Here is a 57,671-nt window from a genome sequence, read left to right on the forward strand (position 1 = left end):
TGTTACCCAGGCCAAGAGAACGCTCAGTGATACGGCGGCGGCCCTTACCTCAAGGGAAGGTACATGCCCCGCGACAATGTGCGCAAAGGACAGGATCGGCCAGTGCCAAAGATAAAGTGGGTAACTGATAACTCCAACAAACACCATGAGCGGATTAGCAAGTAACTTCCGGTTCACCCAGGCATAAGGGCCTGCAAAGATGAGCAAGAAGGCACCCAGCACAGGACCTAAAGCCCACCACCCAGGGAAGGAGAAACCTTTGCGAACCCATAAGGCCGAAACGATAATTAGCAGCAGGCCGGAAACAGAGAGGACATTCCTAAGCACGGCTTCTCGGCGCTCAGGCAAGGGAGGGTTATGAAAAAACACGGGATGAAATACCAATGAAGATATCACACTGAAAACTCGCTCTCGCTTGTAAAGATCCAGATAAGCGAGTACAGCACCAGCCAAAAGCTCCCAAAATCGCGCTTGCGGTGCGAAAAAGGTACTTATGGCATCCCGATAAATGCCATGAACATTAACCGAGAAGGACAGCAAGGCCATCACAATAACAACTGTGAAGATATTTATCCCTAAACGCCATGCCCCCCAGATGACAACAGGGTAAATCAGATAAAACTGTTCCTCGATAGCCAAGGACCACAGGTGAGTGAGCGGCTTGAGCTCAGAAGCGGTGTCAAAATAACCCGCTTCGCTCGACAGAACAAAATTCTGAACATAACCAGCCCCTGCCGCAATATGCTTGCCCAGCTGACTGAACTCATCGGGAAGAAGAACAAACCAGCCCACGAAATAACAGGAAAACAACACTACCAGCAGAGCAGGGAAAATCCGCTTGACACGATGCGAGTAAAACCTGGCAAAGCTGAAATCGCCCCCCTTCAGCCCTCGGAAGATAATACTGGAGATCAGGAAGCCCGAGATAACAAAAAATATATCGACCCCAACGAAGCCACCCTGCATCAGGCTGGGGAAGGCATGGAAAATGACCACATACAAAATTGCCAGCGCTCGCATACCATCAATATCAGGACGGTACGCAGAACGAATGCTCTCTTTTATTATTTTACTGCTCAAGGCTTCCATAGATAACTCGTGACAAAGGAAAACACGTCAAACAAACTATAAAACTTCCGAAACAGCGACATCCGCACTCACGATTGAGCACAACCGCTTCCGCCCCTCATGCCCCTACAGCACCTCACTCTACCGCCGGCAAAACGTCGGAAAGGTAAAGGATTGACGGATATATTTCTCATGCTTGATGATGCGAGTGACAACTTCGGCAAAAAGCGCAATATCTTAGGCTTTAACGCCCCCACATTCAAGACCAGCATCAAGCCCCCTCATTTCAATGGACGTCAATCTGGATCGTCAGCCCCAAAATCACCCTGGACACTCGACAGCTACAGCGCAAACCCCCGCATCGCCACAATGCCCCCAAACCCATAGACTTTAGCGCTGACTAAGATCAACCAATTGCTCGAACAGACGCAAACTTCGACCTATCGACAAGAGCCCCCCGCTGCCGTAGAAATGCAGCAGCCTCACTGGCTGGCGGGGGAACTAGAATGAGCGGTCGGAAAAATGCGATTTTTCGGGCAAAGTATAGGGTACGCCCGTAGTAATACGCCACGGGCAGCCTATGATGCGCGCCCCATCGCGGTCAGGCATCCCCGCGCAGTAGCTGAATGCTGTCGAAACCAGTCGTCCGGGTGACTGGCCAACCTTCACCGGTCATCGTTTTTGCACCAGGCCAGGGCGTGCAGACACGCTAAACCGCCCCGTTTGCGGACCTGCGCAGAGGCTCTAGACCGCCGCTTTCGCCGGAGTATACAGCGTGCATTCTTCCCTAGGCAGCCCATCAGAGAAACTTCTACCGGTAACATTGATCGTTTGAAATTTGGCTATGCTGGACGTTCCATTGAACCCGGCGAGCGCCCTTCTCCCCACTGGACGGCGGATGACAATTGTGACTGACCTTTAATTCACCAGCCTAAATGACGTCAATGAGGTATCATTGCCGTCCTAATCTCGCTAAATGAATCATGCTTCAAGGACACAGACTTGAATCCGCGTCCAACTCATCAGTTTTGAACCATCGATCTGGAAAACAACATCACCGGTGTGTCAATATGAATTCATCGCCTTTTGCGCTTGCTATCTTGATAGTTCTTGTCGCTTGGATCACTCGATTATTGGCTGATAAAGAAGCCAGGAAGGTCGTTTTAACCTGGACACTGTTCGGCATCCTCATTGGCATTTTGAAAAATCTCTTGGTGCAGATGACCCCCCAATGGAGCGATGTGCCAGTAGATTCATTGACCTATCAACTGCACGCAGAAGCACTCTTCATGCACTGGTCGGGACTCCCAGTCGATGCCCATGCGTATGACCTGGCCGGCTACCTCAATGGCTGGCAACAGCTTTATGACGACATGTGGATGCCGGACTCCAGGATTGCCTATGCGAGCGCACTTGGCACGCATGAGTGGATCTATGCGGCTTTCCTGGCACTCTGGCAGGTCAACGGCAGCGATTGGGTAGGCGTCGCCATCCTGGCCAATGCCGTGCTAGCCGGCGCGTTGCCTGCCGCCGCCTTTATGATCACCAAGGAATTGGGTGGGTCATTCAAGATCTGTAACCTGGCGGCACTCATTGTCGCCCTGGACCCCTCGACGGCGATCAACAGCGCATGGCTGATCAAGGACTCCCTGGCCGCGCTCATTTCCGTCGTAGCCATTATCGCCATTTGCAATCTCTGCAAGAAACCGTCCCTGAAATTCACGCTGATCCTGGCCCTTACCCTGGGCTTGCTGGCGGGCGTCAGGTTCGTCGCATACATTGCCTTTGGTGTGGTGATGGCCGGTCTGGTGATTTACCTGATCATCAAGAAGACCAAGGTACGCGCCGCCAACCTCACCGTCGCCGGGGTCATTTCGCTCGCATTATGGGTCGCGCTCTACCTCGTGCCCTCGCCCCCCACTCCCAAGCAAGTGATCCAGGCGATCACAAGCCCGATCCAGGCCCAGGCTACCACCCTCAAAGCCGATAAAAACGAAACAGGGTCCGACGAGTCGGTCATACAGTGGCGTACCTATCTGAATGACAACCCGCTCAAAGCGGCGACGCGCGCCATCGCCCGGACACTGTTCGCCCCCTATCCGTGGACAGCAATCACCGAGGGCGTCACGGGCACCAATCATATTGAACTGTATCTCTTCGGAACACTCTTCTGGATTATCACCTTGCCTGGCATTTTCATGGGCATGGCAATTGCCACAAGGCATGGGATGACTGGTTATGCGCTCGTCGCACTCATTGTAGTGATTACCATTCCTTACCTGATATTCTTCGGAGAATGGAGTACTCGCCAGCGAGTATTCATGATGCCGCTGTTCTTTTCATTCGCTGCAATCGGCTGGCATCATATCTGGCAATTAAGTCTAAAACGGTCACCGCGACGAACACTTTCTGGCCCCCTGACCAACCAGTACGATTAGCCCTGCATACAACGAGCCTGAAGCGCCGCCGCGAGTATCTTGCCCCACCAGATGGAGGAGCAAGATTCTCGCAGCAGAGCATCGAGGCGCTTGAATTGAACGGCTATTGCCATGCAACTGAGGTTATCGCCCGACTTGCGCAGGACACTCAGCGAAAACTGTTTCCGAGGCGCTTGCATTGCTCGAGAAACTATCGCCCCTCATACAGCGCAAGATGCCGGGCAATCACTTCACGGACATCAAAGCTCTGTTCTGCCAAGCGACGACCTGCTGCCCCCATTGCCTTGATACGTTCGGGATCGCCCAGGAGCCCCCGGATGCCATCAGCCAGCGCCTGCGGATTCCTCACTTCGACGAGCACCCCCGATACACCTGGCTCGATAGCGTCCCTGCACCCTGGCACATCGGTGGTGACCACCGCCCTGCCACTGGCAGCCGCCTCGATAAGGCCCTTCGGGAGGCCTTCCCGGTAAGAAGGCAGCACGACGATGTGGGCCATCGACAGGACGGCAGGCATGTCGCTGCTCTGCCCCCACCATTCGATGGCTCCTTCCTTGACCCACGCATCAAGATCCTCGACACGAAGGCTGGTAGGATTTCCTGCGTCCACACTGCCGACAAGCACGAACCGTGCTAACCGGTGGCCATGCAACATGCGGGCAGCCTCGACGAACTCCACCACGCCTTTGTCTTTCAGCAAACGTGAAGCCATCATGACCACAGGGGGACCATCGGCGAGAGGCTGCACCGTCCATGCAGACAGATCGACGCCCGAACCACGGATGCGCACGACCTGCGCGTCAGCAATGCCGGTATGCCGCTGCAGGAGCGCCTGGTCGTCGCCGTTCTGGAAAATCACCCGCACATTGTTTCGTGACAGGGCAAGCCGATAGAGCGACGACACCAGCAGGCGCCGCAAGCGCGCAACGCCCCCACGCGCGGTGAACACAAAACCCAGGCCCGAAATGGCCGCAACCACCCGCGGGACCCGAGCCAGCCGAGCAGCCAGGCCGCCCAGCAGCACCGGCTTGATGGTGACCAGGTGCACGACTGAAGGCGATACCCGGCGTATCAGCGAAAAGAGATCGAACAAAAGCTTCGCAGCTTCCATGGGGTTGGCACTGCGCCGATCGATGTTCAGTGGGTGTACCTTGATGCCATGACGCTCGATCTCCTGCACGCGATCGGTGACTGCGGCGGCCAAATGCACTTCGAATCCAGCCTCCTTCGCGGCGATGGCGAGTGGCAACCGGTGCGACAGGAAAAACCAGTCAACATTGACAATAAAGAGTAAGCGCCGCATCAGTGTGTGTTCTTCTCCAGCCAGGCCTGGAACATCAGGATGTCCCAGAGGTGGTAGGCCCAATTGCGGCTGCCACTCAGGTGCTCCGACCATTTCTGGCGGACTGGCTCGGGCCGCAGGTACCCTTCCTGACGCAACCTGGACTCATCCAGCAAGGCTTCGGCCCAGTCTCGCAACGGACCGCGCAACCAGGCGTCGATCGGCACACCGAAGCCCATCTTTGGCCGATCAATCAGCGATTGCGGAACATGCCGGTAGAGCACTTGGCGCAACGCCCATTTGCCCACCCCGTCGCGCTGTTTGAGCGACTGCGGCAATTGCCACGCGAACTCGACAACCCGATGATCGAGCATGGGCACCCGAGACTCGAGCGTCACCGCCATCGCAGCGCGATCGACCTTGGCCAGGATATCGTCCGGCAGATAGGTCAACAGATCCAGGACCATCATTCGCTCGACCGGTTCCAGGCCCTTCAGATCAGGCATGAGTCCCGTCAGCAACGTTTGTGGCTCACTACCCCCTATCACCAATTGGCCAGGGTCGTCCCAGTGCGATACCAGCCCGTGATAAAGGCCATCTATCGAAGTGCAGGACAGCACACCCGCCCCCTTGTGCAGTTTGTCACCGATGCGGTGGCCCAGCTTCGGCAGCCATCCCAACAATGTCGACCAGGTTTGCGGAGAAAGTGAGGTGATTGAGCTTGCCGCCAACTTGCGCAGGGGAAGGGGTAGCCGTGAAAGCTTGTTCCAGGCGTTGGCAGTGACGTCGTAGCGTGTATAACCACTGAAGAGCTCGTCGCCGGCATCGCCCGACAACGAAACCGTGACATGCTGACGGGCCAGCTGAGACACCAGGAAGGTGGGAATCTGGGACGAATCGGAAAACGGCTCGTCATAAATGTCCGGCAAGGATGGAATGACCGCCATCGCCTGTTCCGGCGTCACATAGAGCTCGGTGTGATCCGTGCCCAAGTGCCTGGCAACGGCCTTGGCGTGCTCCGCTTCGTTATAACCCTTCTCGTGGAAACCAATGGTGAACGTCTTCACCGGCCGACTCGATTGGGCCTGCATGAGCGCAACGATGGTAGAGGAATCGATACCACCGGACAGGAACGCACCCAAGGGCACATCCGCCATCATTTGCTGCGCCACGGCCGATTTCAGCAACGCTTCCAACTGATCGACCGCTTGCTGCGGGTCACGGTACCCACGTCGAGAATCCGCCCCCTCAAGCACGGTGCTGAGCGCCGACCAGTACTCCTGAACCACCGGTTCGCGACGCTCGAACGAGATCGTCAGCGTACAGCCTGGTGGTAGCTTGTGAATGCCCTCGTAGATCGAGTGCGGTGCAGGAATGTAGTTGTGGCGCAGGTAGAGCGCTAGTGCCTTGCGATTGACAGGTGCCCTGAACGCGGGGTGCGCCCGCAGCGCCTTGAGCTCTGAGCCAAACAGGAATACCGCCTGCTCCCCCTGACCTTGCCAACCGTAGTACAGCGGCTTCTCGCCCAAGCGGTCACGCGCCAGTGTCAGCACGTTCTGCTCGAGATCCCAAAGCGCAATCGCGAACATCCCTATGCTCTGCTTCAGGGTATTCGCGATACCCCAGAGATCGAAGGCCGCGAGCAGCGTTTCGGTGTCCGAATGCCCGCGCCAAGCCGGCGCCAGACCTTGCTCCTCAATCTGACGGCGCAATTCAAGATGATTGTAGATTTCACCATTGAAGACGATGACATACCGGCCAGACACTGAAAGCATCGGCTGATGCCCGGCCGGTGAAAGATCAACGATCGCCAGGCGGCGATGGGCCAGGCCCACCCCTGCCTCAGGCTTCACCCAGACGCCGTGATCGTCGGGCCCCCGGTGAATGATGGCGTCGGCCATACGCACGCATTCATTGAGCAGCGTCGCTTCCGTCGACTGCCCTGGCCATTTCAGCTGTCCAGCTATTCCACACATGAGATTGACTGCGCCAGTAGTTGTTTTTAAGCGGCTTCGATGTCACGGCCGCGATAGAGATCTGCGTAGGCTTGAACGCAAGCCTCCATGGAAAAAACGGTTTCCACGCGATGGCGCCCGGCCGCCCCCATTCGACTCCGCTGCGGATCGAGCGCTACTGTCAGAAGGGCTTCAGCAAGCTCCTCGGGCGCATGAGGCGCCACAACCAAGCCCGTCTCGCCGTGGATCACTGCCTCAGCGTTACCCCCGACCCGGGTGACCACCATCGGCACGCTTGCGGCCATGCCTTCGAGCACCGCATTGGAGAAACCTTCCTCATGCGAGCAAAGCACGCCGATATCAGCGGCACACAGCAGATCGGGAACATCCTGCCGGGAGCCCAGGAAACGTATGTTATCGTCAATGCCCAACGCGACCGCCTGTTGATGTAACGAAGCACCAATTCCATCATCCCGGCCGACACACAGACAAACCCAAGGTTGTGCGATTTGTGCCTGGATCTTGCCGAACGCCTCGATCAGGTCGGCATGCCCCTTGTAGGGAATAAGATTGGCGACAATGATGAACACCAGCGCCTGCTCGTCAATGGCCAACTCGCTGCGCACCGCCCTGCGGCTTCTTGGCTGCGCGAAGCGCTCAAAACTCACGCCGTTGTAGATCAGGCGAATCTGATCCTCTCTTACCGCTTCGGCACGCAGATCCTGGGTGACTGCCAGCGAGTTACCGCAAATCAGATCCATCCGCGGGTGCAGCCAATGCTCCACCTTCCGGAACAATCGATGCTTGGCCTGATACAGGTTCAAGCTTCTTCGACTCATGATTCGAAGCGTGCGAGGGCCAAACATCAAGACAACGCCACCGACAATATACGCAGCGGGCAAAAAGAAGTGCACCGCCTGCGGACGCCGGCGCCAGTACAACCACCACAACGCGGCCGCAGAATAGAACAACCCCACCCAGGCGAGCACGCGCTCATTGCGCAGCCTGCGTTGCAACCATCCAGGGAGACTGACCCCGCGCACGGGCACGCCACCTTCGACGAATGCGCGAGTCAAGGGCCCTCCTGGCGTGATGGCAAAAACCTCAGGCTGGAAGCCTTTCTTGCGCAATGCTGTCGAGACCCGCAGCAAGTGCTGCTCAGCGCCACCAACCTCCATGGACCCAATCACGTAAAGCAGCTTCATAAACGATCTCGAATAAACCGAAGAATGCTTGCTTGAAAGGACTCCTCGCGCAAGCACGCTCCAATTGATGTCAACGCGACTTTCCAATAACCGCTATACAATACGCGTAACCACGGTTCTGCAGGAATCGCAGCGCAGCCCTCGGCAGGAACCTGCGCGATGCCGCATGCACCTGGGTCGCCCCCAGATCGCCATAACCGAACTTTGCCACCACGTCCATACCGGAATCACGGACAATGGCTGCCAGTTCATCGACGGTATAGATTCTTTCGTCGGTAATGCCGCCCGCATAAGCGGTGTACTTCGTGGGAATCTGAATCAACACATACTTCGCGCACTTTGCCTGCTCCTTGAGCAGTTGCACGGTCACTTCCCGGTCGAAATGCTCGAGCACGCCACAGGAGAACGCCAGGTCGAATTGGCCTTCAAGCCCCGACAGGTCGAAGGCATCCGCCACCTGGAACTCCGCCGTTGCACCCAGGCGCGCAGCCTGCTGGCCGGCAAGCTCAACCAGGGTCGGCTCGTTATCGATGCCGACAACCTTGTAACCCAGCGAAGACAAGTACATGTCAGACCATCCAGGTCCGCAGCCCACATCCAGAAGCCTCGAAGTCGGTTGGCAATAACGCTGGATCATGCCATACAGAACTTCGTGAAAGCCCCAATGAGCAACTGCGGACTTCAGCCAATCCGAGTTAAATGCCCCGTAGGAGTCAAAGTACTCGCGCCAGCGATCCGCCATTTTTGTTTCCTCGTCGAGATGAAGTACGCACTAGATTGAACATTCCGTTTTCAAGCCTGCCTCGAGCTCCCCCCTGAAGAGGCTCGCAGCAGGTTCTAGCCCAATGGGCCAACTATTCCATTTGCCCGACAAAGGATCCGAGCCTTCTGTTGCCAGCACCCCCTTGGCAGGCCGCCAACTCATCGAGCAAGCACGGCTTTGGATGAAGATACAAGAAAGCCGAGACCCAGGATCACGGCAACGGCAGGTGCTGCAGACAATGACAAGGCAATGGCTTGTGCCCCCATCGAATCGCGAAGGGCAATATAACTTAGATAAACCGCCAACAGACTGAAGGCCGCCATCAACGACATGATCTTGGGACGCGATTGGGCTTGCCAGAGCTTGGCAAAGACATTGCTCAAGATCGCGAAGCCAACCCCGGTTGTCAGCCAGAACCAGAGCTGAGTCACCTTTTCAGCTGCCTGCGCATCGAAACGACCGCCGAAGACCCACAACAGCAGTGGCTCACCCAACACCCAGACCATCACGGTGCCGAGTGCGCCGACAGCAAAGGACGCGACTGCCGCCTGGCCCAGCAACTTCCTGACCCCGGCATGATCCTGCTCGGCGATGAGCGTGGAAAAACGCGCCAGAATCAATGTCGAACTGGACATGATGAGCAGTTGAATCACTGAAGTATGGAGCCTGTAGGCATAGCCGAACGCGGCAACGATCCCTTCGCCATAGGAGGCAGCCCACACCGGTGGCAGGGCGGAGATCATGTTGGCAAAGAATACGCCAGGCAGGATCCAGCCCCCCAAGGTGAGCATTTCTCGCCCCTGCACGAGCAGATTGTTCCATGAAGGGAAACGCCCCCACACGGAAAACCTGCTCTTGTGCAGACCGAGCAGGCAGACAAGGAACTGTGCCGACAAGCCGATCACGGTCCCCAGCACCAGGCTGAGCAGCCCACCTTCGGGCCACGCGAACAATAGCAGGCCGCCCAGTATCCCGTTCAGTACCGGGGCACCCGCAGCATAGGCAAACCTGTCGCGCATGGCCAGAATGTAGCCTGAGCAGTCACACGCCATGTTCAGAGGAACCAGCAGCGCCACAAACGGCAAGGCGTACAGGAACGTATCGCGAACCGCCGGTTGATCAGCCACGGTCATGTACTGCGTCAACCACGGAGTCGAGAGCAGGATCAGCAGCGCCAATAACACACCCAGCCCTGAACTCCCCCAGAATACGGCGCGCTCGAATGCCCAAGTCGCCTTCAGGTCTCCTTGTGCATGCAAACGCGCACGCAAGGGGAAGAAGCCCGTCTGGATAACCCCGGACAAGACCCCGGAGATCAAGGTTGGGGCGACCAGCGCCAGGTTATAGCCATCGATCTCGCTACCCACGCCAAACAGGCCAGCGGTGAACCACAACTTGAAGAAAGCTGCCAACTGGGAAAGCGCGGTGAATATCGATACAACTGCCAGTTGTCGCCTCATCGGGAGGCGGACCGCTCAGGGCTCAGTGACTCAGGACGCATTGACCACATACCAGTCGAGCGCCTCTCGAATGCCGTCCCCGAGACGATGACTGGGTTGATAGCCCAGCAACGATGATGCCTTGCCGATATCCGCCAGAGAATGGCGCACATCGCCCTCACGGAACTCCCGATAGACAGGCTTGGCCTGCCTCAACGCATCATTCGAAGCAGCCAGGCCGTCCCTGATCAAGGTAAACAGGTCGTTGAGCGACGTCCGGTCGCCCACTGCCACGTTATAGACCTGATTCACGGCTTCGGCCGAGGTTGTCGTTGCCGCCAGGAGGTTCGCCTGGACCGCATTGGCAATGAAGCAGAAGTCACGGCTGGTTTCCCCATCGCCGTTAATGTAGACGGGCTCATCACGCAGCAACGATGCAGTCCATTTCGGAATGACTGCAGCGTAGGCGCCATTGGGGTCCTGGCGGGGGCCAAAGACATTGAAGTAGCGTAGCCCGATGGTCGAGAACCCGTAAACTCGAGCAAAGGTTTCCGCATAGAGCTCGTTGACGTACTTGGTAACCGCATAGGGGCTCAGCGGCTTGCCGATCTTGTCTTCGACCTTGGGAAGCCCTGGGTGATCACCGTAGGTGCTGCTGCTGGCCGCATAGGTGAAGCTCTTCACCTTGGCGTCCCGCGCTGCGACCAGCATGTTCAGAAAGCCGGTGACATTGGCCTCGTTGGTGGCGATGGGATCGGCAATGCTGCGCGGTACGCTGCCAAGAGCGGCTTGATGCAGCACGTGGTCCACGGCGTGTCCGTCCGACCAATGCATGGCCAGATGGCAATCATCAAGCTTGCGGATATCGCCGTCGATGAAACGGAAGCGCTCCCATTGTTCAGGCAAGACAAGCGATTGCACTTCTGCCAGATTGCGGCGATTGCCTGTCGCAAAGTTGTCCAACCCGACCACACGCTGATCCAGTTTCAGCAGCCATTCAAGCAGGTTGCTGCCAATGAAGCCCGCCACACCGGTAATCAACCAGGTCCGCGGCTGTCCGGACAAACGCTGTTGCAATTCCTGGAAAGCACTCATCACAACCAATTCCCCTTACAGCCGACCGTCTGCAGCACCCATCGGAAGAATGCCTTTCACATCGAAAAGCACTGCGCCCGGCTCACCACATGCCTTGATACCAGCCTCGCCCATGGCAATGAATTCCTGGTGCCCCACGGCAAGGATGATGCCCGCGTAATCACGCTGCACAGGCTTTTCACGCAGACACTTCAGGCCATATTCCTCAAAGGCTTCTTCGACATCGACCCAGGGATCATAGACATCGACCGCACAGTTGTATGCCTTCAAGGCCTCGACGATGTCCACAACCTTGGTATTGCGCACATCAGGGCAGTTTTCCTTGAAGGTAAGCCCCATGATCAGCACCTTGCTGCCCAGGACAGGCTTGCCTTTGCGCAGCATCAGTTTCACCGTGCTGTCGGCCACGTGCCGGGCCATGCTGTCATTGATGCGACGCCCTGCCAGAATCACCTCGGGGTGATAACCAACTTCCTGGGCCTTGTGGGTCAAGTAGTAAGGGTCTACACCGATGCAGTGCCCGCCCACCAGGCCGGGACGGAAGGGCAGGAAGTTCCACTTCGTACCGGCGGCCTGCAGCACTTCGAGCGTATCGATATCCAGATGATGGAAAATCAGGCTCAATTCGTTCATCAAGGCGATATTCAAATCGCGCTGGGTATTCTCGATGACCTTAGCAGCTTCAGCCACTTTGATACTGCTGGCCAGATGCGTGCCTGCGGTGATGATCTCGGCGTAAAGTTGATCGACCGCCTGGGCCACTTCGGGCGTGCTGCCACTGGTCACTTTCTTGATGGTAGGCAGGCGATGCTCTTTATCACCCGGGTTGATACGCTCAGGGCTGTAGCCGCAGAAAAAGTCGCTATTGAACTTCAGGCCACTGAAGCGCTCGAGGATCGGAACACAGATTTCTTCCGTGGCACCCGGGAAAACGGTGGATTCGTAAATGACGATATCACCGGGTTTCAGCACCTTGCCCACCGTCTCGCTCGCCTTGATCAGCGGCGTCATGTCCGGTCGATTGGCAGAGTCCACTGGCGTGGGTACGGTAACAATATAAATATGGGCATTGCGCAGATCTTCGATATCACAGCTGTAACGAAGTTGAGAGGCCGCTTGAAGCTCTTCGCTGCTGCACTCGAGCGTATGATCACTACCACTCTGTAGCTCTGAGATTCGGTTGCGCTGGATATCAAAGCCGATAACGGGACGCTTTTTGCCAAACTCAACAGCCAACGGCAATCCGACGTAGCCAAGACCGATAATTGCAATTGTTTTGCTGCTCAAGTTCATTCCTTGATTGATCCTTCGTTAATAACTTGGCAAGTCAACATACAGGTCAACTCGTGAATTACTTATTTCGAGAAACCGAACCAACATCATGCTACAAAAGAAACAACAAGAGCTGAGGCCTTACTCACTCACAGAATTTCCGCCACCCTTGCGTCCACTCGAGCATAGCCATCTTGTGCTCTAGCGCTCTACCACATAGCACCGTAAATAGTCCGGGCGCTGCCACACCTGAGTGATCGCTTGCAGCGATGTGGATAGCCCAGCCTAAATGCACACAGAATAGTGCCACAGTCCTTTCTTTTTTAGAAATTTTTTTTACCCCGACGCGAATAGCGCTTGCCACATTCAAGGCCAGGCCATGCAAATGAAGGCGAAATGATCTCAAATATCAATTGCCTTCAAACGCGCTATCAAACCTGAAAGCCCCAGAAACTCCCGTCGATGTATGCACGATCTATCTGCAACACACTCAATCATGCCCGCATAAGATTCCGCCGCCCCACCTGCAAACACGCACGGACACGGCATCGACAGACGCGATCCAGGGGAACATAGGTGACGACTCGACACCCTGGATATCGAAGCCAAGGGACGACGAAGCTGACCACTGCTGCACATCGACACCTTGTTCAAGGTCGCAATCGACAAGCAAGCTGGCCCGGACATCGAAATGGAGCTGATGGCCGGCACCCCTGACACCAATGGCCCACCATGATGAGAAAGCAAGGGACACACTACATGGTGACCAGCTCCATCGTTGCGACAAGAGCGCTATTACTTCACACCTGCCACGAGAGCCGCATCAGCCGGGATACCCTCAGGAAAACATCCTTTATGCAAAGAAGTTGCACCTGATCACACCGAAGCCCGCAACCGCCTGCTACGGAAAACACCGTAGACACCCAGTAAAGGACCGATAATCAAGCCCGCGATCAACGCGGCAAGCACCAGGACGGCCACCGGCATCGCCGGCGCAGCCCAGCCAAACATGACCAGGGAGACGGTTTGCTGGTTTTCAAGGACGAAGACCAACACCAATGCCGTCAGCACCAGAATGAACAGCGCCACAAAGGCGCGCTTGAGATTACGCATCACTCCCCCTTCTGCTATGGGCGAACTTAGTAATCTTCTTCATTAACCCGATCCCGCAGCTCCTTCCCCGGCTTAAAATGCGGCACAAACTTCCCATCCAGGCTAACAGACTGCCCCGTCTTGGGATTACGCCCAACCCGCGGCGCCCGGTAGTGCAACGAAAAACTGCCAAACCCACGAATCTCGATACGATCGCCCGTGGCCAGGCACTGGGACATTTGTTCAAGCATGGTCTTGATGGCCAGCTCGACATCCTTGGATGAGAGCAGCCCTTGATGGGTAACAATACGTTCGATCAGCTCCGACTTCGTCATATTTTTCCCTTCTTTATCAAGCAGCTAGATCAGTGCTACTCAAGGTTTTAGCATGACCGGAGGGATTTGAACAGTGGGGATTTTGAGCGGGTTGCAAATTGAGGATTACGGGGGATGGGGGCGCTTTGCGCCCAGCGTCGCAGCGGCGCACCGAGCCTGCGGCAGCGGCTACATGGGTCAGCCAGCGGGCGGGTGAATTTTGGGTACAAAAAAGGGCGACTGAAGTCGCCCTTTTTCAATGGTCAGTCAGAACTCAGTTCTGCTTTTCCATTTGAGCACGCAGCAGGTCACCCAGAGTGGTTGGGCCTGTTGCGATATCCGAGGCAGCTGGCTTGTCGCGCAGGCTTTGGATAGCTTCTTTCTCGTCTTCAACGTCTTTCGACTTGATGGACAAGTTGATTACGCGGCTCTTGCGGTCGACGCTGATGATCTTGGCTTCGACTTCTTCGCCTTCCTTCAGGACGTTACGCGCGTCTTCAACGCGGTCACGGCTGATTTCGGAAGCTTTCAGAGTGGCTTCGATGTCGTCGGCCAGGGTGATGATGGCGCCTTTGGCGTCAACTTCTTTAACGATACCTTTGACGATAGCGCCTTTGTCGTTGACAGCAACGTAGTTGGAGAACGGATCGTCTTCCAGTTGCTTGATACCCAGGGAGATACGCTCACGCTCTGGATCTACGGACAGGATGACGGTGTCCAGCTCGTCGCCCTTCTTGAAGCGACGTACGGCTTCTTCGCCCACTTCGTTCCAGGAGATGTCGGACAGGTGAACCAGACCGTCGATGCCGCCGTCCAGACCAATGAAGATACCGAAATCGGTGATCGACTTGATGGTGCCGGAGATTTTATCGCCCTTGTTGAACTGGCCAGAGAAGTCTTCCCATGGGTTGGACTTGCACTGCTTGATGCCGAGGGAGATACGACGACGCTCTTCGTCGATGTCCAGAACCATGACTTCCACTTCGTCGCCGACTTGTACGACTTTCGAAGGGTGGATGTTCTTGTTGGTCCAGTCCATTTCGGAAACGTGTACCAGGCCTTCCACGCCTTCTTCCAGCTCTGCGAAGCAGCCGTAGTCGGTCAGGTTGGTTACACGCGCCATTACGCGGGTGCTTTCCGGGTAGCGTGCCTTGATAGCAACCCATGGGTCTTCGCCCAGTTGCTTCAGGCCCAGGGAAACACGGTTACGCTCGCGATCGTACTTCAGAACCTTGACATCGATCTCGTCGCCAACATTGACGATTTCCGATGGGTGCTTGATACGCTTCCAGGCCATGTCGGTGATGTGCAGCAGGCCATCGACGCCACCCAGATCGACGAATGCGCCGTAATCGGTGAGGTTCTTGACGATACCCTTGACTTGCTGACCTTCCTGCAGGGATTCCAGCAGAGCTTCGCGCTCGGCGGAGTTCTCGGCTTCCAGGACACTGCGACGGGAAACGACAACGTTGTTGCGCTTCTGGTCCAGCTTGATGACCTTGAACTCGAGCTCTTTACCTTCCAGGTGGGTGGTGTCGCGCACTGGGCGGACATCAACCAGGGAACCAGGCAGGAACGCACGGATGCCGTTAACGTCGACAGTGAAGCCGCCTTTAACCTTACCGTTGATAACGCCCTTGACCACTTCTTCGGCGGCGAAAGCTGCTTCCAGAACAATCCAGCACTCGGCGCGCTTGGCTTTTTCACGGGACAGTTTGGTTTCGCCAAAGCCGTCTTCGACCGCATCCAGCGCAACGTGAACTTCGTCACCGACCTTGATGGTCAGTTCGCCAGCTTCGTTGTAGAACTGCTCGAGCGGGATGACGCCCTCGGATTTCAGACCGGCGTGGACAGTAACCCAGTCACCGTCGATATCGACAACGATACCGGTGATGATCGCACCCGGCTGAAGGTTGAGGGTTTTCAGGCTTTCTTCAAAGAGTTCTGCAAAGCTTTCGCTCATTTTAATTCCTGTAAATAAGGGCGGAGAAAACGCCCATCAGCCGCATCCCAGACAATGCGGGTTTCGTTCAAGTAAAAGAATGCCTGCAGGATTTTGACTGGTCTCCCGCACGCTTTCTTGGTCACCCGGCGATATCGCGAAGCGCGATTTCGCTCATGATGCGTTCCAACACCTGGTCGATGGATAATTCCGTGGAATCCAGCTGTATGGCGTCAGCCGCCGGTTTGAGCGGGGCCACCGCTCGCTGGGTGTCGCGCTCATCGCGCTCACGTATCTCATCTAGCAGACTCGACAGACTAACATCATTGCCAGCAGCCTTCAACTGCAAGTAGCGGCGTCGAGCGCGCTCCTCGGCGCTGGCGGTGAGGAAGATTTTCAACGGGGCGTCAGGGAACACAACGGTGCCCATGTCACGCCCATCGGCCACCAGCCCTGGCGCCTCCTGGAACGCCCGCTGGCGCTGCAGCAGTGCTTCACGGACCGCCGGCAGTGCCGCGACCTGCGAAGCGCCGGCACCGACGGTTTCGGTGCGGATGACGGCGCTGACTTCGTCACCTTCCAGAATGATGCGCTGCAACTGACCGTCGGTCGCCGCGATGAACTGCACATCCAGATGGGCGGCCAGCAATTTGAGCTGTTCCTCGTTAGTCAGGTCGATACCGTGGTTGCCGGCAGCAAAGGCCAGCAAGCGATACAACGCGCCCGAATCCAGAAGATTCCAATTCAGACGCTTGGCCAGGATCCCGGCAACGGTGCCCTTGCCAGAACCGCTTGGACCATCAATGGTAATAACCGGAGCCACAATCACGACCTACCCTCTTCTTCTACACGGACCCCGACCTGGACACACAACGCCAGGAAATTGGGAAAAGACGTCGCGACATTGGCGCAGTCATGGATACGAATCGGCTTCGTTGCGCGCAACGAAGCGACGCTGAAGGCCATGGCAATACGATGGTCGCCGTGCGCGTGGACTTCACCACCGCCAACCCGACCTCCCTCGATGATAATCCCATCCGGGGTCGGCTCGCACTCAACGCCCAAGGCCAGCAGGCCGTCGGCCATCACCTGGATGCGGTCGGACTCCTTGACCCGCAGCTCTTCAGCGCCACGCAAAATGGTCCGACCTTCGGCACAGGCAGCAGCGACGAACAACACCGGGAACTCGTCGATCGCCAGCGGAACCAGCGCTTGCGGGATGTCGATCCCCTTGAGCCGGGCCGAACGCACGTGCAAGTCAGCCACCGGCTCGCCGCCCACTTCACGAGGGTTTTCCAGGGTGATGTCAGCGCCCATCAGACGCAGGATATCGATCACGCCGGTACGGGTCGGATTGATACCGACATGTTCCAGCACCAGGTCCGAACCTTCGGCAATGGACGCCGCCACCAGGAAGAACGCCGACGAAGAAATATCGCCCGGCACTTCAATGCGGGTCGCGGCAAGCGTGTGGCCGGACTCGACCGAAACCGTCGCCCCTTCAACGCTGACCGGATAGCCGAAACCACGCAGCATGCGCTCGGTATGGTCACGGGTTGGCGCAGGCTCGGTGACGGTTGTCTTGCCTTCGGCATACAGGCCCGCCAGCAGCAGGCAGGATTTGACCTGGGCACTGGCCATCGGCAGGGTGTACTGCAAGCCCTTGAGCTTCTGCCCACCCCGAATAGTCAGCGGCGGACGACCTTGCGCCGCGGTTTCGATGACCGCACCCATCTGACGCAAAGGGTCGGCAACGCGATTCATCGGTCGCCCGGACAACGACGGGTCGCCAGTCAGAACGGTGTCGAAGCCTTGCGCAGCCAGCAGCCCGGACAGCAAGCGCATGGAAGTACCGGAGTTACCCAGGTAGATCGGGCCCGGCGGCGGCTTCAGGCCATTGAGACCAACACCATGGATCGTCACACGACCATGATGCGGGCCTTCGATGACCACACCCATGTCGCGGAACGCCTGCAGGGTCGCCAGCGCATCCTCGCCTTCAAGAAAACCTTCGACCTCGGTCACCCCCTCTGCGAGGGAACCCAGCATGATCGAACGGTGGGAGATTGATTTGTCACCCGGCACACGGATCCGCCCGGACAGGCGACCACCCGGGCTCGCCAGGAAGGTCAGGTCACCACAGCTCCTGGCATCCACGTAGGCCCGACGAGCGAGAATCTTGCCGAAATGCTCACGTGCTACCCGGGCGCGGGTGAACACGCCCAGCAACTGATGCCCGTCACCCGCATCGACCGCGTCGCGCAAGGCGTCGAGGTCACTGCGAAAGGTGTCGAGGGTGCGCAGGACGGCTTCGCGGTTGGCCAGAAAGATGTCGTGCCACATGACCGGATCGCTGCCGGCGATACGGGTGAAATCACGGAAACCACCCGCCGCGTAACGGAAAATATCCAGGTTTTCATTGCGCTTGGCCAGCGAGTCGACCAGGCCGAACGCCAACAGGTGCGGCAAGTGGCTGGTCGCCGCCAGCACCTCGTCATGACGCTCCACCTGCATATGTTCGACGTCGGCGCCCAGCGCACGCCAGAGCTGATCCACCAGCGCAAGCGCGACGGGATCGGTCTCTGCCAACGGGGTCAGGATCACCTTGTGCCGACGGAACAGCGCAGCGTTGGAGGCCTCTACCCCGCTCTGCTCGGAGCCGGCAATCGGATGCCCGGGCACGAAGCGCGCCAGCTTGCCGGCGAAGGCTTCACCCGCCGCGCGCACCACATTGCCCTTGGCGCTGCCCACATCCGTCAATACCGCCTGACCGAGATCCAGCAGCGCCAGTTTGGCCAACAGCTTCTCCATGGCCAGAATCGGTACCGCCAGCTGAATCACGTCAGCCCCTTCGCAGGCGATCGCCAGATCGTCTTCACAGCGATCGACCACACCCAGCTCGACCGCCAGCTTGCGCGATTGCGGGTCCAGATCGACACCCACGACCTCGCAACACAGGCCGCTTTCACGCAGGCCCTTGGCGAAAGAACCACCGATCAGACCGAGACCGACCACCACCAGGCGGCCAATGATGGGCTGGGCAGGTTGCAGCGGCAAGACATCAACCACGAGCCAGAACCTTGCTCAGCGCTTCAAGGAAACGCGCGTTTTCGGCCGGCAGGCCAATGGTCACCCGCAGGTGGTTGGGCATGCCATAGTTGGCCACCGGGCGAACGATCACACCTTCGCGCAGCAAGCCCTGGAATACCGACGCAGCCTCGCGCGCCAGGTCCACGGCAATGAAGTTGCCCTTCGATTCGATCCAGCCCAGCCCCAGCCGGCGCAAACCTGCCTGCAGCTGCTGCATGCCGGCTTCGTTCAAGCGACGGCTTTCAGCCAGGTACTCGCTGTCATCCAGGGCCGCACAGGCGGCTGCCAGAGCCAGGCTGTTGACGTTGAACGGCTGACGCACGCGGTTAAGCACGTCAGCAATGACTGGCGACGACAAGCCATAACCGACCCGCAGCGCCGCCAGGCCATAAGCCTTGGAAAAGGTGCGCGACACCAGCAGATTCGGATAGGCCGCCAGGTAGTCCAGGCCATCCGGCAAGTCGCTGCCTTCGGCGTACTCGATGTAGGCTTCGTCCAACACCACCAGAACGTGGGCCGGTACGTCCTGGAGGAATTCGTCCAGGGCCTCGGCATCGAACCAGGTCCCGGTCGGGTTGTTCGGGTTGGCAATGAACACCACGCGGGTTTCGGCATCGATGGCCGCCAGCATCGCCGACAGGTCATGCCCCCAATCCTTGGCCGGCACGACCTTCGCCTGGGCACCGACGGCCTGAGTCACGATCGGGTAGACGGCGAATGCATGTTCGCTGAACACCGCATTGAGACCTGGCGCCAGGTAGGCACGCGCCACCAGCTCGAGGATATCGTTGGAACCGTTGCCCAGGGTGACCTGGTTCGGCTGCACGCCGCAGCGTTCGGCCAGCAGTTGCTTGAGGGCGAAACCGTTGCCATCGGGGTAGCGGGTCAGGTCGGCCAGCTCTTCATGAATCGCCGCCAACGCCTTGGGACTGGCGCCCAGCGGGTTTTCGTTGCTCGCCAGCTTGACGATGCTGGCCGGATCGATATCCAGCTCACGGGCCAGCTCGTCTACCGGTTTGCCTGGAACGTAAGGCGACAGCTGTTGCACGCCCGCCTGCGCGAGGGCGAGGAAATCACTCATGGGTATAACCTCAGAGAACCGCTTTCGGGTAGGAACCCAGCACCTTGAGTGCCACGGCTTCCTGACTGATTTTCTCAAGCACGGCCTTGATCAATGGATCACGGTGATGGCCGATGAAGTCGATGAAGAACACGTAGGTCCATTTGCCACTGCGCGAAGGACGCGTTTCGATGCGCGTCAGGTCGATGCCGTTGTCATGGAACGGCACCAACAACTCATGCAGGGCACCCGGCTTGTTGCTCATCGAGACGATGATCGACGTCTTGTCGTCGCCGGTCGGCGGCACTTCCTGGTTGCCGATCATCAAGAAGCGCGTGGAGTTGTCTGGACGGTCTTCGATCTTCTCGGCCAGACGGGTCAAGCCATACAGGCTCGCCGCCATATCGCCGGCGATCGCCGCCGAGTTCCACTCACCCTTGACCCGCTTGGCTGCTTCGGCATTGCTGGAAACCGCTACGCGTTCGACATTCGGGTAATGCGCATCCAGCCACTTGCGGCACTGGGCCAGGGACTGGGCGTGGGAATAGATACGGCTGATGCTTTCGGTCTTGGTGTTTTCACCGATCAACAAGTGATGGTGAATGCGCAGCTCGACTTCGCCACAGATCACCATGTCGTGCTCCAGGAAGCTGTCGAGGGTGTGGTTGACCGCGCCTTCGGTGGAGTTTTCCACCGGCACGACACCAAAATTCACCGCCCCGGCAGCCACTTCGCGGAACACTTCGTCAATCGCCGCCATCGGCTTGCTGATCACCGCGTGACCGAAGTGCTTCATGGCCGCGGCCTGGGTGAAGGTACCTTCCGGCCCCAGGTAGGCGACCTTCAGCGGTTGCTCGAGGGCCAGGCATGAAGACATGATTTCACGGAACAGCCGTGCCATCTCTTCGTTGCCCAGCGGCCCCTGGTTACGCTGCATGACGCGCTTGAGCACCTGGGCTTCACGCTCGGGGCGATAGAATACCGGCGACTCGCCTTCGGCCAGCGTGGCCATTTTCACGCGGGCGACTTCCTGGGCACAGCGGGCACGGTCACTGATCAGCTCGAGGATCTTTTCATCCAGGCTATCAATGCGCACCCGCAGCGCTTTGAGCTCTTGCTCGGACATCAGGCATTTTCCTTCTCGAATTCGGCCATGTAGGCCACCAGGGCCTCGACCGCATCCAGACCCAGGGCGTTGTAGATGGAAGCACGCATGCCGCCTACCGAACGATGCCCTTTGAGGTTGAGCAGACCGCGCGCATCGGCGCCGGCCAGGAAGGCCTTGTCCAGGCGCTCGTCGGCCAGGCGGAACGGTACGTTCATCCAGGAACGAGCGTTGTGCGCGATCGGGTTGGTGTAGAAGTCGCTGCTGTCGATGAAACCGTACAAGCGATCCTTCTTGGCGCGGTTACGCACTTCCATGGCTTCGACGCCACCCTGCTCTTTCAGCCATTCGAACACCAGGCCCGAGAGGTACCAGGAGTAAGTGGCCGGGGTGTTGTACATCGAGCCATTGTCGGCCGCGACCTTGTAATCGAGCATGGTCGGGCAGGCGCTGCGGGCACGGCCGATCAGGTCTTCGCGAACGATGACGACGACCAGGCCGCTGGGGCCGATATTCTTTTGCGCACCGGCGTAGATCAGGCCGTATTGCGAGACGTCGATCGAGCGCGAAAGGATGTCCGAAGACATGTCCACCACCAGCGGAACATCACCGGTTTGCGGAACCCAGTCGAATTCCAGGCCACCAATGGTTTCATTGGAGGCGTAGTGAACGTAAGCGGCGCCCTTGGTCAGGTTCCACTCATTCTGCCCCGGAATGGCCAGGTAATCGTAAGGCTTGGCGCTCGCGGCGACGTTGATGTTGCCGAAACGACGACCTTCCTCGATGGCTTTTTTCGACCAGATACCGGTTTCGATATAGTCGGCAACGCCTTCTTCGGGCAACAGGTTCAGCGGGATTTCCGCGAACTGCTGGCTCGCGCCGCCCTGCAGGAACAGCACTTTATAGTTGGAGGGGATAGACAGCAGATCACGCAGATCCTGCTCGGCCTTCTCGGCGATGGCCACGTATTCATCGCTGCGGTGGCTCATTTCCATGACGGAAAGGCCTTTGCCACGCCAGTTCAACATTTCCGACTGGGCGCGCTGCAGGACAGCTTCAGGGAGCGCAGCAGGACCTGCGCAGAAGTTAAAGGCTCGGTTGCTCACATCCACTCTCGCTCTGATCTTGGTGTTCGTGGGAGAAGGCCGGGCGGCGAACCGCTTGCCTGCGATCGGGACACTGCGGTCCGTCTGCCAGGCCTCATCGCGGGCAAGTCGAGTCGTCGCACCGCCGCTCCCACAAGGATTGCGCGTCTACTATTTAGTCCTGCGGTGTTTCTTCGTCTGCCGCAGCGTCCAGCTGCTGATCTACGGCCTCGACTGCATCGACGTCGGCGTCGAAACCTTCTTCACCCTCTAGCTCTTCGCCCTCGACCTCAGACGGCTCCTGCACCCGCTCCAGCCCTACCAGCGTTTCGTCGCTGGCCAGCTTGATCAAGGTTACACCCTGAGTATTACGCCCCAGGCTGGAGACTTCGTCCACACGAGTACGCACCAGCGTACCCTGGTCGGAAATCAGCATGATTTCCTCGCCGTCGAGTACCTGCACCGCGCCGACCAGACGGCCGTTGCGCTCGTTGCTGACCATGGCGATCACGCCCTGGCCGCCACGCTTGTACTCGGGGAACTCGCCGATCGCCGTACGCTTGCCGAAGCCACGCTCGGAAGCGGTGAGGATCTGGCTGCCTTCTTCAGGGATAATCATCGAAATCAGCTTCTGGCCTTCAGCCAGGCGCATCCCGCGAACACCGCGGGCGGTACGGCCCATGGCACGTACATCCGATTCCTTGAAGCGGGTGACCTTGCCGGCGTCGGAGAACAGCATGACTTCGCGCTCGCCATCGGTGATGGCTGCGGAAATCAGCACGTCGCCCTCGTCCAGCTCCAGCGCGATCAAGCCCACGCTGCGTTGACGGCTGAATTGCTCCAGCGGGGTCTTTTTCACGGTGCCGCCAGCGGTCGCCATGAAAATGTAGTGACCTTCGGTGTATTCCTCGACCGGCAGCATGGTGGTGATGTACTCACCATCGCCCAGCGGCAACAGGTTGACCAGCGGACGACCACGGGCGGCACGCGAGGCTTCCGGAATTTCGTAGGTTTTCAGCCAGTACACCTTGCCCTTGCTGGAGAACAGCAGCAACGTGGTGTGGCTGTTGGCGACCAGCAGGTGGGCAATGTAGTCCTCGTCCTTGACGCCTGTGGCCGACTTGCCTTTACCACCACGACGCTGCGCCTGATAGGCCGCCAGCGGTTGGGTCTTGGCGTAACCGCCGTGGGAAATGGTCACCACGCGGTCTTCTTCGGTGATCAGATCACCCAGGGTCAGGTCCAGACGCGCATCGAGGATTTCGGTGCGGCGCACATCGCCATATTCGGAACGAATCAGTTCGAGCTCTTCGCGGATCACTTCCATCAGGCGCTCGGCGCTGTTGAGGATGCGGATCAGCTCGCCGATCTGGTTGAGGATCTCCTGGTACTCGGCCAGCAGCTTCTCGTGCTCCAGGCCGGTCAGGCGATGCAGACGCAGATCGAGGATCGCCTGGGCCTGCTCCGGCGACAGGAAGTACTTGCCTTCACGCAGGCCGTATTGCGGGTCGAGGTTTTCCGGACGGCAGGAGTCGGCGCCGGCGCGCTCGACCATGGCCACCACGGCGCTCGATTCCCACGGCGTGCTGACCAGTGCTTCCTTGGCCTCGGACGGGGTTGGCGAGGCCTTGATCAGGGCGATGACCGGGTCGATGTTCGACAGGGCGACGGCCTGGCCTTCCAGAATGTGCCCGCGCTCGCGCGCCTTGCGCAGCTCGAAGACGGTACGACGGGTCACCACTTCACGACGGTGACGAACGAAGGCTTCGAGCAGGTCCTTGAGGTTGAGGATCCGCGGACGGCCGTCGATCAGTGCAACGATGTTGATACCGAACACCGCTTGCAGCTGGGTCTGGGCGTAGAGGTTATTGAGAATGACCTCCGGCACTTCGCCACGGCGCAGCTCGATGACGATGCGCATGCCGTCCTTGTCGGACTCGTCACGCAGTTCGGTGATGCCTTCGAGCTTCTTCTCCTTGACCAGTTCGGCGATCTTTTCGATCAAGCGCGCCTTGTTCAGCTGGTAGGGCAGCTCGGTGACGACGATCTGCTGGCGACCGCCGACCTTGTCGATATCTTCGACGGTCGAGCGAGCACGCATATAGATGCGCCCGCGACCGGTGCGATAGGCCTCGATGATGCCGGCACGGCCGTTGATGATCGCGGCCGTCGGGAAGTCCGGGCCCGGGATGTACTGCATCAGCTCGTCGATCGACACATCAGGGTTGTCGATCAGCGCCAGGCAACCGTCGATGACTTCACCGAGGTTGTGCGGCGGAATGTTGGTGGCCATGCCCACGGCGATACCGCTGGAGCCGTTGACCAGCAGGTTGGGGATCTTGGTCGGCATGACCGCCGGGATCTGCTCGGTACCGTCGTAGTTCGGCACCCAGTCCACGGTTTCCTTGTGCAGGTCGGCCAGCAGTTCGTGCGCCAGCTTGGTCATGCGCACTTCGGTGTATCGCATTGCCGCGGCGTTGTCGCCGTCGACCGAACCGAAGTTGCCCTGACCGTCGACCAGCAGGTAACGCAGGGAAAACGGCTGGGCCATACGTACGATGGTGTCGTAGACCGCAGTGTCGCCGTGCGGGTGGTACTTACCGATCACGTCACCGACCACACGGGCAGATTTCTTGTACGGTTTGTTCCAGTCGTTACCCAGTTCACTCATCGCAAACAGAACGCGGCGATGCACGGGCTTCAAGCCATCGCGCGCATCGGGCAGTGCACGCCCGACAATGACGCTCATCGCGTAGTCGAGGTAGGACTGTCTCAGCTCGTCTTCGATATTGACCGGGAGGATTTCTTTGGCCAGTTCGCCCATGAGAAGCCTGATTCCTTTTTCTGGTGAAACTCCGTCACATCCATATGGGACGAACGAAGCTCGCCGCTGCAGGCCTTTGCCATGCAACGACTTACGACAAATCAACGAGTTATGCCATGGATCTGCGCAGTAAAGACAGCCATAACGAGCGGTCTTGGAAACCGTCGGATGTTACCACAATCGGGGTTTGCTTGGGAGTGCTGCGGTCGCTATGCGACCGATCGCGGGCAAGCCCGCTCCCACAAGGCCGCACCGCCCCCGCCCACCGTGGGAGCGGGCTTGCCCGCGATGAGGCCCTGAAGACCAACATCCAACTCAAAATCAATGCAAACGCTTGCGACACATCAACTGCGCCATCTTCGCCGTATCCGGCCGCTCAACAATGCCCTTCTCGGTCACGATGACATCAATTAGATCAGCCGGAGTCACGTCAAACACCGGATTATAGGCATCGACATCCGCCCCGACCCGCCGCCCGCCAACCTCCAGCAACTCGCTGCCATCGCGCTCTTCGATCGGGATATCCTCGCCGCTGGCCAGGCTCATATCGATGGTAGAGCTCGGCGCCACCACCATGAACCGCACGCCGTGGTGCATGGCCGTCACGGCCAGCTGATAGGTCCCGATCTTGTTCGCCACGTCGCCATTGGCCGTGATCCGGTCGGCGCCGACGATGACCCAGGTGATGCCCTTGGTCTTCATCAGGTGCGCGGCAGCGGAGTCGGCATTCAACGTGACCGGAATGCCTTCATTGGCCAGTTCCCAGGCCGTCAGGCGGGAGCCTTGCAGCCAGGGCCGGGTTTCGTCGGCATAGACGCGCTCGACCATGCCTTCGAGCCAGGCCGCGCGAATCACTCCCAAGGCCGTGCCGAAGCCACCCGTGGCCAGCGCACCGGTATTGCAGTGAGTCAGCAGCGCCTGGACGTTGCCCTGATGCTTGCGAATCAGGTCCACGCCCAGTTGCGCCATGGTCAGGTTGGCTTCGCGGTCGCTCTCATGAATGGCCCGCGCCTCCGCCTCGAGGCCGGCCAGCGGATCGTCGCTGCCCTTTAGCCGCTGCAGGCGTTCGCGCATGCGATTGAGTGCCCAGAACAGGTTGACTGCTGTGGGTCGCGAATCGGCGAGCACCTTGAAATCCTGTTCCAGCGCGGCGCGCCAGTCACCGCCGGCAGCCAGCCGCTGACGCGCACCCAGCACGATGCCGTAGGCCGCACTGATACCGATCGCCGGCGCACCACGCACTACCATCGCGCGGATAGCCGCAGCCACGCCCGCCGCATCGGTGTAGGCCAGCCAGGTTTCCTCGAAGGGTAGAATCCGCTGATCGAGCAGGTACAAAGCGTCCTCTCGCCAATCGATGGCCTTAACCTTCTCCGCAGCCAATAGTCGATCGCGCATGCCTCACCCCGTACTCGGACATCAAAAGCGGTCGATTATAGCGAGCCCCCGGCCAAGACGCTCGGGTATACTTCGCCATCACCGTTCGAAAGCACCGGAAACCCGCCATGCCCAACCCCGCCGCCCCGCTCGACCTTCTGCTCCTGCCCACCTGGCTGGTGCCTGTCGAACCCGCCGGCGTAGTCCTGCAAGCGCATGGCCTGGGCATCCGCGACGGTCGCATCGTTTATATCGGCCCTCGCGCCGAGGCGCTGAAGCTCGCCGCCAGCGAAGTCCGCGAACTGCCGGGCTGCCTGCTCAGCCCCGGTTTGATCAACGCCCACGGCCATGCGGCGATGACCCTGTTCCGCGGCCTGGCCGACGACCTGCCATTGATGACCTGGCTGGAGCAACACATCTGGCCGGCCGAAGGCCGCTGGGTCGACGAGGCGTTTGTCCGCGACGGCACTGACCTTGCCATCGCCGAGCAGCTCAAGGGCGGCATCACCTGCTTCTCGGACATGTATTTCTTCCCGAAAGTTGCCAGCGAGCGAATCCATGAAAGCGGAATTCGTGCCCAGATCGCCATTCCGATCCTGGACTTCCCGATTCCAGGCGCCCGCGACACCGATCATGCACTGCACCAGGGCGTCGAACTGTTCAACGACCTCAAGCACCATCCTCGCATCAGCGTAGCCTTTGGCCCCCACGCGCCGTACTCCGTGGGCGACGAAAACCTGGAAAAGGTCCGGGTACTGGCCGAGGAACTCGACGCCGCCATCCACATGCATGTGCAGGAAACCGCTTTCGAGGTGCAACAGTCTCTCGACCAGCGCGGCGAGCGCCCCTTGGCTCGCCTGGCACGCCTGGGCCTGCTCGGGCCACGCATGCAGGCGGTGCACATGACCCAAGTCAGCGACGAAGACCTCGCCCTGCTGGTAGAAAGCAACACCAGCGTGATTCACTGCCCCGAATCGAACCTGAAACTGGCCAGCGGCTTCTGCCCGGTCGAACGCTTGTGGCAAGCCGGGGTCAATGTTGCCGTCGGTACCGATGGCGCCGCCAGCAACAATGACCTGGACCTGCTCGGCGAAACCCGCACCGCCGCCCTGCTGGCCAAGGCCGTCGCCGGCTCCGCCACGGCCCTGGACGCCCATCGTGCCTTGCGCATGGCGACCCTCAACGGTGCCCGGGCGCTGGGCCTGGACAACGAAACCGGCTCGCTGGAAGTGGGCAAGGCGGCCGATATCGTCGCCTTCGACCTGTCCGGCCTTGCCCAGCAACCGATCTACGATCCGGTTTCACAGCTTATTTATGCGACCGGGCGCGAATGCGTCAAACACGTCTGGGTCGCCGGCAAACAACTGCTCGATGACCGCCGCCTGACCCGCCTGGACGAACAGCAGCTGCATGCAACCGCCACCGCCTGGGGCAAGCGCATCGGCGGCCACACCGAATAATCCACCGGCAGGCGCGCCAACGCGCAGCGCCAGCCGGCAAGTTTCCAGAATTATCAAGCTTCAGAGGACAGTCCATGAGCAACGTCGACCACGCCGAAATCGCCAAATTCGAAGCCCTGGCCCATCGCTGGTGGGACCGCGAGAGCGAGTTCAAGCCGCTGCACGACATCAACCCGCTGCGGGTCAACTGGATCGATGAGCGGGTCAAGCTGGCCGGCAAGAAGGTGCTCGACGTCGGTTGCGGCGGCGGCATCCTCAGCGAAGCCATGGCCCTGCGCGGCGCCACCGTGACCGGCATCGACATGGGCGAAGCGCCCCTGGCCGTCGCCCAGCTGCATCAGCTGGAATCGGGTGTCAGCGTCGACTACCGGAAAATTACCGCCGAGGCCCTGGCCGAGGAAATGCCAGAGCAGTTCGACGTCGTTACTTGCCTGGAAATGCTCGAACACGTTCCGGACCCCTCGTCGGTGATCCGCGCCTGTTTCCGCATGGTCAAACCGGGCGGCCAGGTGTTCTTCTCGACCATCAACCGCAACCCCAAGGCCTACCTGTTCGCTATCGTCGGCGCCGAATACATCATGAAGTTGCTGCCGCGTGGCACCCACGACTTCAAGAAGTTCATCCGCCCTTCCGAGCTCGGCGCCTGGAGCCGCGAGGCAGGGCTGTCGGTCAAGGACATCATTGGCCTGACCTACAACCCGCTGACCAAGCACTATAAATTGGCCAGCGACGTTGACGTCAACTACATGATCCAGACCCTGCGCGAGGAATGAGCATGCGTTTAAGAGCAGTACTTTTCGACATGGACGGCACCCTGCTCGATACGGCGCCGGATTTCATCGCCATCTGCCAGGCCATGCTCGCCGATCGTGACCTGCCGGCGGTAGACGACCAACTGATTCGCGACGTGATTTCCGGCGGCGCCCGCGCCATGGTCGAAGCCACCTTTGCAATGCCTCCCGAAGCTGCCGAATTCGAAGCGCTGCGCCTTGAGTTCCTGGAGCGTTACCAACGCGACTGCGCCGTGCACAGCAAACTCTTCGACGGCATGGCCGAACTGCTGGCCGACATCGAAAAGGCCAATCTGGTCTGGGGCGTGGTCACCAACAAGCCGGTGCGCTTCGCCGAACCGATCATGCAACAGCTGGGGCTGGCCGAGCGCTCGGCCCTGCTGATCTGCCCTGATCACGTCAAAAACAGCAAACCAGACCCGGAGCCGTTGATCCTGGCCTGCAAGATGCTCGATCTGGATCCGGCCAGCGTGCTGTTTGTCGGTGACGACCTGCGCGATATCGAGTCGGGACGCGATGCCGGGACCCGCACCGCCGCCGTGACCTATGGCTATATTCATCCTCAGGACAATCCTGGCAATTGGGGCGCGGATGTGGTGGTCGATCATCCGCTGGAATTGCGCAAGGTGCTTGATAGCGCGTTGTGTGGTTGCTGAGGGAAGGCGCTTTGCGCCTTATCGCCGGCAAGCCAGCTCCCACAAGTCCGGCACAGTGATCTCTGTGGGAGCTGGCTTGCCAGCGATGAAGTCACCACCTATTTCGAGGTTTACCCATGTTTGATTACTCCGCCCGCCCCGAACTGCTCAAGGACCGGGTGATCCTGGTCACCGGCGCCGGCCGCGGGATCGGCGCTGCCGCCGCCAAGAGCTATGCCGCCCACGGCGCCACCGTACTGCTGTTGGGCAAGACCGAAGCCAATCTCATCGAGGTCTATGACGAGATCGAAGCGGCCGGCCATCCGCAGCCGGCGGTCATTCCTTTCAACCTGGAAACGGCCATGCCCCACCAGTACGATGAACTGGCGGCCATGGTCGAGAACGAATTCGGCCGGCTCGACGGCCTGCTGCACAATGCTTCCATCATCGGGCCGAGAACCCCGCTGGAACAGTTGTCCGGCGAGAATTTCATGCGGGTCATGCAGGTCAACGTCAACGCCATGTTCATGCTGACCAGCACCATGTTGCCGCTGCTCAAGCTGTCCCGGGATGCGTCGGTGATCTTCACTTCCAGCAGCGTTGGCCGCAAGGGGCGGGCCTACTGGGGCGCTTACGGCGTCTCCAAGTTCGCCACCGAAGGCCTGATGCAGACCTTGGCTGACGAACTGGAAAATGTTGCGCCGGTTCGTTCCAACAGCATCAACCCTGGCGCCACCCGCACCAGCATGCGCGCCCAGGCGTACCCGGGGGAAAACCCGAACATCAACCCGCTGCCTGAGGAAATCATGCCGGTCTATCTGTACCTGATGGGCCCCGACAGCACCGGCATCAATGGCCAGGCATTCGACGCCCAATAACCGTCAACCCTCGGACAGCGCCATCCGCCCGCGACCGGGCAGGCGCTGTTCCTGCTGCATGCAGCGCTCGAGGAACAGGTGCATATAGTCGTAGCTTTTGCAGATCGCCTGGCGCAGGTCTGACCGCAGGGTTGCCGACGGATCGTTACCGGCCAGGGTACAAATGATTTCAAGTGCCTCCCAGGGGTGCGAATCGTCGTACTGGGCATGCATCTTCAGCCACTTCATCGCGCGCTTGCGCCCTTCTTCGGGAAACGCGGCGGCATAGGCACCGCTGGAACACACCAGTGCCGACCATTCGCCCGTGGCGCCCTCGACGGCATAATTGGTCGCAGCAATAGCAATGATCAAAGAGTCGGACGAACTGGTTTGCCAGCACCAATGGCTCAAGGCCTGAAGCTCGGCCGGCACTTGCTGTGCCTTCAAATCCTCCAGGCTTACACCATAAGCCTGGCTCCAGTTCAGCCAATAGTCGGCATGATTGACCTCAACCCGAATGTTGCGCATCAACCAGCGCCGCGCCATGTCTTCGCCAGGATGCCGGGCGAAACGGGTCTTGGTCAGGTTCTGCGCCATGTACAGGGCGAACTGCTCGACCACCGGCCAACCACCAATCAGATACTGACGCATGGTTTGAGCACTGAGGGACGCGTCACGCATACGCCGATAAAGTTCGTGCCCCACGACCCGGCGTTTGCTTTCACTACAGTCCTTGATCAGCTGCCGAGCCCAGAGCGGGTAGCTACTGGCGTCCATTAGCGGACCGGTTCGGCGGAACGCGTCAATCACTTCCGACTCCTTTGAATAGTGATGGCCGTGGATGCAAAACAATCAGCGAAAAGTCCCTGGTGCCTTGAACAACAAGGGCCTGGAGCGCTCATGGCGGCGCTGCAGGCTGGTGCTGGTGAAAACTTGCGGGCGCTCTATCAGATAGCCCTGCGCGTAATCGACGCCGATTTCCAGCAGAGCCTGCTCTATCAGCGGTGTTTCCACGAACTCGGCGATGGTCTTCTTGCCCATCACATGACCAATGTGGTTGATGACCTCCACCATGGCCCGGTTGATCGGGTCATCGAGCATGTCCTTGACGAAGGTGCCGTCGATTTTCAGAAAGTCTACAGGCAAATGTTTCAGGTAGGCGAATGACGACATCCCGGCGCAAAAGTCATCCAGCGAGAATCGGCACCCCAGGCTTTTCAATTCATTGATGAACCGAATGGCATTGCCCAGATTGGCAATGGCACTGGTCTCGGTGATTTCGAAACAAATCAATTCAGGGGGGATATCGTGCTCGATGAATTGCTCGCGCAGGAACTCCAGGAACTTGTCATCACCGATACTGCTGCCAGACAGGTTGATCGCGCACATGGCCAGCGGGCCTTCATGCCCTTCGACCATGCACCGCCGGATGACCTTGAAGACATTCTGCACCACCCAGCTATCGAGCGCGCTCATCAAGCCATAGCGCTCGGCTGCCGGAATGAAGCTTTCGGGCAGAATCACCCTTCCTGCCTCATCATGCAGGCGCAACAGAATCTCGATATGCCCGCCCGGTTTGCCCTGAGCGCCCAACGCGGCGATCTCCTGGGCGTACAGGCAAAAACGGTTCTTCTCCAGGGCCATGTGCAGGCGCTGCACCCAAGCCATCTCGCCAAAACGCAGGGACAGCTCCGAGTCATCGGCGTGATAGACCTGAACCCGGTTGCGACCTTTCTCCTTGGCCATGTAGCAGGCCATGTCCGCGGCCCTGAGCGAAGCCTCCAGGCTGATCGGCGCCTGGGTGATGTGAACCAGGCCTACACTCACCGTGGTCACGAAAGGCCGGCCCTTCCAGACGAAATGCAGGTTCTGCACCGTCTGGCGCAAGCCCTCGCCGATCTTTTCCGCCACTTCCGGCGGACAGTTTTCCAGCAGGATACCGAACTCGTCGCCCCCCAGGCGCGCCAGGATATCGCCTTCGCGCAAGCCCGCCTGCAGCAACGTACAGATGTGTCGCAGCAATTCATCGCCGGCCGCATGGCCGCAGGTATCGTTGACCAGCTTGAACTGATCCAGATCCAGGAACATCAACGAATGGCGAACGGATTGCCGGCTTCCCGCCGAAAACGCCGACTCGAGCCGGTACTCGAACTCCCGCCGGTTGGCCAGGCCGGTCAGTGCATCGTGGGTCGCCTGCCAGGACAGATTGGCGATGTACTGACGCTCCTGGGTCATGTCATGCAACACCAGTACCGTACCGCTGACCTTGCCCTCGGCCTGGATCGGTGCGCCGACCAGGGTCACAGAAACCGTACTGCCGTCCAGGCGCTGAATCAGCTTGGCATGTTCGCTGCCACCTCGCAGCGTGCCGCTGAGGATATGCTCGATCAGGGTCAAGCTGTCTTTTTCGGCATTCTCATCAAGCAGATTGAACAGCGCCGCCAGCGGCAGGCCTTGCGCCTGCTCGGCATTCCAGTGGGTCAACTGCTCGGCAGCCGGGTTCATGTAGGCAATCAGGCCCTCGACGTCCGTGGTGATGACACCATCGCCGATGGACTGCAGGGTGATCTGCGCCCGCTCCTTTTCGACCTGCAGGGCAGTGGCGAATGCATGGCGTTGCACCAGCAGTTTATGAGAACGCAGCAACGCCAGAACAATCAGGAACAATGCCGTGACCAGATTGGTCGCCACCAGCATGCGCAACAGAAACCGCGACCCCTCGCCCAGGGCGTTGCTGAAGGCCATGGCGGCTGGCGTAACGCCCTCGTTGATGGAGGAAATCTGCTCTTTCCAGTGGCCTATCTGAGTGTCGCTGACCCCCCCTCGGGAAATGCCGTCGTACATTTGCCGGGCAACGCTGTCGAGTTCCTGCAAAAAGCCATCGCCCACGGCCCACAGTTCGATGGCCTTTTCCAGGTAACTGAAATGGCGGAAATTCAAGTACAACCAAATAACGCTGGCGACATCGTCCGGATGGTTGCCACCTTGCAGAATGCCTTTGCGGGCAGCGTCCAGGTCCGGTTCGGGCTTGTCCAGGGCAATGCGCAGGTCATGGCCGCCCTGCGGTACGAGCATGGCTTGCTGATACTTTCGAAAGACCGCTTCGTCGCGGCTGTCGGCATAGTGGCTCAGGTAATAAATCGCATCCTTCTGCCCTTTTGACCACAAGCTTTCGCCCGCCACATAGCCCCGCACCGCTGAAAGCGCGTAAAGGCTGATGCAACCCAACACAGCCTGAAATAGCACAACGGCGATAAATGGCCAGACAATGCCCAATAACCTTGGCGTTTCGAGAGTCCGTTTTTGCTTCATGAGGTCCCTTGCATCAGCAGCGCCAGACACAACCCAACCACCCTGCTCAGATTAGGTCAATTCCAGGTAGTGCAATGGTTTGAATTCTCATCCAACTATCGGCTAAATCTGTTGCAAATGACCATACAGCTTGGCGTAAAGACCACCGTCGGCAATCAATTGCTGATGATCACCGTCCTCGGCCACATGCCCGCCATCGAAAACCAGCACCCGGTCGGCCTGCTTAACGGCCGACAAGCGATGCGCGACGATCAGCGTGGTACGTTCACTCAGGAAGCGCGAAAGCGCCTCGTGCAGATTGTATTCAGTGGCAGCATCCAGCGCCGAGGTGGCCTCGTCGAGAATGACCACCTTGGGCTCGGCCAGCACCATGCGGGCAATCGCCAGACGCTGGCGCTGGCCGCCGGAAAGACGAACGCCGGAGCGCCCGACAATGCTGTCCAGGCCCTTGGGCAAGGTGGCGATGGTGGTATCGAGTTGTGCGATTTCCAATGCGCGCCAACAGGCTTCATCGGAGCAATCGCGGCCCATGGTCAGGTTGGCTCGTACGCTGTCGTTGAACAGCGAAGGATGTTGCAGCACCACCGCGACATTCTCACGCACGGTTTCCAGGCCGATTTCCTGCAGGGTCGAACCGCCAAAGCGGATGCTGCCTGACTGGGCGGTGTAGAGCCCCAGAAGCAATTGCACCAGGGTACTTTTGCCGCCGCCGCTGGCCCCCACCACTGCCACCTTCTCTCCCGGCGCAATCGACAGGTTCAACTGGTCGAGCACCAGCTCCTCGCCATAGCCAAAGCTCAAGCCACGCACTTCGATGCCCACGGTGTCGCGCCCCTTGAAGGGGTTCGCGCCGCCGGCGTACTGCGGCTCATCGGCGCGCGCCAGCAATTCGTTGATGCGGGTCAGCGCACCACCGGCGGCGTAAAAGGCGTATTGCAGGTTCAATAGCTGTTCCACCGGCCCGATCATGAACCACAGGTAGCTGAACACCGCGAGCATCTGACCGATCGACAAGTCGGAGAACAGCACCGTGAGCATGGCCGCCGCCCGGAAAATATCGATGCCGAACTGGAACAGCAGCCCACTGGCACGGCCTGACGCGTCGCTCTTCCACTGGGAGGCCACCGCATAGTCACGTACTTCCTGGGCGCGCAAGCCAAGCCTGCCGAGAAAGAAGCCCTGACGGTTGCCCGCCCGCACTTCCTGGATGGCGTCCAGGGTTTCGGTGAGGGCCTGGGTGAAACGGGAGGTGCTATCGTTTTCCAGCTTCTTCAGGTGCTTGACCCGCTTGCCCAGCTGCACCGTGGCAAAAATAACCAAGGGGTTGAACAGCAGGATCAGCAGGGCCAGCTGCCAGTGCATCCATATCAGAATGCCAGCCGTACCGGCCAGGGTGAGCATGGCCACCAGAAAACGGCTGAGGGTTTCGCCAACGAATTTATCCAGGGTGTCCAGGTCGGTGACCAGATGGGTGGTCACGGTGCCACTGCCCAGGCTTTCGTATTCGCTCAGGGAAATACGCTTGAGCCGCTCGATCAGGCGGATCCGCAAGCGATAGACCATGTCCTTGGCCAGCCCGGCAAACAGCCGCGCCTGCAAGACGTTGAAGACCAGCCCCGCGCCGCGCAGGGTCAAGGTCACCAGCAACATCAGCCCGATGTAGCCGGCCGCCACCTGCAAGTTGTCGGGCAGCAGCTGGTTCATCCACTTGAGTGCTGCATCGCCATGGCCGAGCAAGACTTCGTCGACCAGCAACGGCAACAGCAAGGGAATCGGTACGCTGCACAGCGCCGCCAGTACGGCCACGCCGTTGGCGATCCACAAGGCCTTTTTATGACGCAGGGCCAGCCGTCGAATTTCCGCCCAACTCAATCGATCCGTATGGGTCGATTCCTTGATCGGCGGGAGTTCGGGCGAGCCCGGCACGTCAAGCATAAGCGGCACGCTCCAGCCAACGGCCGAGCAGCGGGGCCAGTTCATCCAGTGGCTGGTAGCCATTGGTCAACAGGGCCAGTTGGCCGTTGCGTTCGGCCAGCAGGGTCGGGAACCCGGCAATGCCCAGGTCCTGCACCCAACTGAAATCGGCCGCGGTAGCGATCTGCTGTTCGGCGCTGTCGAAGGCTTCGGCGAATTCGATGCGTGGCAAACCTGCCGCTTCGGCCAGTTCCACCAGTACCGGCGCGCGGGTGACGTCACGACCTTGGGCATAAAAAGCGTGCTGGATGAGCCGGGCCAGCGGCCAGGCGCTGGCCGGGTCGAGGTTGCGTGCAGCGACCACCGCCCGGCAGGCCGGTTCGGTGTCATAGACGAAGCCTTCAGGCAACGCACCTTCGAACAGGAACGGCTGGCCCGTGGCGGCGTGCACCGCCTGCCAATGTTCGAGGATGTAGCGCCGGGTCGAAGGGTCCAGCGCCACGCTGGCGGTGCGCAGCCCGCCCATCACCAGGTGAACGTCTACGCCAGCGGCCTGCGCCTGCGTGATCAGGGCCTCGGCCACTGGCGCAAACCCCCAGCACCAGGAACACATCGGGTCCATCACATACAGCAGGCGAGCGGACATGGATCAGACCTCCGTGGCTTTCCGGTAATTATGGCCGATCGGGTGCGGCTGGTTGCGTGCCTTGGCCAGTTCGATCTGTTTTTGCCGGTCGATCGCACTGCGGCGAGTCTTTTCGCTCAGGCTGTCCCAGCAATGGGGGCAGCTGATGCCGGGCGAATAGTGCTCGGATTCACGCTCCTGCACACTGATCGGCGTGCGGCAGGCATGACATTGATCATAGTCGCCCTCGGTCAGGTCATGGCGCACGGTGACCCGGTTATCGAAGACGAAGCAGTCACCTTCCCAGCGGCTTTCTTCCTGCGGAACCTCTTCGAGGTACTTCAGAATGCCGCCCTTGAGGTGATAGACCTCCTCGAAACCCTCGCCGAGCATGTAGCTCGAAGCTTTTTCGCAGCGAATGCCGCCGGTGCAGAACATCGCGACTTTCTTGTGTCGGGCCGGGTCGAAATTGGCCTTGATGTACTCGGGAAATTCACGAAAGGTCGTGGTCTTTGGATCGATGGCGCCCTGGAAAGTGCCGATCGAAACCTCGTAGTCGTTACGGGTGTCGATCAACAGTACCTCAGGGTCGCTGATCAGCGCGTTCCAGTCCTGCGGTTCGACATAGGTGCCGACCTTGTGGTTCGGGTCAACGCCCTCCACGCCCAGGGTCACGATCTCTTTCTTGAGCTTGACCTTGGTCCGGTAGAAGGGTTGTTCGTCGCAGTAGGACTCTTTGTGATCCACGTCGAGCATGCGCGCATCGCGCTTGAGCCAGGCCAGCAGGCCATCGATGCCTTCGCGGGTACCGGAAACGGTGCCGTTGATGCCTTCTTCGGCCAGCAGCAACGTACCTTTGATCTCGTTGTCGAGCATCGCCTTGAGCAGGGGCTCGCGCAATGCAACGTAATCTTCGAGGGTGACGAACTTATACAGTGCCGCCACGACAATGCTTTGTGTCATGGGTATTTCTCCAGGTGGTCGCCCTCGCAAAGGGCGAACCGGATGCAAAAAAAAACGCGCCGACAGGCGGCGCGTTGCGGATTCTAACAAAAACCGGCCATCAGTGGTCAGTGTTTGCTGCCCCCGGCACAGGTCGGCGAAGCAGGCGCTGCGCCGATCTTTTCCCACTCCTCGGGGGTGTAGGTGTGCAGGGCCAGTGCATGGAACTGCCCCATCAGCTCACCGAGCGTGGCGTAGACTTTCTGGTGCCGCTTGACGCTGTTCAGGCCGGCGAACTGCTCGCTGACCAGCACTGCCTTGAAGTGGGTCTGCAGGCCGCGACTGTGCATGTGGCTCTCATCGAGAACCTGCAGGTGCTGCGGCTGCAAGGCGGCCAGCGCCTCTTCAATACGTTGTTGCATGGACATTTACGGCTCCGCTTACGGGTTCTTCGTCGCCGGAGCTGCGGCTTTGGCGGCTCCTGCCGGGTCCAGTTCCTTGGTCATGTCGGCCAGCAGCTTGTTGACCACAGGCACGGCGCTTTCCAGTTTTTTCTGGGTCAGCTGTGCGGATTGCTGGGTCACGACCGGCATTTTTTCCAGGACTTTCTTGCCCAGCGGCGACTGATAGAAGGCTACCAAGTCCTTGAGCTCTTTCTCGGTGAAGTTGGTGGTGTAGAGCTTGACCATGTCCGGCTTGAGCTTGTCCCAGCCAATGGCCTGGTCCAGCGCGGTGTTGGCCTTGGCCTGGTAGGTTTCCAGCATCGCTTTTTTCGACGCTGGGGCCTTGGTCTGCTCGAACCGCTGGGCGAACATTTGCTGGACTTGCATGTAGACCGGGGTGCCGAGCTGATCGGCATGCGCCATCTTCAGGAAGGCCTCGGCACTGGCATTGTGGCTGGTGGTATCGGCGAACACCTGGCCGCTGGCGCAGACCAGAGCAACTGCGGTGCAAATGGCACGAAGACGAGTCATCGGGATTCCTTTAATTGGCAGGCGAGGCTACACCTCTTGGTTGAACATTCTGCGCCCACTCAGGCGCCACGCTCAACCGGTTACGTAGGGTGGTTACCGTCAGATCATGGATCAATGGAACCGAAGTGTCGAATCAAGACCTAAACTGCGGAATCAGACCATAAAGGAGTGAGCGCAGCATGAGCCGTATCGAAACTGACAGCCTTGGTCAGGTAGAAGTTCCTGACCTGGCCTACTGGGGGGCACAGACTCAACGCTCCTTGATCAATTTTGCGATCGGTAAAGAGCGCATGCCGCTGGCAGTCCTGCACGCCCTGGCTCTGATCAAAAAAGCCGCCGCACGCGTCAACAACCGCAACGGAGACCTTCCGGCCGACATTGCCCGGCTCGTCGAACAGGCTGCCGACGAGGTGCTGGACGGCCAACATGACGATCAATTCCCGCTCGTCGTCTGGCAGACCGGCAGCGGCACCCAGAGCAACATGAACGTCAATGAAGTGATTGCCGGGCGCGCGAACGAATTGGCCGGCCAAGGCCGTGGCGGCAAGGTGCCAGTACACCCGAACGATCACGTCAATCGCTCGCAAAGCTCCAACGACTGCTTCCCCACGGCAATGCACATTGCTGCGGTCAAGGCTGTTCAGCAGCACTTGCTGCCCTCCATCGTCGAACTATCGTCGGGGCTGGCCGAGCTGGCAACGCGCCATCAGCATCTGGTCAAGACCGGTCGCACCCACATGATGGACGCTACGCCCATCACCTTCGGCCAGGAAATGTCTGCATTCGTGGCTCAGCTCGACTACGCCGAGCATGCCATTCGAAATGCCCTGCCGGCAGCCTGTGAGTTGGCCCAGGGCGGCACCGCCGTCGGCACCGGGCTCAATTCCCCGCATGGGTTCGCCGAAGCGATGGCCGCCGAGCTGGCCGCGCTTTCGGGGCTGCCGTTTGTCACCGCACCGAACAAATTTGCCGCGCTGGCCGGCCATGAGCCGTTGACTACCCTGTCCGGGGCCCTGAAAACCCTGGCCGTGACGCTGATGAAACTGGCCAACGATCTGCGCCTGCTCGGTTCCGGCCCGCGCGCCGGGCTCGCCGAAGTACGCTTGCCGGCCAACGAGCCGGGAAGTTCGATCATGCCCGGCAAGGTCAATCCGACCCAGTGCGAGGCCCTGTCGATGATTGCCTGCCAGGTGATGGGCAACGACGTTGCGGTCGGCTTTGCCGCCAGCCAGGGTCATCTGCAGCTCAATGTCTTCAAACCGGTGATCATTCATAACCTGTTGCAGTCGATCGAGCTGCTTGCCGATGGCTGCAGCAACTTCCAAACTCACTGCATCGCAGGTCTTGAACCCGACCCGGAGAAAATGGCCCGGCACCTGGAGCAGGGATTGATGCTGGTCACGGCATTGAATCCGCATATCGGCTACGACAAGGCCGCCGAAATCGCCAAGAAAGCCTATGCCGAAGGCAGCACGCTGCGTGAGGCGGCACTGGCGCTGGGTTACCTGACCGATGCCGAGTTCGACGCCTGGGTACGCCCGGAAAGCATGCTCGAGGCCGGCAAGAATGGCTGAGCGCAAAAGCGGCGCCACCCTGCTTGAAGGTGATGGCAAACGCATCCTGATGATTTTCGGCACCCCCAAAACCATCAGTCTCGGCCACGCCCTGGGTGAAGCCTACGCCCAGGGCGCGCGCGCGAAGACCAGGCCAACAAGCTGCTGCTGGGTCGCAGCGCCGACCTGCTGGTGACCATGGATACCTTGCCGCGTTATTTCCGCTGGATCTATGGCGCCCCGGCGCACAAGCAAATGATACGCACCACCCTGGGCTTTTGCGGGATCAAGACCCTGCACTTGCAGGAGTTCGCCCCGGCCCAGTCCTCCTCGGAGGAGCAGCGCCAGCGCTGGTTGCGTCAGACCGAAGAGTTGGGGCGACAGATCGGCGCTTAGTGCTGCCCTGCCATTCTCAGGCGCCGAGCGCGCCAGCCTGCCAGGATTGACGGCCCCAGGGCTGTCAATGCCGACCCCAGCACCACGATCACGGCACCGGCATAGCCCAGGCCGTTGATCTCTTCCTTGGGCACATATTCCGGCCAGATCCAGGCGGCCAGGGCTACGGCAACGAAGGTCACCAAAGGTGTAATCGCCAAGGTCGCACTGACACGCGAGGCCTCCCAATGGGCCAGCGCTTCAGCAAAGGCGCCGTAGGCCACCAGGGTATTGAGGCAGCAGGCCAGCAACAGCCAGCCTTGCACGGGGCTCAATTGCAGCGCCTCCATGGGCTGGGCCCAAGGCGTGAGGAGCAGCGCACAGAGCAGGTAGATCACCATCATCACCTGCACGGAATTCCATACCGTCAGCAGTTGCTTCTGGCCCATGGCATAGAAGGTCCAGACCGCTGCGGCCAACAGGGTAATGAGCACCCCGGCGGTGTACTGGCTCAGAGAAGTCAGCAACTCTTCCAGACGCTGGTTGAAAAACAATCCAAACCCCGTCAGCAGCACGGCCAGGCCGATGCCCTGCCCCAGACTGAAGCGCTCCTTGAAAATGAATACACTACCGATCAACAGCAGGATCGGCCCCATCTGGATGACCAGTTGCGCGGTACCCGGGCTCAGCAGTTGCAGCCCGAACAGATAGAACACGTAGTTGCCCACCAGGCCACCGACCGACAACAGTACAAGGGCGATACCGTTGCGGCCCAGCGACTTGAAACTGGGCAGGCGCTTGACCACGGCCAGGTACGCAAACAGCAGGCCGCCGGAGACCATCAGGCGATACCAGGTAACTGTCACCGGGTCCATCACCTGCAGGACCTGCTTCAACTTGACCGGCAGGATACCCCACAGGAAAGCCGTCAGCAGCGCCAGAAAAAGACTATAGACCCAACGTCCGGATGAAATGTGCATAGCCAGCCTCGACATCCCTGGACGGGACAAAGCTCGATTCTAAGCGGTGTTCGATTTTTCACACAGGGACAGTTGTGCACCGGATTGGGCTGCAAGTGTTTCGTTGGGTTCGAAATCCTGCGACCGCTTCGCGCTCGAGCGCAGCCTGCGGCAGCGGCTTGTATCTCGACTAACGCCTCTCCGGAGGCGATACACGGTGGTGCGCCGAAACACGGTCGGTGTAGCCGCTGCCGCAGGCTGCGCTCGAGTGCGCAGCACTCGCAAAATCATCAGAGAACGGCTTCGAACAACCCGGCAGCCCCCATCCCGCCACCCACGCACATGGTCACCACGCCATAACGCAGGTTACGCCGCTGCAGCTCCCGCACCAGATGCCCGACCTGACGCGAACCGGTCATGCCGAACGTATGCGCCTCCATCCGCCAGAGCGGCTTTCAGCGGGACTTCTTGTCGGCCTTGAACGCCGCCTCCAGGGCTTCATTGATGGTGCGCAACACCTTGACCCGCGCCCAGCGCTTGTCATTGGCTTCGACCAGGGTCCAGGGAGCGATCTCGGTGCTGGTGCGATCGACCATGTCGCCGACGGCATCGCGGTACTGGCCCCATTTCTCGCGATTGCGCCAGTCGTCCTCGGTGATCTTGAAGCGCTTGAAGGAAATCTGTTCACGCTCCTTGAACCGTTCGAGCTGGGTCTGCTCGTCGATGGCCAGCCAGAATTTCACCACCACGATTCCGGCGTCGCACAACTGTTCCTCGAAATCGTTGATCTCGCCATAGGCACGCAACCAGTCGGCCGGGGCGCAGAAGCCTTCGACCCGTTCCACCAGCACCCGGCCGTACCAGGAACGGTCGAAAACGGTGAATTTGCCGCGTGCCGGGATGTGTCGCCAAAATCGCCAAAGATAGGGCTGGGCACGTTCGTCTTCGCTCGGTGCGGCGATGGGCACGATGCTGTACTGACGCGGATCGAGGGCGGCGGCGACACGGCGAATGGCGCCGCCCTTGCCGGCGGCATCGTTGCCCTCGAAAACCGCCACCAGGGCATGCCTGCGCATCCGTTTATCGCGTAGCAAGCCAGCCAGGCGGGCCTGCTCGGTAATCAACTGCTCCTGGTAATCCTCCTTGTCCAGGCGCCGACTCAAATCCAGGCTATCGATGACGTTACGATGATCGATGCTTTCGCCCAACGGGGCGATGTGGGGGTTGTGCCTCGTTTGCGGCGGGGCCTGGAGCGCCGCCTGCATGGCATCGAGCAAAATTTGCCCGACCGCCAGGCTACGGTAATGCGGGTCCACCCCCTCGATCACATGCCAGGGCGCGTACTCGCGACTGGTGCGGCGCAACACGCGCTCGCCAAAACGCACGAAGCGGTCGTAGGTCTGCGATTGCTGCCAATCCAGCGGGCTGATGCGCCAGCTGTGCAGCGGGTCATCCTGCAGGGCCTTGAGCCGCGCTTTCATCTGCTTCTTGGACAAGTGAAACCAGAACTTGATAATCAGTGCGCCTTCGTCGCAGAGCATCTGCTCCAGGCGCTCGGCGCCGCTGATGGCCTGATCCAGCACCGCGTCCTTGAACTGGCCATGGACCCGCCCCTGCAGCATCTGGCTGTACCAGTTGCCGAACAGTATGCCCATGCGGCCCTTGGCCGGTAATTGCCGCCAGTAGCGCCAAGCCGGTGGCCGCGCCAGTTCTTCATCGGTCTGCTGGTCGAAGGTGCGGACCTCGATCAGGCGTGGGTCCATCCACTCGTTGAGCAGTTTGACCGTGTCGCCCTTGCCCGCGCCCTCAATCCCATTGATCAGGATGATCACCGGAAAACGGGCTTGCTGCTTGAGCTCGTATTGAGCCTCGAGCAATGCCTCGCGCAAGGCCGGGACTTGCGCTTCGTAGGTTTCCTTGTCAATCGCGTGGCCGATCTCGGCGGATTCAAACATACCGGGCTCCCTTCATGGAACATCCAAGATTAGCGGATCATCGCAGCCGCTGTTCGAAGAACACCGACAACCCTGCCTCGGAGCAAACAGCCCCCGGACGATGAGCTAGAATGCGCGTCTTGCTGCTGCCGAGCCGAACATGACCACAGTACCCTCCCCTCCAGCGTCCCATGCCCAGATCGACTGGGATGACCAAGGTCGCCCGCGCTCGCGGGCCTTTGATGACGTCTACTTCTCCGATGAGTCTGCACTCGATGAAACCCGCCACGTGTTCATCGAGCAAAACAATCTGCAGCGCCGTTTCAGCGAGCTTCCCGCCGACGGGCGCCTGGTGATCGGCGAAACCGGGTTTGGCACCGGCCTGAATTTTCTCTGTGCCTGGCAACTGTTTGCCGCTTGCGCAACGCAGGGCGCGCGGCTGCACTTCATCAGCGTGGAAAAATACCCGCTGAACCCCACCGACCTGAAAAGAGCGCTGGCACTGTGGCCTCGGCTGGCCCCGTTTGCCGAGCCATTGCTCAAGCAGTATGTGGCCGTGCATGGCGGGTTTCAGCGCTTTGTCTTCGACCAGGGCCGGGTGACGTTGACCCTGCTGATCGGCGATGCGCTGGAGCAATTGCCGCAACTCGACGGGCAGGTCGATGCCTGGTTTCTCGATGGCTTCGCACCGTCGAAAAACCCGGAAATGTGGACCCCGGAACTGTTTGCGCAACTGGCTCGCCTGTCCGCACCGGGTACCACCCTTGGCACCTTCACCAGCACCGGCTGGGTACGGCGTGCGCTGAAGGCCGCCGGTTTTACCATGAAGCGCATTCCGGGCATCGGCCATAAATGGGAAATTCTGCGCGGTGTTTTTGGCGCCTGGCCTGAAGAGACGCCGTTGCCGCTGGCTCCTGCCCCCTGGTTCGCCCGCCCGAAAACCCCGCTCACTGAGCGCCATGCCCTGGTGATCGGCGCGGGCCTGGCCGGCTGTGCCACGGCCAACAGCCTGGCCCTGCGCGGCTGGCAGGTGAGCCTGCTGGAGCGCCACGGGCAACCTGCCGAGGAAGCCTCGGGCAATCCTCAAGGCGTGCTCTACCTGAAACTGTCGGCCCATGGCACGGCCCTGTCGCAGTTGATCCTCAGTGGTTTCGGGCACACCCGGCGATTGCTCGAGCAACTGCAACGCGGTACCGACTGGGACAGCTGCGGCGTCCTGCAACTGGCCTTCGACGACAAGGAAGCCCAGCGCCAGGCACAGCTGGCCGGGGCATTCGCCAGTGATCTGTTGCAGGTGCTGGCGCGCCCTGAGGCCGAGGCCGTGGCCGGCATCGGCCTGGGCAGTGGCGGGCTGTACTTTCCCGAAGGCGGCTGGGTCCATCCGCCGGCTCTGTGTCGCTGGCAAGCTCAGCATCCCAACATCCGGCTGCTGCCCCATCACGCCGTGCTGCAGTTGCGTCGAGCCCAGGGGCAATGGCAAGCCTGGGATGGCGAACGGTTGCTGGCCAGCGCCCCGGTGGCCATCCTCGCGGGGGCGGCGGATGTCCGTCAGTTCGACGTCGCCGCCGACTTGCCGCTCAAGCGCATCCGTGGCCAGATCACCCGCCTGGCCCGGACCGAACAGAGCCAGGCGCTGCGCACCGTGGTCTGTGCCGAAGGCTATGTCGCCCCGGCCCGGGAGGGCGAACACACCCTCGGCGCCAGCTTTGACTTCCACAGTGATGACCTGACGCCAACCGCTGCCGAACACGCCGGCAACCTGCAACTGCTGCAGGAGATATCCACAGACCTCGCCAGCCGCCTGCAGGTCGAGCAGCTCGCGCCGGAGCAACTCCAGGGCCGCGCCGCCTTCCGCTGCACCAGCCCCGACTACCTGCCCATCGTTGGCCCGCTGGCCGACAGCCAGGCATTCCGTGCGGCCTACGCGGTGCTGGCCAAGGATGCCCGCCAGGTCCCCGACCACGCTTGCCCGTGGCTCGACGGCCTGTATGTCAACAGCGGCCATGGCTCGCGAGGCCTGATCACCGCGCCCCTGTCCGGCGAACTCATTGCCGCCTGGCTGGAAAACGAACCGCTGCCGGTTCCACGCAGCGTGGCCGAAGCCTGTCATCCCAATCGCTTCGCCCTGCGCACGCTGATTCGCGGCCAACACAAGCGAGGCTGAAACCGGCGGTCTATAGTTGCCTCTGGCGCACGACGCTCGCTGTTGCATAATCGAGTGTCGGCGTCTTTTTGATAGGAGCGCAGCCATGTTGATCCGGCAACTTTTCTACAGTCAGAGCAGCACCTACAGCTACCTGCTGGCAGACCAGGGCCAGGCAGTGCTGATCGACCCGGTCAGAGACCAGCTCGACGATTACCTGACCCTGCTGCGCGAGCTTGAGCTGCAGTTATTGATGGCCATCGACAGCCATACCCATGCCGATCACATCACCGCCCTGGGCCTGTTGCGCGAGCGCACCGGCTGCGCCACCGGTTTTGGCGAACCGAACCTGGCAAGCTGTGCCAGCTTCACTTTTCATGATGGGCAGGAACTGCGTTTCGGTCAGCGCACGCTCACCGCCTGGTATACACCGGGGCATACCGACGACTCCTATTGCTTCGTCCTGGCACCCGAGGGCCAGGAGCCCGCGTGCCTGTTCAGCGGGGACACCCTGTTGATCCGTGGCACGGGTCGCACCGACTTCCAGAATGGCGATGCCCATGCCCAGTGGGCCAGCCTGCAGTGCCTGTTGAGCCTGCCCGACTCGACCCTGGTATACCCGGCCCACGATTACAAAGGCTGGACCTGTTCGAGCATCGGCGAAGAGCGTCGCCACAACCCTCGCCTGCAGGTAGCCGATGCGGACGAATATGCGCAACTGATGGCCAACCTCAAACTGGCCGAACCGCAACTGATGAACATCGCCGTACCGGCCAATCGAGCCTGCGGCAAGATTTGAAGGCATGTTCCCCGCTTATATGGCCATTCGCGGTCGGTGTAGCCGCTGCCGCCAGGCTGCGCTCGGCCGCGCTCGGCCGCGCAGCGGTCGCAAGATGCTGAATCCGGTTCTCTCGTTCCACGCTCCGCGTAGGAACGAGGGTAGAATCGCGTAATCATTTACGAGATACCCCGATGCTGATCCCCTACGACCAACTGGAAGCCGACACCCTCACCCGCCTGATCGAGGACTTCGTTACCCGGGACGGCACCGACAACGGCGATGAAACGCCCCTGGAAACCCGCGTACAGCGCGTGCGCCATGCACTGACCAAGGCCCAGGCTTTCATCGTGTTCGATCCGGACAGCCAGCAATGCCAGCTGATGCTCAAACACGACATCCCCAAAGAGCTGTTCGACTGAACCGGCACGCTCAGCGGACCTGGGCCTGTCGGGTCAGGTAATCGGTAATGCGCCGGTGGATTTCTGCGCGGTGCACTTCAATATGACGAGGGGCAGTGACGCCCAGGCGGACAACGTTATCGTTTACGGCGAGGACCTTTACCGTGACCTCATCATCGATGACGATCGACTCGCCGACTTCACGGGTTAATACCAACATGGCTCGGATCCTTGAGGAGAAAGGACTCCGAGACTGCCCGCTGAATGACCAGCCTTCAATGTCTCAATAGATAATTAGACATGCCCTACAGGTGGTAGCGACTTTACCTACAGCCATTGCCTGCAATAGAGCTACGCTTCAGGCGTTTTGAAAGCGAGGGCCCAGCAAGATCACGGTAGCGCCCACCACGCACAGCAGCGCGCCCACCCAGTCCGAACCCAGCGGCCTAGCACGTTCCACCAGCGCCAGCCAGCCCAGCGATGCGACGATATAAATACCACCATAGGCCGCATAGGCCCGTCCGGCGTAGGCCGCCTCGACCCGGGTCAAGACCAGCGCAAAACAGGTGAGGCTGAGCAGTGCAGGGACAATCCACCAGGCACTCTTGCCCAGCCGCAGCCAGAGGTAGAAGGCATAGCAGCCGGCGATCTCGAAGATCGCCGCCAGGAAAAACCACAGGTAATTGAGCACGCCAGATTCTCGCCGGTATTCAGGTGTTCCGCGCGGCTCGCTGAGCCATCCGCAAAAACGCAAGAATACCCGATTCAAGCCGTCAGCCCTGGGTTTGCCGAGCCTTGACGCGCATTTTTTCAGCCATCGCCGTCATCTCGTCATAGAGCAATTGCGGGTTCTTCTGCTTGAGCGCCCAAGCCTGGCGTCCCTGCTCATGGGGCAGGATCATGAACTCGCCTTCAGCCACGTGCCGGTAGATGTAGTCAGCAATGTCGCTGGCACTGATGGGCGAACTTTCCAGCAACTTGCCGACCTGAGCCTTCATGGCCGGCGTCGGGCCACGGAAAGAGTCCAGAAGGTTGGTCTGGAAGAATGACGGGCACACGACATGCACGCCGATTTCCTGCTGGCCCAATTCGATCAACAGGCTCTCGGACAGCGCCACCACGCCGGCCTTGGCGACGTTGTAGTTGCTCATTGCCGGCCCTTGCATCAGGGCTGCCATCGAGGCGATGTTGATGATCTTGCCTTTGCTCTTCTCCAGCAATGGCAGGAAGGCCTTGCACCCCTTGACCACGCCCATCAAGTTGATCGCAATCTGCCAATCCCAGTCTTCCAGGGACAGTTCATTGAAGAACCCACCGGAGGCGACACCGGCGTTGTTGACGATGACATCGATACCGCCGAGCTTTTCGTCGCAGGCCTGGGCAAAGGCCGTCAACTGGCTGTAGTCGCGCACGTCGCAACGCTGGATGAAGCCATCGCCGCCGGCCTCGCGTACCAGCCTGAGGGTTTCCACAAGCCCTGGTTCGCTAACGTCGGAAAGCGCCAGCTGCCAGCCTTCGCGGGCCCAGCGCAGTGCGATTTCACGGCCCAGGCCGGACCCTGCGCCGGTGATCATCATGCGATTTTGCATAGGAAGATGCCTTGTTGTTCTGGGGAATATGCCTTGCAGTGTAACGAAGGAAACCCAGGCTCCCACGTACCATCAGAACGCTGAATGCCCCAGGCAAACCGGGGCCTCACCTGTGTGGAACACAGCGGCAAACAATCAACAGAAGTTGGGGCTACGGGCCATCCGGAATTATCGGTACCGTCTTGATCATTCTTTTGATCCTCTTGCTGCTGGGCTACATATAAAGCTTCAAGTACAAAAAAAGGCAACCTCGCGGCTGCCTTTTTCATGTTGTAGTTGAACCACTGCGTACTTGAGATCCTGCGCCCGCGTTGCGGGCCAGCGCAGCCTGCGGCAGCGGCTACATTGATGGTGTGAGGCGAACTCTTGTAGCCGCTGCCGCAGGCTGCGCTGAGGGCCGCAGGACCTCCGGCAGCAACTACAAGGTTTTTCAGTGGGAGACAGCCCCACTGGCGCCAAGACCGGTCTGCGAACGCACGAACTGCGGGTAGAACAGCGCACGTTCATTGTCAGCCGCTTTGGACTTGTCGGTGATGGAGAAGAACCAGATACCGACAAAAGCGATCGCCATCGAGAACAGCGCCGGGTACTCGTACGGGTAAATGGCTTTCTCGTGACCGAGGATCTGCACCCAGATGGTCGGGCCGAGCACCATCAATGCCACCGCACTGACCAGGCCCATCCAGCCGCCGATCATTGCGCCGCGAGTGGTCAACTTTTTCCAGTACATCGAGAGCAGCAGGACCGGGAAGTTGCAGCTGGCAGCAATGGAGAACGCCAGGCCAACCATGAACGCGATGTTCTGCTTCTCGAACAGGATGCCCAGGCCGATCGCCAGCACTGCCAGAGCAATGGTGGTGATCTTCGAGACACGGATCTCGTCCTTTTCGTTGGCCTTGCCTTTCTTGATCACGCTGGCATACAGGTCGTGCGACACCGCCGAGGCACCGGCCAGGGTCAGGCCGGCAACCACCGCCAGGATGGTGGCGAAGGCCACTGCCGAGATGAAGCCCAGGAAGATACTGCCGCCCACCGCGTTGGCCAGGTGCACCGCTGCCATGTTGTTGCCGCCCAACAGGGCGCCTGCGGCGTCCTTGAAGGCCGGGTTGGTGCTGACCAGCAGGATCGCGCCGAAGCCGATGATGAAGGTCAGGATGTAGAAGTAGCCGATGAAGCCGGTTGCGTACAGCACGCTCTTGCGCGCTTCCTTGGCATCGCTCACGGTGAAGAAGCGCATCAGGATGTGCGGCAGGCCAGCGGTACCGAACATCAGTGCCAGCCCCAGCGAGAACGCAGATATCGGGTCCTTGACCAGGCCACCCGGGCTCATGATCGCTTCGCCTTTGGCGTGAACCTTGATTGCTTCGGAGAACAGGGCGTTGAAGTCGAAGTTGACGTGTTTCATCACCATCAGCGCCATGAAGCTGGCACCGGACAGCAACAGCACCGCCTTGATGATCTGTACCCAGGTGGTTGCCAGCATGCCGCCGAACAGCACGTAGAGGCACATCAGAATACCGACCAGGACGACCGCCACGCTGTAGTCCAGGCCGAACAGCAGCTGGATCAGCTTGCCGGCACCGACCATCTGCGCGATCAGGTAGAACGCCACCACCACCAGCGAGCCCGAGGCCGACAGGGTGCGGATTTCTTTCTGTTTCAGGCGATAGGAGGCGACGTCGGCAAAGGTGTATTTGCCCAGGTTGCGCAAGCGTTCGGCGATCAGGAACAGAATGATCGGCCAGCCCACCAGAAAACCGATCGAGTAGATCAGGCCGTCATAGCCGGAGGTGAACACCAGGGCGGAAATCCCCAGGAAAGACGCGGCGGACATATAGTCACCGGCGATTGCCAGACCGTTCTGGAAGCCCGTGATGCGGCCGCCTGCGGCGTAGTAGTCGGACGCCGAATTGTTGCGTTTCGAAGCCCAGTAGGTGATGCACAGGGTTGCTCCGACAAACGCGACAAACATCAGGATTGCCGAGACGTTCAGAGGTTGTTTTGCCACCGCGCCGGTCAAGGCATCGGCGGCCCACACTGCCGGCGCGAAGGCCGCAATGCCAAGGGTTGTCAGTAAACGCCGGATCATTGCCGAGCCTCCTTCAGAATCGCATTGTTCAGATCATCGAACTCGCCGTTGGCACGACGTACATAGATCGAGGTCAGGATGAAGGCGGAAACAATCAGGCCGACGCCCAATGGAATACCCCAGGTGATGGAAGATTCCGGACTGATTTTGGCACCGAGAATATGCGGCCCGTATGCGATCAACAGGATGAAGCCGGAGTAAAGCCCGAGCATGATCGCCGAGAGTATCCAGGCGAACCGTTCCCTCTTTTGCACCAGCTCCTTGAAGCGCGGGCTGTTTTGAATCGAAAGGTAAATGCTGTCGTTCATTGTTTTTGTCCTCGCAGCACAGATTTAAGAAGAACGTAGTCCACTTTATGCTGCTCAAGGCCGTACTCCAGACGACCTTAGTATTAGATCGCCGCAGTTGATGACAAAAACACGACACGCATGGGGAGCGGTTTTACACCGCAGGCAAACCAGGAAAATAAAAAGGGCCGCCTGGCTTGTTCAGCGAGGCGACCCTGGAACAGGCCAAATAGAGGCCCTAAGCCATTAGTTGACCCACTGCGCTACACGCTCCGGGTGTTTGGCTACCCACTCCTTGGCGGCGGCATCGGGCTTGGCGCCCTCCTGGATGGCGAGCATGACTTCGCCGATTTCATCCTTGGACTGCCAGGAAAAATTCTTCAGGAAAGTCGCAACTTCCGGTGCTTTCTTCTCCAGCTGCTGGCTACCGATGCTGTTGACGGTCTCGGCAGCGCCGTAAACGCCTTTCGGGTCTTCAAGGAAACGCAGCTTCCACTTGGCAAACATCCAATGCGGTACCCAACCGGTCACGGCAATGGATTGTTGCTTGTCATAGGCCCGGCCCAGCTCGGCGGTCATTGCCGCACCGGAACTGGCTTGCAGCTTGTAGCCGGTCAAGTCGTAATCCTTGATCACCTGATCGGTCTTGAGCATCACGCCGGAGCCGGCGTCGATACCGACGATCTTCTGCTTGAACGTGTCATCGGTCTTGAGGTCGGCAAGGGTTTGCGCCTTGACGTACTCCGGCACGATCAGACCGATCTTGGCGTCCTTGAAGTTGGGACCGTAGTCGACGACTTTGTCCTTGTTCTTGGCGTAGTAATCGCCGTGGGTCACTGGCAACCAGGCCGAGAGCATGGCGTCGAGCTTGCCGGTGGCCACGCCCTGCCACATGATCCCGGTCGCGACCGGCATCAGTTTGACGTCGTAGCCGAGTTTTTGCTTGATCACTTCTGCGGCCACGTGGGTGGTCGCTACGCTGTCGGACCAGCCATCGACATAGCCGATGCTCAAAGCGGGTTTCGTTTCGGCCTGGGCCAGGGTGGAGCCGATTGCAAGTGCCAGAGCGGCACCCGCCCCTATGAGTCGTCGCATTTTCATCGTTACTTCCCCGAAAGTGCTGCGCCCGACGAATGCCGGGCATCGCCACGTATTATTTTCCTGCACGACGCCCCCATCACGCCAAACTGCCAGGACTGCCCGATCACCAGCGGAGTACTGATGGCAGGAATCATCAACCTCGGATGCGCTTTATCCTGCTCTGGTAGCGACCTCGAAACATCGAGAAACGACAGCACTTAGCCAGCAACGCCAATGAGGCGCTGCGTGACACGAAGGTACGCCCGGACTTTGCATGCCAATGCTCAAGCACAGGGAAATTGCAGGTACTATTGGCGGCTTTGTTCCCTGACGGCCTGACCATGTCCTCGACCGCCCGCTTTCCCGTCCTGCCCTATCTGATTGCCTGCCTGATCGGCCTGCTTGCCCTTGGTGCGCTCTGGTACGGCCTTGGCAAGCCGGTGGTGTTGCCGGACGTGGCCAGCGCTTCGCACAAACTGCAATGCGCTTCCTACACCCCGTTCGACAAAGACCAGTCACCCTTCGACAAACCGCTGCAGTTGCGGCCCGAGCGCATGGATGCCGACCTGGCCTTGCTGGCCACGCGCTTCGAGTGTATTCGCACCTATTCGATGACAGGGCTGGAAAGCATTCCGGCGCTGGCGCGCAAGCATGGCCTGAAGGTGATGCTGGGGGCCTGGGTCAATGGCAATCCGATCGACAACGCCAAGGAAGTCGACGCCCTGATCGCCTCGGCCAACGTCAATGCGGACGTGGTCAAGGCCGTGATCGTTGGTAACGAGACCCTGTTGCGCAAGGAAATCACCGGCACGCAGCTGACCCGGCTGATCGAGAAGGTCAAAAGCCAGGTCAAGCAACCGGTCACCTACGCCGATGTCTGGGAGTTCTGGCTGCAGTACCCCGAAGTGGCGCCGGCAGTGGACTTCCTGACCATCCACTTGCTGCCCTACTGGGAAGACGACCCCAAAAGCATCGAGGATGCGTTGGCCCATGTCGGTGAAATTCGCCAGGTATTCGGCAACCGCTTTGCCCCCAAGGATATCGTCATAGGCGAAACCGGCTGGCCGAGCGAAGGCCGCCAGCGCGAAACCGCCTTGCCCAGTCCGGTCAATGAGGCAAAGTTCATTCGCGGTTTCGTGGTCATGGCCGAGAAGCATGGTTGGCACTACAACTTGATCGAAGCCTTCGACCAGCCCTGGAAGCGCGCCAGCGAAGGTGCGGTCGGGGGTTACTGGGGGTTGTTCGATGCCGATCGGCAAGACAAGGGCGTGCTTGAAGGCCCGGTCTCGAACCTGCCCTTGTGGCCGCAATGGCTGGGCATCAGCGGGCTGTTACTCCTCGCCACCCTGCTGTTCGCCGGCCCCGTGCGCGGCACCCGCGCGGCGTTGCTGTTGCCGCTGCTGGCAGCGGTCGGCGCTGGCAGTATCGGCCTGTGGGGTGAACTGACGCGGGTCACCAGCCGTTTTGCCGGTGAATGGCTGTGGGCGGTGTTGCTGGTGGGCTTGAATCTGCTGGTACTGGCCCATGGCGCGCTGGCCCTGAGCATGCGCAAGGGCTGGCGCGGGCGGGCTTTCGCCTGGCTTGAGGCACGCGCGGGCTGGTGGCTGGCGGCAGCCGGTTTCGCCGGGGCGGTGATGATGCTTGCGCTGGTCTTCGACCCCCGCTACCGCAGCTTCCCCAGCGCGGCCCTGCTGCTGCCGGCGCTGGTCTACCTGCTGCGCCCGGTGCGGGTACCGCGCGCGGAAGTGGCCTTGCTGACGTTCATCATCGGTGCGGGCATCGCGCCGCAGCTGTACCGTGAGGGGTTGCTCAACCAGCAGGCGTGGGTCTGGGCGGGGGTGAGCATTATGATGGTGGCTGCGTTGTGGCGGGGTTTGCGGGTGCGTTGAGGGCAGGTCTGGCCCTATCGCGGGCAAGCCCGCTCCCACAGGGTTATCAGGCAGTGTATATACCCTGTGGGAGCTGGCTTGCCAGCGATGACAAATTCAAGGACACATCCAGACCAACTGATTCAAAGGCCAACCCCCATTCACAGCTGTAGCCTTCCTGAATTAATCAATATCAGGAGGGCAATGGATTGTCCGATTCTCCCAGCTCACATCGACTTCGTACCGGACGAGTCTCCGAACCCGGCCGAATCTACCTGCTCACCACTGTCGTGCTCCACTACCAGCCAGTTTTTGCCGATTGGCAAGTGGGGCGACTGGTGATCAGAGAGTTCAGGCGAGCCCACCAAGAGGGGAGCGGCATCATCACTGGCATGGGTCGTGATGCCGGACCACTTCCACTGGCTGGTTGAGTTGCAGAACGATTCTCTGACGGACTTGATGCGTAAAACCAAATCTCGAGGCACGCGGGCGATAAATCGAGCATGTGGTCGACAAGGCCGCTTGTGGCAACAGGGCTTTCATGACCGGGCATTACGTCGCGATGAGGATCTGCAGGCCATGGCACGCTACGTTGTAGCGAACCCGCTGCGAGCCGGGTTGGTCGATTGGGGACTATCCGCTTTGGGATGCTGTTTGGCTTTAGATCTCTGGTGGATTCATCGCTGGCAAGCCAGCTCCCACAAGGTTTGAGGTTGCCCACATAATTGTGGGCAACCCGGCCCACCGTGGGAGCTGGCTTGCCAGCGATAGGGCCCGGCCAGACAGCCATGCTCACCCCCGCTGCACCCGCACCAACCGCAGCCCGGCAATCACCACCGCGAACACCGCCAGGCTCGCGCTGTACAGCACCAGCGCCGGGATGCCGAACAGCACCGCCAGCAGCGCCAACCGCCAGCCCTTCGGCCCTGGTACAAAAAACGCGATCAGCGCCGCAGCCAGCGCCGCCAGGGCGATCAGCCGAAAATGAATCAACAGGCCCAACCCCGAACGCACTTGGCATTCCCAGCGCACGGCCTGGTCAGCGCAAATTCCGAGCCACTGGGCGTCCTCCATCAGCGCATAGCGCAAGCCGTAACTGGCAGCCAGCCAAAGTGGCAGGACGATGAGCAACACAAGCAGCGGCAAACGGCGGGACATGGAGCACTCCAGAAAGCGAAATCGGTGCCCAGCATAAAGGCCAGCGCCTCGGATGCAAGGCAAAAGCGGCATACTCGGCTACTTTGCTAGAAGGGGTATGGCCGGTACCGTCGCCGGATACGTGTTCTGAGCGATTGCTGTTTGGATGACAAATGACGAGAAGCCAGGCAACTTGCCAATAGTGCGGTTGTCCTAGCCTGCGTATCAACTCTGCATTTTCCTTTTCAGGGACAAAGACATGCTCCGATCATTGCGCTTCGTTGCCTTGTTTGGCGGCCTAATCCTGAGTGCGTCTGCGCTGGCGGTGGATGTCGATCCGGCCACCTACGGTTACCCGCTGACCAACCCGTTCGAAGCCACGATCGCTTCCACGCCGCCAGACCTTCGCCCGCAGCTGCCGGTCGATGAAGACATCGACCAGGCCGACCATGAGCTCAACCTGCGTCCAGAACGCAGCTTCACCCTGCCGGACAACTTCTGGGCCGTGAAAAAGCTGCATTATCGCCTGGCCAAACAGGACAAGGCCGCCCCGCTGATCTTCCTGATTGCCGGCACCGGCGCGCCTTACCACAGCAGCCTTAACGAATACCTCAAGAAGCTGTACTACAAGGCCGGCTACCATGTGGTGCAGTTGTCCTCGCCGACCAGCTACGACTTCATGAGCTCGGCCTCACGCTTTGCCACCCCCGGGGTGACCAAGGACGATGCCGAAGACCTGTATCGGGTCATGCAGGCCGTGCGCGCCCAGCATCCAGACCTGCCGATCAGCGAGTTTTACCTCACCGGTTACAGCCTTGGCGCGCTGGATGCGGCCTTTGTCGCCCATCTGGATGAAACCCGCCGCAGCTTCAACTTCAAGCGGGTGTTGCTGCTCAACCCGCCGGTCAACCTCTACACCTCGATTACCAACCTGGACAAGCTGGTGCAGACCCAGGTCAAGGGCATCGACAGCACCACCACCTTCTACGAGTTGGTACTGGGCAAGCTGACCCGCTACTTCCAGCAAAAAGGCTACATGGACCTCAACGACGCCCTGCTCTATGACTTCCAGCAATCGCGCCAGCACCTGTCCAATGAGCAGATGGCGATGCTGATTGGCACATCGTTCCGCTTCTCGGCAGCAGACATCGCCTTCACCTCCGACCTGATCAACCGCCGTGGCCTGATCACGCCACCCGAGTACCCGATCAGCGAAGGTACCAGCCTCACGCCGTTCCTCAAGCGCGCCCTGCAGTGCGACTTCGATTGCTACATCACAGAGCAGCTCATCCCCATGTGGCGCGCCCGCACCGATGGCGGCAGCCTGTTGCAGCTGATCGACCAGATCAGCCTCTATGCGCTGAAGGACTACCTCAAGACCAGCACCAAGATTGCCGTGATGCACAACGCCGACGACGTGATTCTCGGCCCGGGCGACCTCGGTTTCCTGCGCAGCACGTTCGGCGATCGCCTGACCGTTTACCCCCATGGCGGGCACTGCGGCAACATCAATTACCGCGTCAACAGCGACGCCATGCTGGAGTTCTTCCGTGGTTAGAAAACTTCTCTTCATTGGGGCGCTGTCGTGCGCAGGGATGGCCAATGCCGCAGAGGCCACACCCCCTCCGGCCATCGTCATCGAGCCCGACGGTTTCACCCTGCCGCTCAAGCAACTGTCGTTCAATCCGGGGCTGGATCAACGCGAGTTCGAACGCTCGACCCTCAATGCCCTGAACATCTACGATCCGCTGGAGTCCTGGAACCGCCGGGTCTATCACTTCAACTACCGCTTCGACCAATGGGTTTTCCTGCCCATGGTCAATGGCTATCGCTACATCACGCCCAGCATCTTGCGCACTGGCGTGAGCAACTTCTTCTACAACCTCGGCGACATCCCCAACCTGCTCAACAGTCTGTTCCAGCTCAAGGGCAAGCGTTCGATGGAAATCACCGCCCGACTCTTGCTCAACACCACCGTCGGCATCGCCGGGCTGTGGGACCCAGCCACCAAAATGGGCATTCAGCGCCAGAGCGAGGACTTTGGCCAGACCCTGGGCTTTTACGGCGTGCCCAGCGGCCCTTACCTGATGCTGCCGGTGCTGGGCCCCTCCAACATCCGCGACACCGGTGGCCTGCTGTTCGACTTCACCGCCGAATCGCAGATCAACTTCCTCAACGTCGCCGAAGTCAGTGGCAACCATCCGGAACTGCTGTTGTTGCGCGCCATCGACAAACGCCACACCACCAACTTCCGTTACGGGCAGATGAACTCGCCGTTCGAATACGAGAAGGTTCGTTATGTGTATACCGAAGCGCGCAAGTTGCAGATTGCTGAATAAGCCTTGCGCGGGTTTGGTAATGGCTGGCTGGCTCAATGAGTCGGCGATGGCACCCCGAGAAACTTGCACAGTTCGACCCGCTTGGCCAATGCATCGCGGCGGCCAAGCTCAATCAACTCGCTGCAATAGCCCGCTTCGAACAGCAGGTAGCTGAGTACTCCGGCACCACTGGTTCGGGTAGCGCCCGGCCCACGCAGAAACAAACGCAATGCCGCGGGCAGTTCATGCCGATGGCGGGCGGCGATTTCATCGAGCGGCTGGCTCGGGGCAATGACCAGCACTTCTACCGGGGCCAGGCCCAGCCGCCGCGGTTGCAGGTCCGAAGGCAAGAGATGACTGAAATAGTTGAGCCGCTGCAACAGCTCGATGTCATCCTCCAGGCTGTCGATGAAGGTACTGTTGAGCATGTGCCCGCCGATTTGCGCGAGGCTCGGTTGCTGGCCGCTGAAGACCTGCTGGCGGGGGTCGTCGGCGGTGGGCCCGCGTGGGTTGCCACTGACCCCTACCACCAGTACGCGGCTGGCGCCCAGGTGCAACGCCGGACTGATGGGCGCCGATTGACGCACCGCGCCGTCGCCGTAGTACTGCTGGGCGATCTTGACTGGCGCGAACAATAGCGGAATTGCCGAACTGGCCAGCAGATGATCGACCGTCAGATGAGTCGGCAGACCGATTCGCCGGTGCCTGCGCCAAGGGTCGATGATCCCCTTGCCCTGGTAGAACGTCACCGCCCGCCCGGACTCATAACCAAAGGCAGTCACTGCCACGGCGCGCAGGTGTTGCTGGTTGATCGCTTCGTTGATCCCGGAAAGCTCCAGGTGCGTGCCGAGCAATTTGCGTAGCGGCGAGCTGTCGAGCAACGCCACCGGACCCCGTGCACCCAGCCCGAGCAGGCTGTGGCCGACAAACCGGCTGGCCTGGCGGATGACCCCCGGCCAGTCGCTGCGCAGTACCTGATGGCTCTGGAAGGATTCCCAGAAATCAGTGAGGCGACGGATCGTCTCGCTGAAATGCAATGCCCCGCTGGCCAGGGTAACCGCATTGATCGCCCCGGCCGAGGTACCGACGATCACCGGGAACGGGTTCGGCGCCCCCAGTGGCAACAGGTCGGCGATACCGGCCAGTACGCCGACCTGATAAGCCGCCCGGGCGCCACCGCCGGAGAGGATCAGGCCGGTGATTGGCTCGGCTGTGGGCATCGCGGTCCTCGTGGGTGATGGGTT

Annotated in this window: 47 protein-coding genes and 4 pseudogenes (1 of these 51 running past the window's edge); 15 read left to right on the top strand and 36 right to left on the bottom strand. The window is 59.9% G+C overall.

Annotated features, from left to right (window positions below):
- Positions 1-1,089: the 5' portion of an acyltransferase family protein gene (locus NVV94_RS19615; protein WP_258444034.1), read on the bottom strand. The gene continues 948 nt to the left of window position 1, outside the view; the window shows 1,089 of its 2,037 coding nt (coding positions 1-1,089); it begins with the start codon at positions 1,087-1,089; the stop codon falls past the left edge of the window.
- Positions 1,090-2,138: 1,049 nt separating this feature from the next.
- Between NVV94_RS19615 and NVV94_RS19620 the strand changes: the two genes are divergently transcribed.
- A complete protein-coding gene (locus tag NVV94_RS19620; RefSeq protein WP_258444035.1) occupies positions 2,139-3,506 on the top strand; it encodes a hypothetical protein in 1,368 nt (455 codons plus the stop codon).
- Between the two features lie 190 nt (positions 3,507-3,696).
- On the opposite strand, the gene NVV94_RS19625 is transcribed toward NVV94_RS19620, so the two are convergent.
- The 17 genes from NVV94_RS19625 to mtnA form a co-directional block, all read right to left on the bottom strand.
- The gene (locus NVV94_RS19625) at positions 3,697-4,809 is read right to left on the bottom strand and encodes a glycosyltransferase family 4 protein (RefSeq protein WP_258444036.1); all 1,113 of its coding nucleotides are present in this window, start codon (positions 4,807-4,809) and stop codon (positions 3,697-3,699) included.
- The gene (gene asnB / locus NVV94_RS19630; protein WP_258444037.1) at positions 4,809-6,764 is read right to left on the bottom strand and encodes an asparagine synthase (glutamine-hydrolyzing); all 1,956 of its coding nucleotides are present in this window, start codon (positions 6,762-6,764) and stop codon (positions 4,809-4,811) included. Before asnB ends, NVV94_RS19625 begins: the two co-directional genes overlap by 1 nt.
- Before the next feature lie 26 nt (positions 6,765-6,790).
- Positions 6,791-7,948: a glycosyltransferase gene (locus tag NVV94_RS19635; protein WP_258444038.1), complete on the bottom strand. Its 1,158-nt coding sequence runs from the start codon at positions 7,946-7,948 to the stop codon at positions 6,791-6,793.
- Positions 7,949-8,018: 70 nt separating this feature from the next.
- Complete coding sequence (locus NVV94_RS19640) at positions 8,019-8,690, bottom strand: bifunctional 2-polyprenyl-6-hydroxyphenol methylase/3-demethylubiquinol 3-O-methyltransferase UbiG (protein WP_258444039.1); 672 nt, start codon at positions 8,688-8,690, stop codon at positions 8,019-8,021.
- A 179-nt stretch (positions 8,691-8,869) separates the two neighbouring features.
- On the bottom strand, positions 8,870-10,171 hold the full coding sequence (locus NVV94_RS19645; RefSeq protein ID WP_258444041.1) for a lipid II flippase MurJ: 1,302 nt from the start codon (positions 10,169-10,171) through the stop codon (positions 8,870-8,872).
- Positions 10,172-10,201: 30 nt separating this feature from the next.
- Positions 10,202-11,245: an NAD-dependent epimerase/dehydratase family protein gene (locus NVV94_RS19650; protein WP_258444042.1), complete on the bottom strand. Its 1,044-nt coding sequence runs from the start codon at positions 11,243-11,245 to the stop codon at positions 10,202-10,204.
- Positions 11,246-11,260: 15 nt separating this feature from the next.
- Complete coding sequence (tviB, locus tag NVV94_RS19655; RefSeq protein ID WP_258444043.1) at positions 11,261-12,538, bottom strand: Vi polysaccharide biosynthesis UDP-N-acetylglucosamine C-6 dehydrogenase TviB; 1,278 nt, start codon at positions 12,536-12,538, stop codon at positions 11,261-11,263.
- Positions 12,539-13,393: 855 nt separating this feature from the next.
- On the bottom strand, positions 13,394-13,630 hold the full coding sequence (locus NVV94_RS19660; protein ID WP_258444044.1) for an alkaline shock response membrane anchor protein AmaP: 237 nt from the start codon (positions 13,628-13,630) through the stop codon (positions 13,394-13,396).
- Between the two features lie 26 nt (positions 13,631-13,656).
- Positions 13,657-13,944, bottom strand: a complete 288-nt coding sequence (ihfB, locus tag NVV94_RS19665) for an integration host factor subunit beta (RefSeq protein ID WP_258444045.1) — start codon at positions 13,942-13,944, stop codon at positions 13,657-13,659.
- 253 nt (positions 13,945-14,197) lie between these two features.
- Positions 14,198-15,886 (bottom strand): 30S ribosomal protein S1, encoded by a 1,689-nt coding sequence (gene rpsA, locus NVV94_RS19670; RefSeq protein ID WP_258444046.1) that lies wholly within the window; start codon positions 15,884-15,886, stop codon positions 14,198-14,200.
- A gap of 121 nt (positions 15,887-16,007) precedes the next feature.
- Entirely contained in the window at positions 16,008-16,694 is a 687-nt protein-coding gene (gene cmk, locus NVV94_RS19675; protein WP_258444047.1) for a (d)CMP kinase, read from the bottom strand.
- Positions 16,691-18,898 (bottom strand): bifunctional prephenate dehydrogenase/3-phosphoshikimate 1-carboxyvinyltransferase, encoded by a 2,208-nt coding sequence (locus tag NVV94_RS19680; protein WP_258447756.1) that lies wholly within the window; start codon positions 18,896-18,898, stop codon positions 16,691-16,693. Before NVV94_RS19680 ends, cmk begins: the two co-directional genes overlap by 4 nt.
- Positions 18,899-18,926: 28 nt before the next feature.
- A complete protein-coding gene (hisC, locus tag NVV94_RS19685; protein ID WP_258444048.1) occupies positions 18,927-20,036 on the bottom strand; it encodes a histidinol-phosphate transaminase in 1,110 nt (369 codons plus the stop codon).
- Positions 20,037-20,046: 10 nt separating this feature from the next.
- Complete coding sequence (gene pheA / locus NVV94_RS19690; RefSeq protein ID WP_258444049.1) at positions 20,047-21,141, bottom strand: prephenate dehydratase; 1,095 nt, start codon at positions 21,139-21,141, stop codon at positions 20,047-20,049.
- Complete coding sequence (gene serC / locus NVV94_RS19695; protein WP_258444050.1) at positions 21,141-22,226, bottom strand: 3-phosphoserine/phosphohydroxythreonine transaminase; 1,086 nt, start codon at positions 22,224-22,226, stop codon at positions 21,141-21,143. The genes pheA and serC overlap by 1 nt, the downstream gene beginning before the upstream one ends.
- 154 nt (positions 22,227-22,380) lie before the next feature.
- Complete coding sequence (gyrA, locus tag NVV94_RS19700) at positions 22,381-25,029, bottom strand: DNA gyrase subunit A (protein ID WP_258444051.1); 2,649 nt, start codon at positions 25,027-25,029, stop codon at positions 22,381-22,383.
- A 321-nt stretch (positions 25,030-25,350) separates the two neighbouring features.
- Positions 25,351-26,427, bottom strand: a complete 1,077-nt coding sequence (gene mtnA, locus NVV94_RS19705; RefSeq protein WP_258444052.1) for an S-methyl-5-thioribose-1-phosphate isomerase — start codon at positions 26,425-26,427, stop codon at positions 25,351-25,353.
- A gap of 107 nt (positions 26,428-26,534) precedes the next feature.
- On the opposite strand from mtnA, the gene NVV94_RS19710 reads away from it, so the two are divergent.
- From NVV94_RS19710 to NVV94_RS19725, 4 genes are all read left to right on the top strand, one after another.
- On the top strand, positions 26,535-27,866 hold the full coding sequence (locus NVV94_RS19710; RefSeq protein WP_258444053.1) for a TRZ/ATZ family hydrolase: 1,332 nt from the start codon (positions 26,535-26,537) through the stop codon (positions 27,864-27,866).
- A gap of 74 nt (positions 27,867-27,940) precedes the next feature.
- On the top strand, positions 27,941-28,639 hold the full coding sequence (gene ubiG / locus NVV94_RS19715; RefSeq protein ID WP_258444054.1) for a bifunctional 2-polyprenyl-6-hydroxyphenol methylase/3-demethylubiquinol 3-O-methyltransferase UbiG: 699 nt from the start codon (positions 27,941-27,943) through the stop codon (positions 28,637-28,639).
- A gap of 2 nt (positions 28,640-28,641) precedes the next feature.
- Complete coding sequence (mupP, locus tag NVV94_RS19720) at positions 28,642-29,313, top strand: N-acetylmuramic acid 6-phosphate phosphatase MupP (RefSeq protein ID WP_258444055.1); 672 nt, start codon at positions 28,642-28,644, stop codon at positions 29,311-29,313.
- Positions 29,314-29,429: 116 nt separating this feature from the next.
- On the top strand, positions 29,430-30,170 hold the full coding sequence (locus tag NVV94_RS19725; RefSeq protein ID WP_258444056.1) for a YciK family oxidoreductase: 741 nt from the start codon (positions 29,430-29,432) through the stop codon (positions 30,168-30,170).
- Positions 30,171-30,173: 3 nt separating this feature from the next.
- Here NVV94_RS19725 and NVV94_RS19730 read toward each other — a convergent pair whose 3' ends face one another.
- The 7 genes from NVV94_RS19730 to NVV94_RS19760 all read right to left on the bottom strand — a co-directional run bounded on the left by NVV94_RS19730 (position 30,174) and on the right by NVV94_RS19760 (position 37,916).
- Complete coding sequence (locus NVV94_RS19730; protein ID WP_408733517.1) at positions 30,174-30,926, bottom strand: TenA family transcriptional regulator; 753 nt, start codon at positions 30,924-30,926, stop codon at positions 30,174-30,176.
- 75 nt (positions 30,927-31,001) lie between these two features.
- Positions 31,002-33,461, bottom strand: a complete 2,460-nt coding sequence (locus tag NVV94_RS19735; RefSeq protein ID WP_258444058.1) for an EAL domain-containing protein — start codon at positions 33,459-33,461, stop codon at positions 31,002-31,004.
- A 102-nt stretch (positions 33,462-33,563) separates the two neighbouring features.
- Complete coding sequence (locus tag NVV94_RS19740; protein ID WP_258444059.1) at positions 33,564-35,396, bottom strand: ABC transporter ATP-binding protein; 1,833 nt, start codon at positions 35,394-35,396, stop codon at positions 33,564-33,566.
- A complete protein-coding gene (locus tag NVV94_RS19745; protein WP_258447757.1) occupies positions 35,389-35,988 on the bottom strand; it encodes a DsbA family protein in 600 nt (199 codons plus the stop codon). The genes NVV94_RS19740 and NVV94_RS19745 overlap by 8 nt, the downstream gene beginning before the upstream one ends.
- Before the next feature lie 36 nt (positions 35,989-36,024).
- Positions 36,025-36,963 carry a rhodanese-related sulfurtransferase gene (locus tag NVV94_RS19750; RefSeq protein ID WP_258444060.1) on the bottom strand — a complete coding sequence of 313 codons (939 nt, stop codon included), beginning with the start codon at positions 36,961-36,963 and terminating at the stop codon, positions 36,025-36,027.
- Between the two features lie 107 nt (positions 36,964-37,070).
- Positions 37,071-37,370: a BolA family transcriptional regulator gene (locus NVV94_RS19755; protein WP_258444061.1), complete on the bottom strand. Its 300-nt coding sequence runs from the start codon at positions 37,368-37,370 to the stop codon at positions 37,071-37,073.
- A 12-nt stretch (positions 37,371-37,382) separates the two neighbouring features.
- Complete coding sequence (locus NVV94_RS19760; RefSeq protein WP_258444062.1) at positions 37,383-37,916, bottom strand: DUF2059 domain-containing protein; 534 nt, start codon at positions 37,914-37,916, stop codon at positions 37,383-37,385.
- A 179-nt stretch (positions 37,917-38,095) separates the two neighbouring features.
- On the opposite strand from NVV94_RS19760, the gene NVV94_RS19765 reads away from it, so the two are divergent.
- Complete coding sequence (locus tag NVV94_RS19765; RefSeq protein WP_258444063.1) at positions 38,096-39,490, top strand: class II fumarate hydratase; 1,395 nt, start codon at positions 38,096-38,098, stop codon at positions 39,488-39,490.
- Positions 39,483-39,865 (top strand): annotated as a pseudogene (locus NVV94_RS19770) (hypothetical protein). The gene NVV94_RS19765 and the pseudogene NVV94_RS19770 overlap by 8 nt, the downstream one beginning before the upstream one ends.
- Here the strand turns inward: NVV94_RS19770 and NVV94_RS19775 are convergent.
- From NVV94_RS19775 to pap, 3 genes and pseudogenes are all read right to left on the bottom strand, one after another.
- Positions 39,862-40,824, bottom strand: a complete 963-nt coding sequence (locus tag NVV94_RS19775; RefSeq protein ID WP_258444064.1) for a DMT family transporter — start codon at positions 40,822-40,824, stop codon at positions 39,862-39,864. The pseudogene NVV94_RS19770 and the gene NVV94_RS19775 sit on opposite strands and share 4 nt — an antisense overlap.
- Positions 40,825-41,093: 269 nt before the next feature.
- Positions 41,094-41,234 (bottom strand): annotated as a pseudogene (locus tag NVV94_RS19780) (acetyl-CoA C-acyltransferase); the annotation flags it as partial.
- 24 nt (positions 41,235-41,258) lie between these two features.
- Complete coding sequence (gene pap, locus NVV94_RS19785) at positions 41,259-42,758, bottom strand: polyphosphate:AMP phosphotransferase (protein ID WP_258444065.1); 1,500 nt, start codon at positions 42,756-42,758, stop codon at positions 41,259-41,261.
- A gap of 139 nt (positions 42,759-42,897) precedes the next feature.
- Here pap and mnmC point away from each other — a divergent pair, with 139 nt between their 5' ends.
- The 3 genes from mnmC to NVV94_RS19800 all read left to right on the top strand — a co-directional run bounded on the left by mnmC (position 42,898) and on the right by NVV94_RS19800 (position 46,080).
- Positions 42,898-44,901: a bifunctional tRNA (5-methylaminomethyl-2-thiouridine)(34)-methyltransferase MnmD/FAD-dependent 5-carboxymethylaminomethyl-2-thiouridine(34) oxidoreductase MnmC gene (gene mnmC / locus NVV94_RS19790; RefSeq protein WP_258444066.1), complete on the top strand. Its 2,004-nt coding sequence runs from the start codon at positions 42,898-42,900 to the stop codon at positions 44,899-44,901.
- A gap of 85 nt (positions 44,902-44,986) precedes the next feature.
- On the top strand, positions 44,987-45,679 hold the full coding sequence (locus NVV94_RS19795; RefSeq protein WP_258444067.1) for an MBL fold metallo-hydrolase: 693 nt from the start codon (positions 44,987-44,989) through the stop codon (positions 45,677-45,679).
- Positions 45,680-45,852: 173 nt separating this feature from the next.
- Positions 45,853-46,080, top strand: coding sequence for a YheU family protein (locus NVV94_RS19800; protein WP_258444068.1), 228 nt, complete (start codon positions 45,853-45,855; stop codon positions 46,078-46,080).
- Between the two features lie 10 nt (positions 46,081-46,090).
- Here the strand turns inward: NVV94_RS19800 and csrA are convergent, their stop codons facing one another.
- From csrA to NVV94_RS19815, 3 genes are all read right to left on the bottom strand, one after another.
- Positions 46,091-46,279 (bottom strand): carbon storage regulator CsrA, encoded by a 189-nt coding sequence (gene csrA / locus NVV94_RS19805; protein ID WP_258444069.1) that lies wholly within the window; start codon positions 46,277-46,279, stop codon positions 46,091-46,093.
- Between the two features lie 138 nt (positions 46,280-46,417).
- Positions 46,418-46,750, bottom strand: a complete 333-nt coding sequence (locus NVV94_RS19810) for a YnfA family protein (protein ID WP_258444070.1) — start codon at positions 46,748-46,750, stop codon at positions 46,418-46,420.
- Between the two features lie 82 nt (positions 46,751-46,832).
- The gene (locus NVV94_RS19815) at positions 46,833-47,648 is read right to left on the bottom strand and encodes an SDR family oxidoreductase (protein ID WP_258444071.1); all 816 of its coding nucleotides are present in this window, start codon (positions 47,646-47,648) and stop codon (positions 46,833-46,835) included.
- 137 nt (positions 47,649-47,785) lie between these two features.
- Here NVV94_RS19815 and NVV94_RS19820 point away from each other — a divergent pair.
- Positions 47,786-47,872: pseudogene (locus tag NVV94_RS19820) on the top strand (DUF3309 family protein); the annotation flags it as partial.
- 206 nt (positions 47,873-48,078) lie between these two features.
- Here NVV94_RS19820 and NVV94_RS19825 read toward each other — a convergent pair.
- From NVV94_RS19825 to NVV94_RS19835, 3 genes are all read right to left on the bottom strand, one after another.
- Entirely contained in the window at positions 48,079-49,737 is a 1,659-nt protein-coding gene (locus tag NVV94_RS19825) for a cation acetate symporter (RefSeq protein WP_258444072.1), read from the bottom strand.
- On the bottom strand, positions 49,734-50,045 hold the full coding sequence (locus NVV94_RS19830) for a DUF485 domain-containing protein (RefSeq protein ID WP_258444073.1): 312 nt from the start codon (positions 50,043-50,045) through the stop codon (positions 49,734-49,736). The genes NVV94_RS19825 and NVV94_RS19830 overlap by 4 nt, the downstream gene beginning before the upstream one ends.
- Before the next feature lie 225 nt (positions 50,046-50,270).
- Positions 50,271-51,125, bottom strand: a complete 855-nt coding sequence (locus tag NVV94_RS19835; RefSeq protein WP_258444074.1) for a glycine betaine ABC transporter substrate-binding protein — start codon at positions 51,123-51,125, stop codon at positions 50,271-50,273.
- Between the two features lie 320 nt (positions 51,126-51,445).
- Between NVV94_RS19835 and NVV94_RS19840 the strand changes: the two genes are divergently transcribed.
- The gene (locus NVV94_RS19840) at positions 51,446-52,993 is read left to right on the top strand and encodes a beta (1-6) glucans synthase (protein ID WP_258444075.1); all 1,548 of its coding nucleotides are present in this window, start codon (positions 51,446-51,448) and stop codon (positions 52,991-52,993) included.
- Positions 52,994-53,181: 188 nt separating this feature from the next.
- Positions 53,182-53,636: pseudogene (locus tag NVV94_RS19845) on the top strand (REP-associated tyrosine transposase).
- Between the two features lie 128 nt (positions 53,637-53,764).
- Here NVV94_RS19845 and NVV94_RS19850 read toward each other — a convergent pair.
- The gene (locus NVV94_RS19850; RefSeq protein WP_258444076.1) at positions 53,765-54,130 is read right to left on the bottom strand and encodes a hypothetical protein; all 366 of its coding nucleotides are present in this window, start codon (positions 54,128-54,130) and stop codon (positions 53,765-53,767) included.
- Positions 54,131-54,368: 238 nt separating this feature from the next.
- Here NVV94_RS19850 and NVV94_RS19855 point away from each other — a divergent pair, with 238 nt between their 5' ends.
- Both NVV94_RS19855 and NVV94_RS19860 read left to right on the top strand, forming a co-directional pair.
- A complete protein-coding gene (locus NVV94_RS19855; RefSeq protein WP_258444077.1) occupies positions 54,369-55,667 on the top strand; it encodes a serine/threonine protein kinase in 1,299 nt (432 codons plus the stop codon).
- A gap of 37 nt (positions 55,668-55,704) precedes the next feature.
- A complete protein-coding gene (locus NVV94_RS19860; RefSeq protein WP_408733518.1) occupies positions 55,705-56,448 on the top strand; it encodes a VacJ family lipoprotein in 744 nt (247 codons plus the stop codon).
- 32 nt (positions 56,449-56,480) lie between these two features.
- Here NVV94_RS19860 and NVV94_RS19865 read toward each other — a convergent pair whose 3' ends face one another.
- Complete coding sequence (locus tag NVV94_RS19865) at positions 56,481-57,647, bottom strand: patatin-like phospholipase family protein (protein WP_258444079.1); 1,167 nt, start codon at positions 57,645-57,647, stop codon at positions 56,481-56,483.
- Positions 57,648-57,671: the final 24 nt, after the last annotated feature.

This window comes from Pseudomonas sp. LS1212, assembly GCF_024741815.1.
In the GTDB taxonomy this organism is placed as follows: Bacteria; Pseudomonadota; Gammaproteobacteria; order Pseudomonadales; family Pseudomonadaceae; genus Aquipseudomonas.

What these genes read in the sequence shown, in the direction of transcription:
- NVV94_RS19755 (WP_258444061.1), bottom strand. Translation starts at nt 37,370, where the DNA reads ATGTCCATGCAACAACGTATTGAAGAGGCGCTGGCCGCCTTGCAGCCG.
- NVV94_RS19660 (WP_258444044.1), bottom strand. Translation starts at nt 13,630, where the DNA reads ATGCGTAATCTCAAGCGCGCCTTTGTGGCGCTGTTCATTCTGGTGCTG.
- NVV94_RS19760 (WP_258444062.1), bottom strand. Translation starts at nt 37,916, where the DNA reads ATGACTCGTCTTCGTGCCATTTGCACCGCAGTTGCTCTGGTCTGCGCC.
- NVV94_RS19835 (WP_258444074.1), bottom strand. Translation starts at nt 51,125, where the DNA reads ATGAAAATGCGACGACTCATAGGGGCGGGTGCCGCTCTGGCACTTGCA.
- mtnA (WP_258444052.1), bottom strand. Translation starts at nt 26,427, where the DNA reads ATGCGCGATCGACTATTGGCTGCGGAGAAGGTTAAGGCCATCGATTGG.
- ihfB (WP_258444045.1), bottom strand. Translation starts at nt 13,944, where the DNA reads ATGACGAAGTCGGAGCTGATCGAACGTATTGTTACCCATCAAGGGCTG.
- NVV94_RS19765 (WP_258444063.1), top strand. Translation starts at nt 38,096, where the DNA reads ATGAGCCGTATCGAAACTGACAGCCTTGGTCAGGTAGAAGTTCCTGAC.
- NVV94_RS19710 (WP_258444053.1), top strand. Translation starts at nt 26,535, where the DNA reads ATGCCCAACCCCGCCGCCCCGCTCGACCTTCTGCTCCTGCCCACCTGG.
- NVV94_RS19865 (WP_258444079.1), bottom strand. Translation starts at nt 57,647, where the DNA reads ATGCCCACAGCCGAGCCAATCACCGGCCTGATCCTCTCCGGCGGTGGC.
- csrA (WP_258444069.1), bottom strand. Translation starts at nt 46,279, where the DNA reads ATGTTGGTATTAACCCGTGAAGTCGGCGAGTCGATCGTCATCGATGAT.
- mupP (WP_258444055.1), top strand. Translation starts at nt 28,642, where the DNA reads ATGCGTTTAAGAGCAGTACTTTTCGACATGGACGGCACCCTGCTCGAT.
- asnB (WP_258444037.1), bottom strand. Translation starts at nt 6,764, where the DNA reads ATGTGTGGAATAGCTGGACAGCTGAAATGGCCAGGGCAGTCGACGGAA.
- pheA (WP_258444049.1), bottom strand. Translation starts at nt 21,141, where the DNA reads ATGTCCGAGCAAGAGCTCAAAGCGCTGCGGGTGCGCATTGATAGCCTG.
- NVV94_RS19745 (WP_258447757.1), bottom strand. Translation starts at nt 35,988, where the DNA reads ATGTGTTCCTGGTGCTGGGGGTTTGCGCCAGTGGCCGAGGCCCTGATC.
- NVV94_RS19645 (WP_258444041.1), bottom strand. Translation starts at nt 10,171, where the DNA reads ATGAGGCGACAACTGGCAGTTGTATCGATATTCACCGCGCTTTCCCAG.
- NVV94_RS19815 (WP_258444071.1), bottom strand. Translation starts at nt 47,648, where the DNA reads ATGCAAAATCGCATGATGATCACCGGCGCAGGGTCCGGCCTGGGCCGT.
- NVV94_RS19650 (WP_258444042.1), bottom strand. Translation starts at nt 11,245, where the DNA reads ATGAGTGCTTTCCAGGAATTGCAACAGCGTTTGTCCGGACAGCCGCGG.
- pap (WP_258444065.1), bottom strand. Translation starts at nt 42,758, where the DNA reads ATGTTTGAATCCGCCGAGATCGGCCACGCGATTGACAAGGAAACCTAC.
- hisC (WP_258444048.1), bottom strand. Translation starts at nt 20,036, where the DNA reads ATGAGTGATTTCCTCGCCCTCGCGCAGGCGGGCGTGCAACAGCTGTCG.
- tviB (WP_258444043.1), bottom strand. Translation starts at nt 12,538, where the DNA reads ATGAACTTGAGCAGCAAAACAATTGCAATTATCGGTCTTGGCTACGTC.
- NVV94_RS19730 (WP_408733517.1), bottom strand. Translation starts at nt 30,926, where the DNA reads ATGGACGCCAGTAGCTACCCGCTCTGGGCTCGGCAGCTGATCAAGGAC.
- NVV94_RS19855 (WP_258444077.1), top strand. Translation starts at nt 54,369, where the DNA reads ATGCTCCGATCATTGCGCTTCGTTGCCTTGTTTGGCGGCCTAATCCTG.
- NVV94_RS19620 (WP_258444035.1), top strand. Translation starts at nt 2,139, where the DNA reads ATGAATTCATCGCCTTTTGCGCTTGCTATCTTGATAGTTCTTGTCGCT.
- NVV94_RS19725 (WP_258444056.1), top strand. Translation starts at nt 29,430, where the DNA reads ATGTTTGATTACTCCGCCCGCCCCGAACTGCTCAAGGACCGGGTGATC.
- NVV94_RS19635 (WP_258444038.1), bottom strand. Translation starts at nt 7,948, where the DNA reads ATGAAGCTGCTTTACGTGATTGGGTCCATGGAGGTTGGTGGCGCTGAG.
- NVV94_RS19860 (WP_408733518.1), top strand. Translation starts at nt 55,705, where the DNA reads ATGGCCAATGCCGCAGAGGCCACACCCCCTCCGGCCATCGTCATCGAG.
- NVV94_RS19825 (WP_258444072.1), bottom strand. Translation starts at nt 49,737, where the DNA reads ATGATCCGGCGTTTACTGACAACCCTTGGCATTGCGGCCTTCGCGCCG.
- ubiG (WP_258444054.1), top strand. Translation starts at nt 27,941, where the DNA reads ATGAGCAACGTCGACCACGCCGAAATCGCCAAATTCGAAGCCCTGGCC.
- NVV94_RS19740 (WP_258444059.1), bottom strand. Translation starts at nt 35,396, where the DNA reads ATGCTTGACGTGCCGGGCTCGCCCGAACTCCCGCCGATCAAGGAATCG.
- rpsA (WP_258444046.1), bottom strand. Translation starts at nt 15,886, where the DNA reads ATGAGCGAAAGCTTTGCAGAACTCTTTGAAGAAAGCCTGAAAACCCTC.
- NVV94_RS19750 (WP_258444060.1), bottom strand. Translation starts at nt 36,963, where the DNA reads ATGACACAAAGCATTGTCGTGGCGGCACTGTATAAGTTCGTCACCCTC.
- NVV94_RS19840 (WP_258444075.1), top strand. Translation starts at nt 51,446, where the DNA reads ATGTCCTCGACCGCCCGCTTTCCCGTCCTGCCCTATCTGATTGCCTGC.
- NVV94_RS19625 (WP_258444036.1), bottom strand. Translation starts at nt 4,809, where the DNA reads ATGCGGCGCTTACTCTTTATTGTCAATGTTGACTGGTTTTTCCTGTCG.
- gyrA (WP_258444051.1), bottom strand. Translation starts at nt 25,029, where the DNA reads ATGGGCGAACTGGCCAAAGAAATCCTCCCGGTCAATATCGAAGACGAG.
- mnmC (WP_258444066.1), top strand. Translation starts at nt 42,898, where the DNA reads ATGACCACAGTACCCTCCCCTCCAGCGTCCCATGCCCAGATCGACTGG.
- NVV94_RS19800 (WP_258444068.1), top strand. Translation starts at nt 45,853, where the DNA reads ATGCTGATCCCCTACGACCAACTGGAAGCCGACACCCTCACCCGCCTG.
- NVV94_RS19735 (WP_258444058.1), bottom strand. Translation starts at nt 33,461, where the DNA reads ATGAAGCAAAAACGGACTCTCGAAACGCCAAGGTTATTGGGCATTGTC.
- NVV94_RS19775 (WP_258444064.1), bottom strand. Translation starts at nt 40,824, where the DNA reads ATGCACATTTCATCCGGACGTTGGGTCTATAGTCTTTTTCTGGCGCTG.
- NVV94_RS19640 (WP_258444039.1), bottom strand. Translation starts at nt 8,690, where the DNA reads ATGGCGGATCGCTGGCGCGAGTACTTTGACTCCTACGGGGCATTTAAC.
- NVV94_RS19830 (WP_258444073.1), bottom strand. Translation starts at nt 50,045, where the DNA reads ATGAACGACAGCATTTACCTTTCGATTCAAAACAGCCCGCGCTTCAAG.
- NVV94_RS19795 (WP_258444067.1), top strand. Translation starts at nt 44,987, where the DNA reads ATGTTGATCCGGCAACTTTTCTACAGTCAGAGCAGCACCTACAGCTAC.
- NVV94_RS19850 (WP_258444076.1), bottom strand. Translation starts at nt 54,130, where the DNA reads ATGTCCCGCCGTTTGCCGCTGCTTGTGTTGCTCATCGTCCTGCCACTT.